The organism is Pseudomonas fluvialis (assembly GCF_002835605.1).
GTDB lineage: Bacteria > Pseudomonadota > Gammaproteobacteria > Pseudomonadales > Pseudomonadaceae > Aquipseudomonas > Aquipseudomonas fluvialis.
Window position 1 is genome coordinate 1 of the sequence record NZ_PIYS01000028.1, and the last position, 57,671, is coordinate 57,671.

General features: G+C 60.7%; 47 protein-coding genes and 3 tRNA genes (1 of these 50 running past the window's edge). 13 read left to right on the forward strand and 37 right to left on the reverse strand.

The genetic code is table 11. The features are described 5' to 3' along the window. Window positions 1-18 precede the first annotated feature (18 nt). Window positions 19-1,350 carry an IS4 family transposase gene (locus CW360_RS14470; RefSeq protein WP_170307333.1) on the forward strand — a complete coding sequence of 444 codons (1,332 nt, stop codon included), beginning with the start codon at window positions 19-21 and terminating at the stop codon, window positions 1,348-1,350. Window positions 1,351-1,387: 37 nt separating this feature from the next. Here the strand turns inward: CW360_RS14470 and CW360_RS14475 are convergent. Both CW360_RS14475 and CW360_RS14480 read right to left on the reverse strand, forming a co-directional pair. Continuing rightward, window positions 1,388-1,463, reverse strand: a tRNA-Thr gene (locus CW360_RS14475). Between the two features lie 48 nt (window positions 1,464-1,511). Further along, window positions 1,512-2,432 (reverse strand): LysR family transcriptional regulator, encoded by a 921-nt coding sequence (locus CW360_RS14480; RefSeq protein WP_093986010.1) that lies wholly within the window; start codon window positions 2,430-2,432, stop codon window positions 1,512-1,514. 103 nt (window positions 2,433-2,535) lie between these two features. On the opposite strand from CW360_RS14480, the gene aptA reads away from it, so the two are divergent. Together aptA and CW360_RS14490 are read left to right on the forward strand one after the other, a co-directional pair. After that, window positions 2,536-3,882, forward strand: a complete 1,347-nt coding sequence (gene aptA, locus CW360_RS14485; protein ID WP_093986009.1) for an omega-aminotransferase AptA — start codon at window positions 2,536-2,538, stop codon at window positions 3,880-3,882. A gap of 65 nt (window positions 3,883-3,947) precedes the next feature. Then, window positions 3,948-5,444, forward strand: a complete 1,497-nt coding sequence (locus tag CW360_RS14490; protein WP_101194200.1) for a CoA-acylating methylmalonate-semialdehyde dehydrogenase — start codon at window positions 3,948-3,950, stop codon at window positions 5,442-5,444. Between the two features lie 108 nt (window positions 5,445-5,552). On the opposite strand, the gene CW360_RS14495 is transcribed toward CW360_RS14490, so the two are convergent. The 8 genes from CW360_RS14495 to CW360_RS14530 form a co-directional block, all read right to left on the reverse strand. Beyond that, window positions 5,553-6,668 carry an HD domain-containing phosphohydrolase gene (locus tag CW360_RS14495; protein WP_207759386.1) on the reverse strand — a complete coding sequence of 372 codons (1,116 nt, stop codon included), beginning with the start codon at window positions 6,666-6,668 and terminating at the stop codon, window positions 5,553-5,555. Window positions 6,669-6,791: 123 nt separating this feature from the next. Further along, the gene (locus CW360_RS14500) at window positions 6,792-7,037 is read right to left on the reverse strand and encodes a DUF2790 domain-containing protein (protein ID WP_101194201.1); all 246 of its coding nucleotides are present in this window, start codon (window positions 7,035-7,037) and stop codon (window positions 6,792-6,794) included. A gap of 137 nt (window positions 7,038-7,174) precedes the next feature. Next, window positions 7,175-7,546, reverse strand: a complete 372-nt coding sequence (locus CW360_RS14505; protein ID WP_093986005.1) for a hypothetical protein — start codon at window positions 7,544-7,546, stop codon at window positions 7,175-7,177. 111 nt (window positions 7,547-7,657) lie between these two features. Further along, on the reverse strand, window positions 7,658-10,378 hold the full coding sequence (locus tag CW360_RS14510) for a winged helix-turn-helix domain-containing protein (protein ID WP_101194202.1): 2,721 nt from the start codon (window positions 10,376-10,378) through the stop codon (window positions 7,658-7,660). Between the two features lie 125 nt (window positions 10,379-10,503). Further along, window positions 10,504-11,871: a DUF1329 domain-containing protein gene (locus CW360_RS14515; RefSeq protein WP_101194203.1), complete on the reverse strand. Its 1,368-nt coding sequence runs from the start codon at window positions 11,869-11,871 to the stop codon at window positions 10,504-10,506. Window positions 11,872-11,907: 36 nt separating this feature from the next. Further along, entirely contained in the window at window positions 11,908-13,845 is a 1,938-nt protein-coding gene (locus CW360_RS14520) for a DUF1302 domain-containing protein (protein ID WP_101194204.1), read from the reverse strand. Between the two features lie 228 nt (window positions 13,846-14,073). After that, window positions 14,074-15,756 carry a fatty acid--CoA ligase gene (locus tag CW360_RS14525; protein WP_101194205.1) on the reverse strand — a complete coding sequence of 561 codons (1,683 nt, stop codon included), beginning with the start codon at window positions 15,754-15,756 and terminating at the stop codon, window positions 14,074-14,076. Between the two features lie 162 nt (window positions 15,757-15,918). Then, entirely contained in the window at window positions 15,919-17,550 is a 1,632-nt protein-coding gene (locus CW360_RS14530) for an NAD+ synthase (protein ID WP_101194206.1), read from the reverse strand. Window positions 17,551-17,696: 146 nt separating this feature from the next. Here CW360_RS14530 and CW360_RS14535 point away from each other — a divergent pair, with 146 nt between their 5' ends. From CW360_RS14535 to CW360_RS14550, 4 genes are all read left to right on the forward strand, one after another. After that, entirely contained in the window at window positions 17,697-17,912 is a 216-nt protein-coding gene (locus CW360_RS14535; protein ID WP_170307402.1) for a PP0621 family protein, read from the forward strand. Continuing rightward, window positions 17,909-19,504 carry a sensor histidine kinase gene (locus tag CW360_RS14540; RefSeq protein ID WP_245874731.1) on the forward strand — a complete coding sequence of 532 codons (1,596 nt, stop codon included), beginning with the start codon at window positions 17,909-17,911 and terminating at the stop codon, window positions 19,502-19,504. The genes CW360_RS14535 and CW360_RS14540 overlap by 4 nt, the downstream gene beginning before the upstream one ends. A gap of 2 nt (window positions 19,505-19,506) precedes the next feature. Further along, the gene (locus tag CW360_RS14545) at window positions 19,507-20,841 is read left to right on the forward strand and encodes a sigma-54-dependent transcriptional regulator (RefSeq protein ID WP_101194208.1); all 1,335 of its coding nucleotides are present in this window, start codon (window positions 19,507-19,509) and stop codon (window positions 20,839-20,841) included. Window positions 20,842-20,929: 88 nt separating this feature from the next. Further along, the gene (locus tag CW360_RS14550) at window positions 20,930-21,841 is read left to right on the forward strand and encodes an acyltransferase (RefSeq protein ID WP_101194209.1); all 912 of its coding nucleotides are present in this window, start codon (window positions 20,930-20,932) and stop codon (window positions 21,839-21,841) included. Window positions 21,842-21,905: 64 nt separating this feature from the next. On the opposite strand, the gene CW360_RS14555 is transcribed toward CW360_RS14550, so the two are convergent. Continuing rightward, entirely contained in the window at window positions 21,906-22,583 is a 678-nt protein-coding gene (locus CW360_RS14555) for a YiaD family glycine zipper/OmpA-like lipoprotein (protein WP_101194239.1), read from the reverse strand. A gap of 80 nt (window positions 22,584-22,663) precedes the next feature. Then, window positions 22,664-23,308, reverse strand: a complete 645-nt coding sequence (locus CW360_RS14560; RefSeq protein WP_101194210.1) for an MBL fold metallo-hydrolase — start codon at window positions 23,306-23,308, stop codon at window positions 22,664-22,666. Between the two features lie 328 nt (window positions 23,309-23,636). Between CW360_RS14560 and CW360_RS14565 the strand changes: the two genes are divergently transcribed. Next, on the forward strand, window positions 23,637-24,812 hold the full coding sequence (locus CW360_RS14565) for a thiolase family protein (RefSeq protein ID WP_093985982.1): 1,176 nt from the start codon (window positions 23,637-23,639) through the stop codon (window positions 24,810-24,812). Between the two features lie 48 nt (window positions 24,813-24,860). Here CW360_RS14565 and CW360_RS14570 read toward each other — a convergent pair whose 3' ends face one another. After that, window positions 24,861-25,847 carry a DUF481 domain-containing protein gene (locus tag CW360_RS14570; RefSeq protein WP_101194211.1) on the reverse strand — a complete coding sequence of 329 codons (987 nt, stop codon included), beginning with the start codon at window positions 25,845-25,847 and terminating at the stop codon, window positions 24,861-24,863. Here CW360_RS14570 and CW360_RS14575 point away from each other — a divergent pair. Beyond that, window positions 25,846-26,235, forward strand: a complete 390-nt coding sequence (locus CW360_RS14575) for an MGMT family protein (RefSeq protein ID WP_101194212.1) — start codon at window positions 25,846-25,848, stop codon at window positions 26,233-26,235. The genes CW360_RS14570 and CW360_RS14575 overlap by 2 nt on opposite strands. A 45-nt stretch (window positions 26,236-26,280) precedes the next feature. Next, window positions 26,281-27,831 (forward strand): AmpG family muropeptide MFS transporter, encoded by a 1,551-nt coding sequence (locus CW360_RS14580; RefSeq protein WP_093985979.1) that lies wholly within the window; start codon window positions 26,281-26,283, stop codon window positions 27,829-27,831. 78 nt (window positions 27,832-27,909) lie between these two features. Here CW360_RS14580 and pnp read toward each other — a convergent pair whose 3' ends face one another. The 14 genes from pnp to ftsH form a co-directional block, all read right to left on the reverse strand. Beyond that, window positions 27,910-30,015, reverse strand: a complete 2,106-nt coding sequence (pnp, locus tag CW360_RS14585) for a polyribonucleotide nucleotidyltransferase (protein WP_101194213.1) — start codon at window positions 30,013-30,015, stop codon at window positions 27,910-27,912. Between the two features lie 167 nt (window positions 30,016-30,182). Next, entirely contained in the window at window positions 30,183-30,452 is a 270-nt protein-coding gene (gene rpsO, locus CW360_RS14590; protein WP_003240577.1) for a 30S ribosomal protein S15, read from the reverse strand. Between the two features lie 117 nt (window positions 30,453-30,569). Next, on the reverse strand, window positions 30,570-31,487 hold the full coding sequence (gene truB, locus CW360_RS14595) for a tRNA pseudouridine(55) synthase TruB (protein WP_101194214.1): 918 nt from the start codon (window positions 31,485-31,487) through the stop codon (window positions 30,570-30,572). Window position 31,488: 1 nt separating this feature from the next. After that, window positions 31,489-31,866 carry a 30S ribosome-binding factor RbfA gene (gene rbfA, locus CW360_RS14600; RefSeq protein ID WP_101194215.1) on the reverse strand — a complete coding sequence of 126 codons (378 nt, stop codon included), beginning with the start codon at window positions 31,864-31,866 and terminating at the stop codon, window positions 31,489-31,491. Window positions 31,867-31,991: 125 nt separating this feature from the next. Continuing rightward, complete coding sequence (infB, locus tag CW360_RS14605; RefSeq protein WP_101194216.1) at window positions 31,992-34,481, reverse strand: translation initiation factor IF-2; 2,490 nt, start codon at window positions 34,479-34,481, stop codon at window positions 31,992-31,994. A gap of 27 nt (window positions 34,482-34,508) precedes the next feature. Beyond that, window positions 34,509-35,990 carry a transcription termination factor NusA gene (gene nusA, locus CW360_RS14610; protein ID WP_093985974.1) on the reverse strand — a complete coding sequence of 494 codons (1,482 nt, stop codon included), beginning with the start codon at window positions 35,988-35,990 and terminating at the stop codon, window positions 34,509-34,511. Between the two features lie 47 nt (window positions 35,991-36,037). Continuing rightward, complete coding sequence (gene rimP, locus CW360_RS14615) at window positions 36,038-36,496, reverse strand: ribosome maturation factor RimP (protein ID WP_093985973.1); 459 nt, start codon at window positions 36,494-36,496, stop codon at window positions 36,038-36,040. A 130-nt stretch (window positions 36,497-36,626) separates the two neighbouring features. Continuing rightward, window positions 36,627-36,703: transfer RNA gene (locus CW360_RS14620), tRNA-Met, on the reverse strand. A 95-nt stretch (window positions 36,704-36,798) separates the two neighbouring features. Then, window positions 36,799-36,884: transfer RNA gene (locus CW360_RS14625), tRNA-Leu, on the reverse strand. Between the two features lie 11 nt (window positions 36,885-36,895). Beyond that, window positions 36,896-37,270, reverse strand: coding sequence for a preprotein translocase subunit SecG (gene secG, locus CW360_RS14630; RefSeq protein ID WP_101194217.1), 375 nt, complete (start codon window positions 37,268-37,270; stop codon window positions 36,896-36,898). 1 nt (window position 37,271) lies between these two features. After that, entirely contained in the window at window positions 37,272-38,027 is a 756-nt protein-coding gene (gene tpiA, locus CW360_RS14635; RefSeq protein ID WP_101194218.1) for a triose-phosphate isomerase, read from the reverse strand. Window positions 38,028-38,092: 65 nt separating this feature from the next. After that, window positions 38,093-39,436, reverse strand: a complete 1,344-nt coding sequence (glmM, locus tag CW360_RS14640; protein ID WP_101194219.1) for a phosphoglucosamine mutase — start codon at window positions 39,434-39,436, stop codon at window positions 38,093-38,095. Window positions 39,437-39,565: 129 nt separating this feature from the next. Further along, entirely contained in the window at window positions 39,566-40,411 is an 846-nt protein-coding gene (gene folP, locus CW360_RS14645; RefSeq protein ID WP_101194220.1) for a dihydropteroate synthase, read from the reverse strand. An 11-nt stretch (window positions 40,412-40,422) separates the two neighbouring features. Then, window positions 40,423-42,333, reverse strand: a complete 1,911-nt coding sequence (gene ftsH / locus CW360_RS14650; protein ID WP_101194221.1) for an ATP-dependent zinc metalloprotease FtsH — start codon at window positions 42,331-42,333, stop codon at window positions 40,423-40,425. Window positions 42,334-42,672: 339 nt separating this feature from the next. On the opposite strand from ftsH, the gene yhbY reads away from it, so the two are divergent. Further along, window positions 42,673-42,987 carry a ribosome assembly RNA-binding protein YhbY gene (gene yhbY / locus CW360_RS14655; protein WP_093985968.1) on the forward strand — a complete coding sequence of 105 codons (315 nt, stop codon included), beginning with the start codon at window positions 42,673-42,675 and terminating at the stop codon, window positions 42,985-42,987. Window positions 42,988-42,993: 6 nt separating this feature from the next. Here yhbY and CW360_RS14660 read toward each other — a convergent pair whose 3' ends face one another. The 4 genes from CW360_RS14660 to carA are packed head-to-tail and all read right to left on the reverse strand — an operon-like array spanning window position 42,994 to window position 48,294. Next, on the reverse strand, window positions 42,994-43,410 hold the full coding sequence (locus CW360_RS14660) for a DUF4149 domain-containing protein (RefSeq protein ID WP_101194222.1): 417 nt from the start codon (window positions 43,408-43,410) through the stop codon (window positions 42,994-42,996). A gap of 10 nt (window positions 43,411-43,420) precedes the next feature. Continuing rightward, window positions 43,421-43,897, reverse strand: a complete 477-nt coding sequence (greA, locus tag CW360_RS14665; protein WP_093985966.1) for a transcription elongation factor GreA — start codon at window positions 43,895-43,897, stop codon at window positions 43,421-43,423. Next, on the reverse strand, window positions 43,894-47,115 hold the full coding sequence (gene carB, locus CW360_RS14670; protein ID WP_093985965.1) for a carbamoyl-phosphate synthase large subunit: 3,222 nt from the start codon (window positions 47,113-47,115) through the stop codon (window positions 43,894-43,896). Before carB ends, greA begins: the two co-directional genes overlap by 4 nt. A gap of 30 nt (window positions 47,116-47,145) precedes the next feature. Then, entirely contained in the window at window positions 47,146-48,294 is a 1,149-nt protein-coding gene (gene carA / locus CW360_RS14675) for a glutamine-hydrolyzing carbamoyl-phosphate synthase small subunit (protein ID WP_093985964.1), read from the reverse strand. A gap of 283 nt (window positions 48,295-48,577) precedes the next feature. Between carA and CW360_RS14680 the strand changes: the two genes are divergently transcribed. Then, window positions 48,578-49,984 (forward strand): DNA cytosine methyltransferase, encoded by a 1,407-nt coding sequence (locus tag CW360_RS14680; RefSeq protein WP_101194223.1) that lies wholly within the window; start codon window positions 48,578-48,580, stop codon window positions 49,982-49,984. A gap of 22 nt (window positions 49,985-50,006) precedes the next feature. Here CW360_RS14680 and CW360_RS14685 read toward each other — a convergent pair whose 3' ends face one another. The 5 genes from CW360_RS14685 to grpE form a co-directional block, all read right to left on the reverse strand. Then, on the reverse strand, window positions 50,007-50,741 hold the full coding sequence (locus CW360_RS14685; RefSeq protein WP_101194224.1) for a PmeII family type II restriction endonuclease: 735 nt from the start codon (window positions 50,739-50,741) through the stop codon (window positions 50,007-50,009). Window positions 50,742-50,810: 69 nt separating this feature from the next. Beyond that, window positions 50,811-51,614 carry a 4-hydroxy-tetrahydrodipicolinate reductase gene (gene dapB / locus CW360_RS14690; RefSeq protein WP_101194225.1) on the reverse strand — a complete coding sequence of 268 codons (804 nt, stop codon included), beginning with the start codon at window positions 51,612-51,614 and terminating at the stop codon, window positions 50,811-50,813. Between the two features lie 86 nt (window positions 51,615-51,700). After that, window positions 51,701-52,825, reverse strand: a complete 1,125-nt coding sequence (dnaJ, locus tag CW360_RS14695; protein ID WP_093985962.1) for a molecular chaperone DnaJ — start codon at window positions 52,823-52,825, stop codon at window positions 51,701-51,703. A gap of 111 nt (window positions 52,826-52,936) precedes the next feature. Next, a complete protein-coding gene (dnaK, locus tag CW360_RS14700) occupies window positions 52,937-54,850 on the reverse strand; it encodes a molecular chaperone DnaK (RefSeq protein ID WP_101194226.1) in 1,914 nt (637 codons plus the stop codon). A gap of 96 nt (window positions 54,851-54,946) precedes the next feature. Then, window positions 54,947-55,504 carry a nucleotide exchange factor GrpE gene (gene grpE / locus CW360_RS14705; protein ID WP_093985960.1) on the reverse strand — a complete coding sequence of 186 codons (558 nt, stop codon included), beginning with the start codon at window positions 55,502-55,504 and terminating at the stop codon, window positions 54,947-54,949. Between the two features lie 157 nt (window positions 55,505-55,661). On the opposite strand from grpE, the gene recN reads away from it, so the two are divergent. Beyond that, a complete protein-coding gene (gene recN, locus CW360_RS14710) occupies window positions 55,662-57,326 on the forward strand; it encodes a DNA repair protein RecN (RefSeq protein ID WP_093985959.1) in 1,665 nt (554 codons plus the stop codon). 57 nt (window positions 57,327-57,383) lie between these two features. On the opposite strand, the gene fur is transcribed toward recN, so the two are convergent. Beyond that, a protein-coding gene (gene fur / locus CW360_RS14715) for a ferric iron uptake transcriptional regulator (RefSeq protein ID WP_093985958.1) crosses the window boundary here: on the reverse strand, window positions 57,384-57,671 show its 3' portion. It continues 120 nt past the right edge of the window; the window shows 288 of its 408 coding nt (coding positions 121-408); its start codon lies off the right edge, out of view; the stop codon is at window positions 57,384-57,386.

Here is a 57,671-nt window from a genome sequence, read left to right on the forward strand (position 1 = left end):
CCTGGCATCGGATTTTTTATGTCTCTGCAACAGCAACTGCTCGACTTAGGTGAACTGTTCAACTTCTCGGATCTGAGCACCTTCACCCAAAACATCCCGATCGAGTGGGTGGCATCCGCTCTGGACTTGTCCGCCCAGGCCACCATAAGGCGGCGGCGTCTGCCCAGCGATCAGGTGCTCTGGCTGGTGCTTGGCATGGCCTTGTTCCGTGACGAGCCGGTGCATGAGGTCGCACGACGCCTGAATATCTGTGCCCAGGGGCTGGCCTCTCACGACCTGCTGGCCCGAAGCGGTGTCACCGAGGCGCGTAAACGATTGGGTGCCGATCCGGTTGAGTGGCTGTTTCGTCAGACGGGTAACCAGTGGGGTTGCGAGCGCTATGAGGGCGATACCTGGCAGGGCCTGCAAGTATTGGCCGTGGATGGCGCACTCCTGCGCACCCCAGACACGCCTGAACTCCGAGAGCATTTCGGCTCCGGCAATACCTCCACCGAGCGCCAGACGCCGTTTCCCATGCTGCGACTGGTAGCCCTGATGAACGTGCGCTCGCACCTGATTCTGGATGCGCAGGTGAGTCCCTACCGGCGCAGTGAGATGCGCTTGGCCGATGAGTTTATGCAGCAGATTCCCAATCAGTCGGTGACGCTGTTCGATAAGGGCTTCTGGAGTGCCGACTTGCTGTTGCGCCTGGGCGCCGCAGGGGAAAGCCGGCACTGGCTGATTCCGGCCCGCCAAGGGCTGGTTGGCGAGGAAGTCGCTCGTTACGGCAAGGGCGATCGTTTGCTGCGCATGAAGGTGTCGGCACAGGCACGAAAGCGCAACCCCGACCTGCCGACGCACTGGGAGGTACGTGAAGTCAGCTACGCCGTGAAGGACAAGATCAAGACAGTGCTCACCTCGCTGCCTGCGGATACTTACAGCGCCAAGACCATCGCCAAGCTGTATCAGGAGCGCTGGGAGATCGAGCTGGGCTTCCGGGATATCAAAAGCTCTCTGCAGCAGAATGCGATGACCCTGCGCAGCAAGGTAACGGAGCTGGTCTACCAGGAGGTCTGGGGCTTGTTGTTGGCCTACAACATCATCCGCCGCGAAGCCGGTCAGGCAGCCGTCGCCTTCGGCCGCTCTCCGGGCGACATCCGCTTCAAACCAGTAGCTCAATACATCGCCGTGCAATTGATCGTGATGGCGGCGGCCAACCCGATTTCAGCAACAGGAACACGATTGTCGGAGCTGAGAGCAGGAATCGGTGGGCTGTTTCTGGATCACCGTCCAAGGCCATCAAGACCAAGGACGGTGAAGATCTCAAAGACCCGTTATCCAGTGGATCGAAAGGCTGCTCCGCTTAAGTGAACAGCATTACGCATCACTGCGGGCTTTTTTGTGTCCATGGTGCCGGAGACAGGAATCGAACCTGCGACCTTCTCATTACGAATGAGCTGCTCTACCGACTGAGCTACACCGGCCAGGGGCTGCTTTGTAGCAAAACTGCCGGCCAGCGGCAAGGCGCTTGCTCAGGCCGTTTCCTCCAGGGCCCGTAAAAACGCCTCCAGCACGCGATGCGGGCGACGCTCGCGGCGCGTCACTGCAGCTAGGGTGATCGCGTAGCTGCGCGTCTCGGCTTTCAGTGCGCGCAGGCGGCCCTGCTGCACCCAGGCCGCCGCGTAGTGGTCGGGCAGGTAGCCAATATAACGCCCGGTGAGGATCAGGAAGGCCATGCCTTCGCGGTCCGAGGCGCTGGCCGTACAGTTCAGCCGCTGGTAATGGCCCTGCACTTCGGCAGGCAGGCGGAAGGTCGGGGCGATGGCATCCTGGCTGTCCAGGCGCGCATCCTCCAGCTGGGCGTCCTCGATAAGGAACAGCGGGTGGCCCACCGCGCAGTACAGCAAGGCACGCTCGTCATAGAGCGGGCGATAGTCCAGCCCGGACAACGCGCCCACCTGCGGCACCACGCCCACTTGCAGGCTGCCATCCAGCACGCCCTGCTCCACCTCGCCCGGAGTGGTCATGCGGATGTTGATCGGCACTTGCGGGCCCAGCTCTTTAAGCCGCGCCAACGCATGGGTGATACGCATGTGCGGCACCGTCACCAGGTTGTCGGTCAGGCCAATGTTCAGTTCGCCGCGCAGCTGCTGATGCAGGCCGTTGACCTCGGTGCGGAAACTCTCCAGCGCGGCGAGCAGTTGCAAGGTGGCCTGGTATACCTCGCGGCCCTCCTCGGTAAGCGCAAAGCCGGCGCGCCCGCGCTGGCAGAGGCGCAAGCCCAGGCGCTGTTCAAGATCGGCCATCTGCTGGCTGATCGCCGAGCGGCCAATGCCCAACGCACCTTCCGCCGCGGCGAAGCCACCGCACTCCACCACGCTGCGGAACAGCTTGAGCAGGCGTACATCGAAATCGCTGACCTGGGCCAGGGTATGCGGGCGTGCTGCAGGCATTGTTTAGCAGAACCTTAACTGAACATCATAAAAGCCATGTTTTACTGACTTTATGCCCATGGCACGCTGCCGGCAACCCTTCCCGCCGCCTGCGAGACCTGCCATGAACCTGCCGCACCGCGCCGACCCCGTCGTCGCCAGCCAGCTCAAGCTGGACGCCCACTGGATGCCCTTTACCGCCAACCGCGCCTTCCAGCGCGATCCGCGCATCATTGTCGGCGCCCACGGCAACACCCTGATCGATGACCAGGGTCGCCAGGTGTTCGACAGCCTGTCCGGCCTGTGGACCTGCGGCGCCGGCCACTGCCGCAGCGAAATCCAGCAGGCGGTGGCCCAGCAACTGGGCAGCCTGGACTACTCGCCGGGCTTCCAGTACGGCCACCCGCTGTCGTTCCGCCTGGCCGAACAGATTGCCGCGCTGATGCCCGGCGACCTCGACCATGTATTCTTCACCGGCTCCGGCTCCGAGTGCGCCGACACGGCAGTGAAAATGGCCCGCGCCTACTGGCGCCTGAAAGGTCAGCCGAGCAAGAGCAAGTTCATCGGCCGCGCCCGCGGCTACCACGGCGTGAACATCGCCGGCACCAGCCTCGGCGGCATCGGCGGCAACCGCAAGATGTTCGGCCAGATGATGGACGCCGACCACCTGCCGCACACCCTGCAACCGCACCTGGCGTACACCCGCGGCATGGCCGAAACCGGCGGCGTGGAGCTGGCCAATGAACTGCTGAAACTGATCGAACTGCACGACGCCTCGAACATCGCCGCGGTGATCGTCGAGCCGATGTCCGGTTCGGCCGGGGTGATCGTGCCGCCCAAGGGCTACCTGCAGCGCCTGCGCGAGATCTGCACGCAGCACAATATCCTGCTGATCTTCGACGAAGTGATCACCGCCTTCGGCCGCCTGGGTACCTGGAGCGGTGCCGAGTACTTCGGCGTTACCCCGGACATCATGAATACCGCCAAGCAGATCACCAACGGCGCAGTGCCGCTCGGCGCGGTGATCGCCTCACGGGAGATCTACCAGACCTTCATGCAGCAGCCGGCCGCGCCGCACATGATCGAGTTCAGCCACGGTTATACCTACTCCGCCCACCCGGTCGCCTGCGCCGCCGGCCTGGCCACCCTGCAACTGATGCAGCAGGAACAGCTGGTACAGCAGGCCGCCGAACTGGCCCCGCAGTTCGCCGACAAGCTGCATGGCCTCAAGGGCAGCCGACACCTGCTGGACATCCGCAATTGCGGCCTGGCCGGCGCCCTGCAACTGGCGCCACGCGATGGCGACGCCGTGATCCGCCCCTACGAAGCCGGCCTCAAGCTGTGGCAAGCCGGCTTCTACGTGCGCTTTGGCGGCGATTGCCTGCAGTTCGGCCCGACCTTCAACACCCGTCCGGAGCAACTGGACAGCCTGTTCAATGCCGTCGGCGATGTCCTGAACAGCCTCGACTGATACGCCCTGCCCCTCGCCCGCCACGGGCGAGGGGTGTTCCGCATACCCCCTACGAGAGCCATGCCATGAGCACCATCGCCCACCTGATCAACGGCGAAATCGTCTTCCGCAGCGGCCGCACGACTGCGGTCTACAACCCGGCGCTGGGCGCCGCCATCCGTCAGGTCGAACTGGCCGACGCGAGCACCGTCCAACAGGCCATCGAGGCCGCCCAGACGGCTTTTCCCGCCTGGCGCAATACCCCGCCGGCCAAACGCGCGCAGGTGATGTTCCGCTTCAAGCAGTTGCTGGAGGCCAACAAGGACAAGATCGCCGCGCTGATCAGCGAAGAGCACGGCAAGACCCTGGAAGATGCGCTGGGCGAACTGCAGCGCGGCATCGAGAACGTCGAGTACGCCTGTGGCGCACCGGAGCTGCTGAAGGGCGAATACAACCGCAACGTTGGCCCGGCCATCGACAGCTGGAGCGACTTCCAGCCGCTCGGTGTAGTCGCCGGCATCACCCCGTTCAACTTCCCGGCCATGGTGCCGCTGTGGATGTACCCGCTGGCTATCGTCTGCGGCAACTGCTTCATCCTCAAGCCGTCCGAGCGCGATCCCAGCTCGACCCTGCTGATTGCCGAACTGCTGCATGAAGCCGGCCTGCCCAAGGGCGTGCTCAACGTGGTGAATGGCGACAAGGCCGCCGTGGACGCCCTGATCGAAGCCCCCGAGGTCAAGGCCATCAGCTTCGTCGGCTCCACGCCGATCGCCGAGTACATCTACCGCGAAGCCAACAAACACGGCAAGCGCGTGCAGGCCCTCGGTGGCGCGAAGAACCACGCCGTGGTGCTGCCGGATGCCGACCTGGACAACGCCGTGAATGCGCTGATGGGTGCGGCCTACGGCTCCTGTGGCGAACGCTGCATGGCCATCTCGGTGGTGGTAGCGGTCGGTGATCAGGTCGCCGACGCACTGATCGAGCGCCTGGTGCCGAAGATTCAGGCGCTGAAGATCGGCGCCGGCACCGCTTGCGGCCTGGACATGGGCCCGCTGGTCAGCGCCGCCGCACGTGACAAGGTCAAGGGCTATATCGATGCCGGCGTGGCACAAGGCGCCAAGCTGGTGGTCGACGGCCGGCAACTGGTGGTGCCGGGCTGCGAGGACGGCTACTTCGTCGGCGGTACGCTGTTCGACCAGGTGACCCCGCAGATGAGCATCTACCAGGAGGAAATCTTCGGCCCGGTGCTCTGCGTGGTGCGCGCCGCCAGCCTTGAGCAGGCCATGCAACTGATCAACGACCACGAGTACGGCAATGGCACCTGCCTGTTCACCCGCGACGGCGAAGCCGCCCGGCTGTTCTGCGACGAGATCGAGGTGGGCATGGTCGGCGTCAACGTGCCGCTGCCGGTGCCGGTGAGCTACCACAGCTTCGGCGGCTGGAAGCGCTCGCTGTTTGGCGACCTGCATGCCTACGGCCCGGACGGTGTGCGCTTCTACACCAAGCGCAAGACCATTACCCAGCGCTGGCCGCAGCGCGCCAGCCACGAAGCGGCGCAGTTCGCTTTCCCGAGTAACGGTTAAGCGGCACACAGGGCTGGTCGCAGGACTGGCCCTTTCTCATGCCGTGCGAATTTTCGTAGGTATCGTAATGCTGAGAAGTACAGCGCTATTCACCCCACAGGCGCGCCTTCAGCCGAACACGTTCTCACGGAAACACTGCTGGATATGCGCCACTTCCTCGGCGCGCGCCTGCAATGCCTGCAGGCAGGCCGGGTCGAACATCTGCCCGGCACGCGCGGCCATCCAGGCAAACGCCTCGGTATTGCTCCAGGCCTGCTTGTAGGGGCGCTCGCTGGTCAACGCATCGAACACATCAGCCACCGTGACGATGCGCGCCTCCAGGGGAATCCCCTCGCCTACCAGGCCACAGGGATAGCCCGTGCCGTCATAGAGCTCATGGTGGTGCATGACGATATTGCGCAACATCGGCACCTGGCTGACGCTGGCCAGGCCGAAGTTGTCCAGCAACTGGTCGATCAGCTGCAGGCCGGCGCGGGCATGCTCACGCATGATGCGCTGTTCTTCGTCGTCCAAGCGGCCGGGCTTGAGCAGTACGCGGTCGGGGACGGTGATCTTGCCCAGGTCATGCAGCGGCGCGAACAGGTAGATGTGCTCGACAAAGCTGTCATCCAGCCCCTTGGCCGGGGCGATACCCTGGGCGATCAGCCGCGCATAGCGCGACATGCGCTCCAGGTGGTTGCCGGTTTCCGGGTCACGCGCGTGGGTCAGGTTCATCGCCGACTTGAGTGTGGCGAGCAGCGTACGCACGCTGGAGCGTTCGTTGTAGACCATCAGGCTGGCCAGGTGGCCAAGCACGTCCAGCTCGCTGAGCAGCGCCCCCTGAAAGGTTCCGGCTTGCCGGGCATTGAAGAACACAAAGCCGAAGAAATAGCCGTTCACGCACATCGGCAGGGTGTAACTGGCCCGGTAGCCGGCTTCCAGCAGGGCTTGAACATGCTGTTTGTGGCTGTCTTCCAGCACGCTGAAGTCGTTGATCACCCGCGGCGTCTGGCTCGCCGCCACCGTCTGCAACCAGGTCGTGTCATGCAGGCGCGCATGATAGAAGGGCAAGGCATTGGCGCCGTTTTCCACGGCGACGAAGGTTTTTACCCAATCGCTGCCATGGTCATACAGCGCCACAGCCAGGCGCTGCACTTCGGGATACTTCTGTTGCAGGGTGTGCAGGAGCTGTTGCAGCTTGTGCTGTAGCGGCCCCTGCTCCTGCCATTGGTGAAGCTGCGACATACCTTGCCCCCACATGCTGTCCGTACAGGGAAGCTTAGCCAAGTCACGCGGGCAGGCACAGTATCTCGCCAGTAGTCCGTTCGGCATCCGACGCCTCCTGGCGCCGGTGCCACAAGCGTCCGATCAGTTCTGCGTGCTGCAGGCATCGGCCAGGGTGCGGTAGCGCAATACGCGCTCGGCACCCTTGGAGTCGCGGTAGGTCATACGCGCCTCCACGGGACCACAGTGCTTGCTGGTGTCGGTTTCCACACGCAGTACCTGGGCAATGTCCAGAGCCTGGCCGTAGTGGTAATCCTCAATAGGCGTATCCGAAGCGTGAGCGTTGCCGAGCAGGCCAAGGGCCAGCAGGACGGTAAAGGCATAGTGCATCTGTCGTAACCTCGTGCTGATAACAGAATCCCGCCAGGGCCGGGCTGGTCGCTGGCGGTGAGTACGGGGCAGATGCTAGGGAGCCGCATGCACGACTTGAAATCACTTTTGCCAATAGTGGCTATCGCTTGACAGGCCTACCAACGCGGTGGTGCGTAGTAATAGCTGTGCCGGCCAGCATCACGCAGGCCCTGCTGATAACCCTGCTGGTAACCCTGCCGATAGGCCTGCCGCGGCTTGTGCGGACGATGGTAGTGGGACGGCTGCTCGCGCCGCTGCTCCCAGCGGGCAAACCCCTGGGGCTGGCCATGCGCTCGTCCGTAGTAGCCGGACTGCGGCGCGTAACCCTGCTGGCGCGGTGCCTCATGGCGCTGCCCGGCGAGCACCGAGCCAAGTGCCACGCCCGCCACGGTTCCGATGATCCAGGCTTCCCGTTCGCCGGCCTGGGTATGACCCGCCAGCAGCAAACCGACTGACAACACAGCCACAGGGGGCAGATGACGCAACATGGCGAATCTCCTCAGGGGACAGGAAATACCGCGCGCCGACTGGCGCTGCGGTTGCCTGATATGACCTGCGCCGCCCTGAGCAAGTTGCACCGCTGCCAGGTAATTTCTTCTTTACAGCAGGCCCAGTTCCTTGGCCCGCGCCACGGCCTGGGTGCGCCGCTCCACGCCGAGCTTGCTGTTGATATGCCGGGCGTGGGTTTTCACCGTATGCAACGAGATGAACAGTCGCTCGCTGATCTGCTGATTCGAGTAGCCCTGGGCGATCAGACGCAATACATCGCTCTCTCGACCAGACAGCGGTTCGGTCAGGTTGCCTGGGGTGACCGGCAGTGGACTGGAAAGCACTGGCAGGTAACCGAGCAACTGGTCGCGTAGCGGGCCAGGCGCGCAGGCTTGCAGGGCGCCACGCCAGGTTTCCGGTTGTCGCTGCAACAACTCCAGCAGTGGCATCAGTGCCCCACCCTCGGCCACCTGCAAGGCGTCGCCCAGCACCTGCTGCGCCTCGACCGAGCGCCCGGCGCCCTGCAGCAGGCTGAACAGCCGGGTCTGCGCAATCAGTGCCAGCAGCTGGCCGCCTTGGCTCTGCGCCTGCCCTATCAGCCCGCGCAGACGCCGCTCAGCCTGCGCATCATCCCCTTGCAGGTGAGCCAGGCGAGCCTGATAGAGCTGGATATGCAGGGGCAGTTGCGGGTGGAATTCCGGCGCTGCCGCCGCTTCTTCGCCACTGTAGGTCAGAGCCAGACGAGCCAGCCAGGCAGCAGCCATCTCCAGCTGCCCCTGGGCCAGCCACAGCTCACATTTGACCAGGGTAATCATCGCCAGGTAGTACACCGGCGGAACATCCCAGCTGTGCATGAGCCGTTCCGCCTCAGCCAGCTGGGCGAAAGCCGCATTGAAATCCTGACGCCAGCCAGCACTCCGCGCCAGCACACAATAGCCCAGCAGCAGACTGATATCACGACACTGCCGCGCCTCGTGGATACCGGCGGCAAAGCAGGCTTCGCCGGTTTGCCAGTCACCTTGCAGGGTCAGCAGGTAACCCTGGTACAGGGCCAGGCGTGCACGAATCGCGTAATGCCGCTGGGCCGGCAGGTCGGCGAGCAGTGCCTGCCCGGCATGGATCTCAGCCAAGGCGCGGCGCACTTCGCCACGCGCTTGCAACACGCGCGCGCGGTCATAGTAGGCCAGCGCCTCGAACAACGGATTGCCCATGCGCTGGGCCAGCTCCAGGGCATCGCGATTGAGGCCGCGCGCCCGCCACAGGTCGCCACGCGCCACGGCCAGGTTGGCCAGGGTCGACAAACAGAGCAGGCGCTGCCCGGCTTGTTCATGCCCGCCACTGGCCAGCGCCTCGCTGCAATAGGCTTCGGCACGTCGGGTATCACCGCGCCCGCGGGCAATGAAGCCGCTGAGTGCCAGCCACTGTTGCAGCAAGCCCTGCTGGCTCGCGCCGTCACGTGCCGGCAGGAAGCGCGCCAGACAGTCGCTGAGTTCTTCAGCCGCATCCAGCTGGCAGGCCAGCGCCAGCGCCCAGCCGTAGAGGATGATCAGGCGCGGCGTGCTGGCCAGCAGGCTGTCGGGGAGGTCCATCTTCCAGCGCAAGAGTTGCCCGACATTCTGTTCCGCCAACAGTTGCTCTTCGGAAAGATTCTGCACCAGGCTGGCCGCCACCTCTGGATGACCGGCACGCAATGCCTGGTCAATCGCTTCATCCAGCAGCCCCTGGCCACTGAACCAGCGGCAGGCGCGCAGATGCAGGCCGGCCAGCGGCTCGCCAGCCTGCTCAAGACGGTTGCGCAACAGGTCGGAGAACAGGTGGTGATAACGAAACCAGCGGCCCTGCTCGTCGAGCGGCACGAGAAACACCTGGTTGGCCTGTAACTGGGCAATGATCGGCTGGCTGTCATGGGCATCGCGCAGTGCATCGCAGAGCTCTGCGCAGAAGCGCTCAAGAAAAGCGGTGCGCAATAAAAACCCCTGCACCTCCGCGCTCTGCCGCTCGATCACCTCTTCCAGCAGGTAGTCACGGATCAGTCCCTGGTCACCCTGCAGGCCACGCTCCAGCAGCGCCGGTTCGGCTGACTCCTGCGCCGCCAGCAGCCACAGGCGCAAGCCCGCCACCCAGCCTTCACTACGCGCCAGCAGCGCACTCAGCAGCTCAGCGGGCAGGCCAGCCCCCTGCGCACGCGCCAGATCGAGCATCTCGGCATCACTCAGCCGCAGGTCCTGTTCCTGCAGCTCCAGCAGTTGCCGGGCCAGGCGCAGGCGCGCCAGGTGCCAGTCAGGGCGCTGACGACTGGTCACCAGCAGCAGCAACCCCTGGGGCAGGTGGTTGAGCAGAAACTGCAGGCAACGATCCAGCACCTCACCCTGCGCCAGATGGTAGTCGTCCAGCACCAACAACAACGGAGCCGACGCCTGCGGGAGTGCTTGCCACTCATCGAGTAGCTCGCCCAGCCACTGTTCGAAGGCGAAGGGCTGGTGACGCTGGCGCAAGCGCAACTGAACCAGTGCTTCCTCGCCAAAGCCCGCGCGCTGTTCACGCAAGCCAAGCAACAGTCGCTCAAGGAAACGCCCGGGATCGGCATCGCGCGCACTGAGCCCAAGCCACAGGGAATGCCAGGGGGCTGGCAAGGTTTCACAGCACTCGATGGCCAGCGAGCTCTTGCCGAAGCCCGCCGGAGCGCTGATCAGCAGCAGCCGTCCAGTCAGCCCCGCGTGCAGACGCTGGCACAACTGCGGACGCGACAGGTAGCCCGGTGGCAAGGGGGGGCGATAGAAAGAGCTGGCCGTCTCAATCATCACCGAACTGCCTGCCAAGCCGTCATTCATTGCGCAAATCCCTGCTATCCCACGTGCCGCACACCTTACCTTGAGCCCTCGCGCGGGCAAAGCGGGGTTTTCCATAGGCATAAAAAAACCGGCCCACCAGGGGCCGGTTCTTCATACAGCGAGGCTTAGCGCACGCCCGCCTGGCGCAGGGCCGCCGGGGTGTAGTCGCTTTCCTTGGCCGGGAAGCCAAACTCGTAGGCCTGCTTCTCTTCGTTCTTCATGCCCAGGGCAAGGTAACGACCGGACAGCAGGTCATACAGGGTTTCCACGGTGTACCACGGTACCTGATGGTTGTAGTAGTACTGGTTGTGCGCTTCGGCAACACGCCACAGGGTGCCACGGCCGTCGTAGTGGTCGATGGCACTGGCTTGCCAGGTATCTTCGTCGATGAAGAAGTCACGCTTGGCATAGATGTGACGCTCACCCTGCTTCAGGGTAGCGGTCACGTGCCATACGCGGTGCAACTCGTAACGGCTCAGGTCCTGGTTGATGTGGCCAGCCTTGATCACGTCGGCGTACTTCAGGTCCGGCGAGTCCAGCTTGTAGGTGTTGTAGGGAATGTAGATTTCCTTCTTGCCGTTGAGCTTCCACTCGTAGCGATCCGGAGCACCGTTGTACATGTCGAAGTTGTCGGAAGTACGCAGGCCGTCGGCGGCGGTACCCGGACCGTCATAGGACACCTGCGGAGCACGACGTACACGACGCTGACCGGCGTTGTACAGCCAGGCCAGACGCGGTTCCTTGACCTGGTCGAGGGTCTCGTGAACCAGCAGTACGTTACCGGCCAGACGCGACGGAGCAGTTACGCGCTGTTTGAAGTAGAACAGCACGTTGCTTTCCTTGCTCTTGTCCACGTCGGCCAGCGCACCACGGAAGGTGAACTCGTCAACGAAGTAGACCAGCGAGTAGGAACCGTTGGCCTGCGGAGTGGCCTGGGTCACGAAACGCTTGACGCTACCACCCCGGTAACGGGTGATGTGGTTCCAGATAACTTCCAGACCGTTCTGCGGGATCGGGAACGGGTTGGCGGTATCGAAGTTGGCCAGGCCGTTGCCGTTCTGCACCATCACGGTGTTGGTGGCATTGCGCTTGGTCGCTTCGATCACGCTATCCGGCACGGTGGCGCTACGGTGAGTCGGGTAAACCGGCATGCGGTAGCTTTGCGGATAACGCTTGAACATGGCCAGCTGGCCGGGGGTCAGCTTGTCCTTGTACTGCTCGACGTTCTCGGCAGTGATGACGAACAGCGGCTTCTCGCTGGCAAACGGATCCTGCAGGAAGCCACGCGCATCCACAGCACCCGCATTCTTCGGCAGACCACCGGTCCAGGCCGGGATGGTGCCGTCGGCATTGCCAGCCATTTCCGCACCCAGCGGAGTCAGGGTAGTGCCCAGCTTGGCGGCTTCATCGGCAGAAACCGCTGCCATCACGCTGCTCGCCAGCAGGGACAGGCCCAGCACACCGGTTTGCAGCAGGAGTTTCTTGGCTTTCATCGTATCTTTCGTCCTTATTCTGATGATCTGCACAAATTAGAAGTTCATACCGAAGCTGAGCGAGACGAAGTCACGGTCAACCGAGGTGTTGTACTTGCCACCGAAGAACTCGGTAACTGCCAAGTTGGCGGTGTAGGTGTTCTGGTATTCCGCTTCCAGACCCAGGCTGACTGCCTTGGCACCTTCAGTAAACAGGCCGTTGGGGCCGTAGCCATCGACGTCATGCGACCAGGCCACACTCGGACGCAGGTTTACACCCGCGAATACATCGGGGTAGTCCCAAATCGCGCGCGCGCGGTAGCCCCACGAAGTGCTAGTGGTGAAGCCATCATCCTCACAGAACTCACTGACGTTTTCACCATTGCGGTTATTACCCAGCGTCGACACGTTCAGACCTTGACAAGCAGGGAAGACACCAACGCCAGCAATCGCATAGTTCCCATTCAAAGGACCTGGCCCGTAAATCGGATCACGACCGTAACGCAGTTCACGACTATTTTCCAAACCACCAACATGGACAACACCAACTTCACCAACCAGGGTCAAGCGCGAGGCTCCCATTACCTGATCAAAGAAGTGGGTAAAAGTAGTCTGCAACTGGGTTATTTCTTTACGCCGATAACCGTTTGCGGTAGCGCCAAAGCCTGAATCAATAAGAGATACATTACCAACGCCCGCCCCTTGGTAAGTGGGCCCTGCCGCCCCAGAGAGCTGAGTCAACGGTTTAAGACCCGCATAAAGAATATCAGTCGAGTTCAGCTGTACTGGTGCATTTGGACGATAACTCAGCTCACCACTCCACGCCGTACCTGTAGGCAACGTAGTAGAGAAGCTAACACCATATAGACGAATATCTTCCGGATATTCAATGAAGTAATTTCCTGCACCAGCAGCAAGAATCGGCCCCAAAGCAGCACGGCTAGCCAAATCAGCATTAACAAAACTGCCAATTGCACCATATGCTGCAGCCGAGCCAGCTTGCGCACTAAAAATAGGCGCACGACTATGATAATTCATAGCATAAAAGCCAAACTCAGTATCAAGAGGCTCAAACATATAACGGAAGGCCAAACCCCACTGACCATCATCTCGAGCATCTCTATCTTGCGCACGGCGAACCAAAACACCCTCACCGTTTATATCTACTCCAAATAGACCTGCAGCCCCCAACGCCGTCGGAGGAAGAGACGAGCGAGAGCGTAATACACGAAGATTATCAGCACACCCATCAGAAACAATATCCGGCTGCGCAAAGAAGGTGCCGCAGTTATCGACCACGGTCTGATCCCACTCCAACTGATAAAATGCCTCCATAGACAGATTATCAGTCAGACTCTGTGCAATATAAAACATATTAACCGGAATCAGACCTTCCTTGATCTCCGCCCCCGGGCGACGGAAAGCAGATACATCGACAGGATTAACAGAGTTAATGCTGTTTTGAATAAAAGTACTTTCACCCCAGTTAATTACCTGCTTACCCAAGCGAACAGAACCCGGCTGATCCATCACGGAATAGTTGTGATAGACAAAGGCATCGAGAATCTCACCCCCCGAGGACTGCGCACCCTCTTTGCGGTTGCTGTCGCTGATATCCTTGAACAGACGCGACTCATCTTTCAACTCAAAGTCATACCAGTATTTACCACGAACAAACACCCCCGAATCGCCATATTTCAACTCAAGGTCATGCACGCCTTTGAAAATCTTTGAGAAGGTTTCCCCACGCTTGAAGTTGAGCTTGGAATCATCAGAAGTCTGAGACAGGCCGCGACCACCATTATTGAAGCCAATCAAGTCTTTGTCCGCCTTGGACGTCGACCAACTGGCACCAACCGACAGCGAGGAGTCCAGCTGACCTTCAATTTCCCCAATGTTGAAGGTAACGCCAAAGGCGGGGGCGGCAAGGGTGGATGCGAGGCTGACAGCCAGCGGCAGTTTTGCCAGGCGCCAGGTTTGCTTGGTTTTGGTCATCGACGCTACTCCATGTGTTTTTGTTATGGATGTACGAACTATATCGCTTGCGAGCGGTGCCGCCTGATCCCTCGAAAGAGTGATTTGCGACCCCCCGGATGCCTCTGCTAAACCGCCCCGAACTGCTCTGGCACGGGGCAAGCGCACAGAATCGCTAATAGACAGCAAATTGCGGGCCAAACGCTCGTTTGACCCGGCAGTCATTTTGTAGCCCAGCACCCGCGCAGGCTACAGGGTAGACAGGAACGGGCTACCGGCAGCCTGCCATTGCTGGATATCCAGGCGAATACGTTTCTTATCCAGCTTGCCAACGCTGGTCTTGGGAATTTCGGTAACAATTGCCACCTGAGTCGGGATTGCCCACTTGTTGATATGCCCCTGCTCGACAAAGGGTTTCAGGTGTTCCTTGAGCTGCCGTGCATCCAGTGCCTGACCATCGCGCAACACCAGCAAGGCAAACGGCCGCTCTCCCCACTGCGGATCGGGCACACCGACCACCGCCACTTCGCGCACCGCAGCGTGCCGGCTGATCAGGTCTTCCAGCTCCAGCGAGGACACCCACTCTCCCCCAGTCTTGATGACATCCTTGATGCGGTCACGAATATCGATGTAGCCCATGCTGTCGATGCAGGCGACATCGCCGGTATGCATCCAGCCGTGCTCCCACAGTTCGGCGCCCTTCTGCGGCTCGCGGAAGTATCCCTGGGTCAGCCAGGGCGCGCGCAAGACCAGCTCGCCCTGGCTTTCCCCGTCATGCGCCAGAAAACGACCCTCAGCATCCATCAGTGCGGCGTCCACCAGGGGCACCGGGATACCGGCCTTGACCCGGTAAGTGACCTGTTCGTCGTCACCCGCTGCGCGCAATTCATCATTGATGTGCGCACAGGAAATCAGCGGACAGGTTTCCGACATGCCGTAGGCGGCTGTCAGCTGGATCCCTTTGGCCTTGGCGGCACGGTACAGCGAGGTATTCAGCGCACTGCCACCGATGATCAGCTTCCATCCGGCAAAGTCGACACCCTCAGCCGCCTTGGCATGCATGACCATCTGCAGAATGGTTGGCACGCAGTGAGAGAACGTCACCTGCTCGTCACGCCACAGGCGCACCAGCAGTTCCGGATCGTAACGCCCTGGATAGACCTGTTTGACCCCCAGCATGGTGGCTACGTAAGGCACACCCCAGGCATGCACATGGAACATCGGGGTGATCGGCATGTACACATCATCGGTACCCATCAGGCGGATACTGTCGAGGCTGCCGAGCACACTGGCCATCGACAGGGTATGCAGCACCAGTTGCCGGTGGGTGAAGTACACCCCTTTAGGGTTGCCTGTGGTGCCGGTGGTGTAGAAGGTAGTCGCCAGCGAGTTCTCGTCGAAGTCCGGGAAATCGTAGTGGCTGGAGGCCCCGGCCAGCAGGCTCTCATACTCGCCCAGCAGGTTCGGTAGCGCGGCGTTCTGTTCACCCGCATCGCTCAGCAGCAGGGTGCTCTGCACCGTGGTCAACTGCCCGGCGATAGCCTGGTACAAGCCGACAAACTCACTGTTGACCAGTACCAGTTTGTCCTCGGCATGATTCATGGTGTAGAGAATCTGCTCGGGCGACAGACGAATGTTGATGGTATGCAGCACGGCACCAATCATCGGGATGGCGAACATGCATTCCAGGTATCGATGGCTGTCCCAGTCCATCACCGCGACTGTATCGCCAGCCTTTACACCCGCAGCGCTGAGCACATTGGCAAGGCGCGCCACACGCTCGTTGAAGGTGGCATAGCTGTAGCGCAACTGGTCGCGATAGACGATTTCACGGGTTTTTTCGTAGCGTGCACCCGACAGCAACAGGCGCTTGATCAGCAAGGGATAGGCGTAGGCGTTGTCCGCCGCGGGGAGAATACGGGTCTGCAGCATGGCATTACCTTGGACTTGTTGTTGTAGAAGAAGCCATCGCCGGCGGGATAGCGCCGACGCTTGCTGCACTCTAGTCAGCCAGGCAATGCTGATTCATCAGTCAAAGGAATGATTTGCCAGACCGGTAGCGCGCCACATCAACGGCTACCGGCAGGCCACAGACTAATCGCCGATGCGCCAGCCGTTACTGATCGGGTAACGCCTGTCACGCCCGAAGCCACGCTGGGTAACACGCGGCCCAATGGCCGCCTGACGGCGCTTGTACTCATTGATATCCACCAGGCGCAGTACACGCTGCACCGTGTCGGCGGCAAAACCGGCGGCAATGATGGCCTGTGCGGACTGATCTTCCTCGACGTAGCGGCGAAGGATTTCATCGAGTACGGGGTAAGGTGGCAGCGAATCCTCGTCTTTCTGGTCGGGCGCCAGTTCGGCGGAAGGCGGACGGTCGATGACCCGCTGCGGAATGACCTCTCCGGCCAGGCTGTTGCGGTATTCGCAGAGGCGGAACACCAGGGTCTTTGGCACATCCTTGAGCACATCGAAACCACCCGCCATGTCGCCATACAGGGTGGCATAACCCACGGCCATCTCGCTCTTGTTGCCGGTGGTCAGCACCAGATACCCCAGCTTGTTGGACATGGCCATCAACAAGGTGCCACGGCAACGCGCCTGGAGGTTTTCTTCCGTGGTATCGCGCTGGCGACCGGCAAACACCGGCTCCAGGGTATTCATGAAGGCCTCGACCATCGGTGCAATCGGTAACACCCGATAGTTCACGCCCAGCGTACGGGCCTCGGCTTCGGCATCCTCCAGACTGATCTGCGCCGTGTAGTGATACGGCATCATCACTGCGTCCACCCGATCGGCGCCCAGCGCGTCAACGGCGATCGCCAGGGTCAGGGCCGAATCGATGCCGCCGGACAGCCCCAGCAATACCCCCTTGAAGCCATTTTTCCGCACATAGTCGCGCACACCAAGCACCAGCGCCTGGTAGACACAGGCCTCCAGCTCGGGCAAAGGCGCGCAAGCACCCGCCTGCACGCGCAGGGTGCCGGCTTCGCGATAACAGTCCACCTGCTCCAGGCTTTCCGTAAACGCCAGTGCACGCTGCAGCACACGACCATCGGCGGCCATCACGCAGCTACCGCCATCGAATACCAGTTCGTCTTGGCCGCCGACCTGGTTGACATACAGAATCGGCAGCGCCACTTCACTCGCCCGCTGCGCCAGCATGCGCTCGCGCTCGGCCTGCTTGTCCAGATGAAAGGGTGAGGCATTCAGGCTGACCAACAGCTCGGCGCCGGCGGCCCGGGCCTGCGCTGCGGGCTCGGCGTGCCAGATATCCTCGCAGATGGTCAGCCCCAGGCGTACCCCCTTGACCTCGACCACACAGGGCTGCTGCCCTGCCGTGAAATAGCGCTTTTCATCGAATACCTTGTAGTTGGGCAGGCGCTGCTTGGCATAGCGCGCCTGCACCTGACCGTCGGCCAGCAACACGGCGCAGTTGTAGCAATGCTCACCCTCACGCCAGGGCAGACCGAGCAGCAGGCTGATGCCCTGCACGTCCTGGCAGAGACGCTGCAAAGCCGCCTCGATACGTCGCTGCATGCTCGCACGCAGCAGCAGGTCCTCGGGCGGATAGCCACACAGGCTCAACTCCGGCAACACCAGCAGGTCAGCCTGCTGCTGGCGGGCCTGTGCCGCTACCTCGATGATGCGTTGCACGTTGCCATCGATATCGCCCACCCGCAGGTTGAGCTGGGCCATCACGACTCGCAAGGCCGGGGTCATTGCCGCTCTCCAGAAAAACACGGCCCAGCGGCCGCCAAAGGCGGCCATTGTCCCGCATTGCCTGGCCCCCGACAACGCGCCCAGGCGTTTGCCGCAACGCAGCCAGACACCCTAAACTGCAAGCCCAATCTTCCTGCGAGCCTGTCATGGGTATTGTCCGTCTTGTTATTCTGCTGGCCCTGATACTGGCCGCCCTGTGGCTGTGGCGACGCCTGCGACGCAGTGCCGGGCAGCCACCACGCGACAGTCAGCCGATGGTGCGCTGCGCCCACTGTGCCGCCTTTGTCCCGCAACAGCGCGCGATTGCCTTCCAGCAGCAATGGTACTGCTGCCCCGAGCATCTCCCGCAGGATCGTTCGTGAGCCCGCAGGACCTGGCTTTCAGCGGCGCCCCCGCACGACGCCTGCTGCGCCTGTACCATCTTTACCGGCTGAGCATCGGCCTGGCGCTGCTGGTGCTCATCGCCAGCAGCCTCGACGACCAGTTGCTGAACATGGCCCACGCCCAGCTGTTCCGCTACGGCAGCTGGTTCTACCTGGGGTTCAACCTGCTGGTGACCCTGCTGGTCAATCGCCCACGTCACCTGTTACAGGTCTTCAGCCTGGCGCTCGGCGATATCCTGCTGCTTGGCGCCCTGTTCTACGCTGCCGGCGGCACCCCCAGCGGTATCGGCCATCTGATGGTCATCTCCGTGGCGATCGCCAATATCCTGCTGCATGGACGCATCGGCCTGCTGATCGCGGCGGCAGCGGCCAGTGGCATCATCTACCTGACCTTTTATCTGAGCCTGGCCCATCCTGGGGCAGCCGGGCAGTTCCTGCAGGCTGGCGGTCTGGGCGCGCTATGTTTTGCCGTGGCCCTGTTTGTCCAGGGACTGACCAAGCGCCTGCAACAGAGCGAGAGCCTGGCCGAGCAGCGCGCCGCCGAGCTGGCCAACCTGGAAGAACTCAACGAGCTGATCATCCAGCGCATGCGCACCGGCATTCTCGTGCTGGATAGCCAGCACCGGGTTCTACAGGCCAACCAGGGCGCCCTGAGCCTGATCGGCAAGAACAAGCTGGTGGGAAAAATTCTCGACCCCTTCGCCCCGGAGCTGATCCGCCGCCTGCAGCAATGGCTGATCAATCCGACGCTACGTTCGGAAGGTCTGCAGACCTCGCCGACGGGCCCACTGCTGCAACCCAGCTTTGTTCCCCTGCAGCGTAACGGGCAGACACACACCCTGGTCTTTCTCGACGACCTGTCGCAGGTCGCCCAGCAGGCCCAGCAACTCAAGCTGGCGTCACTGGGACGCCTGACCGCCGGCATCGCCCACGAAATCCGCAACCCACTGGGGGCCATCAGCCATGCCGCGCAACTGTTGCAGGAGTCCGAGGCACTGGACCCCGCCGACCAGCGCCTGGCGCAGATCATCCAGGACCATTCGCGGCGCATGAACCTGGTGATCGAGAATGTCCTGCAACTGTCACGCCGACGCCAGGCCGAACCCCAGCTACTCGATCTGAAATACTGGCTACATCGCTTCGCCAGCGACTTCCGCAGCAACCACGCCAGCGACAAGTACAGCCTGCACCTGGAAACCAGCAGCGGCAGCCTGCAGACGCGCATGGACCCGCACCAGCTGACCCAGGTAATCAGCAACCTGGTACAGAACGGCCTGCGTTATAGCGCCCAGCGCCACAAGCACGGCCAGGTCTGGCTCAAACTGTTCCGTGACAGCGACAGTGATCTGCCAGTACTGGAAGTGCTGGACGACGGCCCTGGCGTGCAGCCGGAACAACTGCAGCACATTTTCGAACCCTTCTTTACCACCGAGAACAAAGGGACCGGCCTGGGCCTGTATATTTCTCGCGAGCTGTGCGAGAGCAACCAGGCCCGCCTCGACTATGAACCCCGCGAAGGCGGCGGCAGCTGCTTCCGCATCACCTTCGCCCACCCACGCAAACTGAGCTGAGCATGACCCGCCAGAGAGCCCTGATCGTCGACGACGAGCCCGACATTCGCGAACTGCTGGAAATCACCCTGGGTCGCATGAAGCTCGATACGCGCAGCGCCCGCAATGTTCGCGAAGCACGCGACTGGCTGGCCCGCGAGCCGTTCGACCTGTGCCTGACCGACATGCGCCTGCCCGATGGCACCGGTCTGGAACTGGTGCAGTTCATCCAGCAGCGCTACCCGCAAACCCCGGTGGCGATGATCACCGCCTATGGCAGCCTGGACACCGCGATTGGCGCGCTCAAGGCCGGCGCCTTCGACTTCGTTACCAAACCGGTGGACCTGGCGCGCCTGCGCGAACTGGTCAACAGCGCCTTGCGCCTGCAGGAGCAGCAGGCCGGCGATGCCCCCGGCGACGAGCGGCTGCTCGGCAATTCGCCACCCATGCAGCAGCTGCGTAGCCAGATCGGCAAGCTGGCGCGCAGCCAGGCACCGGTCTACATCAGTGGCGAGTCCGGCAGTGGCAAGGAACTGGTCGCCCGCCTGATCCATGAGCAGGGCCCGCGCGCCGACAAACCGTTCGTGCCGGTCAACTGCGGGGCCATCCCTTCCGAGCTGATGGAAAGCGAATTCTTCGGCCACAAGAAAGGCAGTTTCACCGGAGCCATCGAAGACAAGCAGGGCCTGTTCCAGGCGGCTCAGGGCGGCACGCTGTTTCTTGACGAAGTGGCCGACCTGCCGCTAGGCATGCAGGTCAAGCTGCTGCGCGCCATTCAGGAAAAAGCCGTGCGGGCGGTCGGCGGACAACAGGAAATGGTGGTGGATGTGCGCATCCTCTGCGCCACGCACAAGGACCTGGCTGCCGAGGTGGCTGCCGGGCGCTTCCGCCAGGACCTGTTCTACCGGCTGAACGTCATCGAGCTACGCGTACCGCCGCTGCGCGAGCGCCGCGAGGACATCCCGTTGCTCGCCAGCGTCCTGCTGCAACGCCTCAACCAGTGCAGCCATAACAACGTGCAACTGAGCGAGGATGCCATCACCAAGCTGCAGAGCTACCGCTTCCCCGGCAACGTGCGAGAGCTGGAGAACATGCTGGAGCGCGCCTACACCCTGTGCGAGCACGAGCGGATCGAGGCACGCGATCTGCGCCTGGCTGATAGCAGCCTGCCCAGCGACGGCGGCGAAACCAGCCTGGCCCTGGTCGACAATCTGGAAGACTACCTGGAAGCCATCGAGCGCAAGCTGATCATGCAGGCGCTGGAAGAAACCCGCTGGAACCGCACGGCCGCGGCCGAGCGCCTGGGCATGAGCTTTCGCTCCATGCGCTACCGCCTGAAAAAGCTGGGTATCGACTGAAGCCAAGACCGACTGGTCAACCATGAGGCTTGCAGGTCAGTGAACAAGCGTTAACCATATTGATACTTTCAACTGCAAAGAGCTCACCATGCTGCGATTTCTTCCCGCCCCCCTGCGCGGCCTGATAGCCAGCCTGATCCTGGCAGCCAATACCCTGTTCTGGTGCTGGCCGCTGTTCGCCCTGGCCCTGCTCAAGCTGCTCATCCCCATCCCGTTCATCAAGCGCCAACTGCGCTTTGTCATGCACTGGATCGCGGAAACCTGGATTGCCATCAACAGCCTGTGGATGGACCTGGTACAACCCATTCGCTGGGACGTGCAGGGCCTGCAGGGCCTGGACAAGCAGCACTCCTACCTGGTGACCAGCAACCACCAGAGCTGGGTGGACATCCTGGTGCTGCAATACCAGTGCAACCGACGCATTCCGCTGCTCAAGTTCTTCCTCAAGCAGGAGCTGATCTGGGTGCCAGTGATCGGCCTGTGCTGGTGGGCGCTGGAATTCCCCTTTATGAAACGCTACAGCAAGGCCTACCTGGCCAAATACCCGGAAAAGCAGGGCAAGGACCTGGAAACCACCCGCAAGGCCTGCGAGCGCTACAAGACCAATCCGGTATCGGTGTTCAATTTTCTCGAAGGCACCCGTCTTACCCCGGCCAAGCACAGCCAGCAGCAGTCACCCTTCCAGTACCTGCTCAAGCCCAAGGCCGGCGGTATCGCCTTCGTCCTCGACGCCATGGGCGAGCAGCTCAGCGCACTGGTCAACGTCACCCTCCACTATCCCGACGGCAACCCGAGCTTCTGGAGCCTGCTCAGTGGCCAGGTACACAGCGTGGTGATGCGCGTGGAAACCCTGGAAATTCCCGCCGAGTTCCTGGGCAAAAGCTACGACAGCGATGAACAGTACCGTCTGCAGTTCCAGCAGTGGGTCAACCAGCTATGGCAAGCCAAGGATCGCCAACTGCAGGACCTGCACCAGCGTTATCCGGTCATTCGCCGCTGATCCTTAACGCTCCGCTGATAAGAAAACGCCCCGCTGATGCGGGGCGTTTTGCTAGCGACACACGTTAATACTGCGCGTTGGGCAACGGCCGCAGATTGATCTCGACACGGCGGTTCTGCGCCCGTCCGGATTCTGTGGCATTGCTGGCCACCGGCTGGTCAGGCCCCATGCCGCGCGTGGTAATACGCATGCCGTTAACGCCCTGCGCCATCAGGTAACTGGCCACACTCTGCGCACGACGCTGCGAGAGATTCAGGTTGTAGGCGTGAGCGCCCACATTGTCGGTATGCCCGACAATCTCGATGCTGTTCTGGTCGTACTGGCGGAAGGAGTTGGCCAGGTTGTTCAACGGCGCATAGAAGTTGCCGGCGATATCGGCAGAGTTGGTGGCAAAGGTGATGTTGCCCGGCATGATCAGCTGGATATTGTCTCCCTGGCGCTGCACCTCGACCCCGGTTCCCTGCATGCTGCGGCGCAGCTCGGCTTCCTGTTTGTCGGCATAGTAGCCGTAGCCACCACCCGCCGCCGCACCTACGGCCGCGCCAATCAGCGCCCCTTTGGTACGGTCCTTCTTGCTGGACGTCGCCGCCCCCACCGCCGCACCGGCAATCGCCCCGACAGTGCCGTAGGTGGTCGACTTGCGCATCTGTCCGTCATCGCGCACATAAGGGTTCTGCACCGCACAACCAGCCCCCAATGCCACGGCAGTGGCCAGCAAGAGCATTCGCGAAGGTCTGAACATCATGGTGAATCTCCCGTATTCAACAGCCAGGCCAAGTGCCTTGCCGAATTGGAGCACGCCGGGCGGAAAAGATTCCGTGCTCAGGCACGCACGAAGGGGTTGTCACGCATTTCGTCGCCCAGCCGGGTATCCGGGCCATGCCCGGTGACCACGGTGGCATCCTCGTCCAGGCAATACAGGCGCTGGCGAATCGAGCGCTCGATGGTCGAGTAATCGCCACCCCACAAATCCGTGCGACCAATACCGCGTTTGAACAGCGTGTCACCGGCAATCAGCAACTTGGCATCGGCAAACCAGAAGCTCATCGAGCCCGGCGTATGACCCGGCGTGTGCAACGCCACACCACAGCCGCAGGCCAGCTCCTCGTCATCACTGAGCCACTGATCCGGCGCCGGCACCGGCGTGTAAGGCACACCAAACATGCGGCACTGCATCTCCAGGTTGTCCCAGAGGAACTGATCGTCCTTATGCAAATGCAGGGTCGCGCCGGTCTTCTCCTTCATCTGCCCCGAAGCGAGAAAATGATCGAGATGGGCGTGGGTGTGGATGATGCTCACCACCTTCAGCCCATGAGCCTCCAGACGCGCCATGATCAGGTCAGGATTGCCGCCCGGATCTACCACTACGGCCGTCTTGGTCACAGGGTCGCCGATGATCGTGCAGTTGCACTGCAAAGGCCCGACAGGGAAGGTTTCGCGGATCAGGGCGGGGGTTTCACCGGGCATAGGTACTCCAGAGCAAAGTAGTTCGTGCGCGTTCGGCGCAGGAAAGTTGTGCAATGACGCTTCACGCGCAATATTCGGCAAGCACAGGAGCAGTCTCGCGACAAAATCGGCCGAAGGCTGCCTGGCGCAGAGTCAATGCGCTGCGATTTTACGCTAGCAGCTCGCCCTGGCCGAAAAAAGCACGAGGAACTCGTAGCCACTTGCCAGCTCATCACTAAAACGGCCATGCGACACTCGTCGAACAAAATGACTCTATGGCGCTTTTCGGTCACAGGCTAAAATCGCCCATCGGCCCACCACGGCCCTGACTCAACGAGAGGTTATACAGATGTCCGATATCGTCATCGTCAGCGGTGCACGCACCCCCATGGGTGGTTTCCAAGGCAGCCTGGCCAGTGTGCCGGCAGTCGAACTGGGCGCACTGGCCATTCGTGAAGCGGTAGCCCGCGCCGGCATCGCCGCCAGCGACGTCGAGGAAGTGATCATGGGCTGCGTACTGCCCGCCGGCCTCAAGCAGGGCCCGGCGCGCCAGGCGGCCCTGAATGCCGGGCTGCCGGCCGCCACCGGCTGCACCACCATCAACAAGCTGTGCGGCTCGGGCATGAAGGCCGTGATGCTGGCCCATGACCTGCTCAAGGCCGGCAGCAACCGCGTGATGATCGCCGGTGGCATGGAGAGCATGTCCAACGCGCCCTACATCATCGAGAAGGCCCGTACCGGGCTGCGCATGGGCCATGGCGAGATCAAGGACCACATGTTCTTCGACGGCCTGGAGGATGCCCGCAGCGGCCGCCTGATGGGCTCCTTCGCTCAGGAAACCGCGGACCAGTACGGGATCACCCGTGAGGACATGGACGCCTACGCCATCGAGTCGCTGAAGCGCGCCCAGGCCGCCATCCAGAACGGCGAACTAGCCAGCGAGATCGTCCCGGTCACCGTCACCAGCCGCAAGGGCGAGGTGCTGGTGAAGGATGACGAACAACCGCTGACCGCCAACCTGGACAAAATTCCGACCCTCAAGCCGGCCTTCAAGAAAGACGGTACGATCACCGCAGCCAACGCCAGTTCGATCTCCGACGGTGCCAGCGCCCTGCTGCTGATGACCGCCGAGGAAGCCGCCCAGCGTGGCCTCAAGCCGCTGGCGAAGATCGTCGCCCATGCCACGCAGAGCCAGGACCCGAGCGAGTTCACCCTTGCGCCGATCGGCGCCATGAGCAACCTGTTCAAGAAGACCGGCTGGAGCAAGGACGACGTCGACCTGTTCGAGATCAACGAAGCCTTCGCCATGGTCACCATGCTGGCCATGCGCGAGCATGGCCTGGATCACGCTAAGGTCAACGTCTACGGCGGCGCCTGCGCCCAGGGGCATCCGGTGGGTTCCACCGGCTCGCGGATCATCCTCACGCTGATCAATGCGCTGCAACGCAAAGGCGGCAAGCGTGGTGTAGCTTCGTTGTGCATTGGTGGCGGCGAGGCCACCGCAGTCGCCATCGAGCTGCTGTAAGACCTTTCACGGTGCCTGCCTGGCAGGCACCGTGCCTCTCCGCCGGCTCTACCAGCCGACCCCCAGGCCAATCAGGTAGCGCCGCTGCGACTGGGTCACACCCAGGCCGCGCACCTGGTCCAGCTCGTACAACAAGCTCAGGCGAGCCCAGCTGTTGAGGCGATAGCGCAAGCCCATTTCGCCATCCAGCACATAGTCGATCTGCTGGATGTCCGGCATCTGTAGCTTGGCATTGCCGTAGAGCTCGACACGCGTGCCCCACAGCAGGCGTTGATAATCCGTCTCCAGCGACCAGGTATCAAAGGTCAATGCACGCTGCTCACCTTCCAGACGAAAGCGATTGCGCATCAGGGTCATGTCGAAGCGCCCCAGTTCATCGTCCCAGAACAGATAGCCGGGCCCCATGCCGATGCTACGCTGACGGCGCAGGTCTTCCATGGCATCCTCCTGCCAGTCCAGGCTGCTTCGCCAGTACAACTGCTCAGCGAAGAAGCGATCGAGGTCGTACTCCAGCTCCCAGTTATCCTTGGTCTGCGCATCATTCTTACGCTTGTCTTCCAGCTCACCCTTGAGCAGATGTCGCCACGGGCCATGTTCAATACGCGTATCACCCTTGATCTTCAGCTCATCGGTGTCGTCCGCTTCGCGCTCGATATCCAGCTTGAAGTCGAGATTGCCTTCCCAGACCAGGTCATCGACCAGTTGCCGTGGCGGCACAGCACGATTGATATCACGCAGAGGCAGGGTTCGCGGAGTCTCTCCAAGCAGCCGAACCTGCCCAGGTTCCGCGGCCTGCAGGCGTTGTGCTCGTTCAGCCGTCACCCCTTCACCGCGCAGCATCAGGGCCGTTTCGGAACTTAAGGTCTGGATATTCTTCCAATCGATGACCACTCGCCCGGCATAAGTGGTATCCAGCACCAGCTTGCCGCCATCCATCAGTATGATGGTGCCACTCAGGCGGTCACCATTGTTCAGCCACACCGTATCGGCCAGGGCTGGCCAGGCCAGCATGCAGAGGAAAAGCACACGCCACATGGAATCAATTCATCACCGTGAGTCAGAAGCTGCACAGGATGCCTGCAGGCCAGCCTCTGCAACAAGCGCCAGTGAGCGGCGCGCGGCACTCTATGCCGTGTTGGCAGGCATACCCCAAGGCTATTTGCTGAGCTACGGACAGCTCGCCGAACTGGCCGGCCTGGGCCGTGCGGCACGCTGGGTAGGCCGGGAGCTGGCCCTGTTGCCGGATGACAGCCAGTTGCCCTGGCACCGCGTCGTTGCGGCAGGTGGTCGCCTGAGCCTGCCGGCGGACAGCCTGGCCGGGCAAGAACAGCGCGCCAGACTGGCCGCGGAAGGTGTACCCGTGCTCGGCGCACGTGTCGATTTGCGACGCTATGGCTGGCATGCCCAGCCTCCCAGGGGGTAGAGTGCCCGCTTTATTCCGCCTGTCTGCTACAAGGCCTGTCAGTCGATGACCGAAAATACCTGGCGCGCCGCCCTGGCCGCCTATGCCAGCCCGGCGACCCTGGTGCTGCTGCTGCTGGGCTTTGCCGCCGGCCTGCCCTACATGCTGGTGTTCTCCACCCTGTCGGTGTGGTTGCGCGAAGCCGGTGTCACCCACCAGACCATCGGCTATGCCAGCCTGATCGGCCTGGCCTACGCGTTCAAATGGGTCTGGTCACCCATGCTCGACCAATGGCGCCTGCCATGGATCGGTCATCTTGGGCGACGTCGCTCCTGGCTGGTGCTGTCACAGGCCCTGGTGGCAGCGGGGCTGGCCGGCATGGCCCTGTGCGACCCACAACACAACCTCGGCCTGTTGATCGGCATCGCCGTGGTGGTGGCCTTCGCCTCGGCCACCCAGGACATCGCCATCGATGCCTATCGCCTGGAGGTCGCCGATGACAGCCGCCAGGCTGCGCTGGCTGCCAGCTACATGGCCGGTTATCGTGTGTCGGCCCTGCTGGCCACCGCCGGCGCGCTGTACTTTGCCGACTGGTTTGGTGCCAACGACGGTCTCTACCATTACAGCGCCTGGTCCAGTACCTACCTGCTGTTCGCCCTGCTGATGCTGCCAGCACTGTTCACCAGCCTGCTGATGCGCGAGCCACAACGCGCCGCCGACATCAGCCGAGGCAACGGCCACAGCCTGCTCAGCCAGTTGCTCTCGGTACTGGTACTGATTGTCCTGCTGATCTCCGTTCCGGCACTGTTCACCCAGCTGTACAACACCGGTTTCAATGCCGCCCTCGAAGGCGGCGACCCACTGAGCCTGGTCACCGAGGATCGTGCTTTCCTGCGCGCCATCCTCTACGCCATCCTCACCGCACTCTGCCTGTCCAGCCTCGGCCGGCGCAGCCTCACGCCGGTGCTTACCCCGGTCAACGACTTCATTCGCCGCTATCGTTGGCAGGCCCTGCTGATGCTCGGACTGATCGCCACCTACCGCCTCTCCGATACGGTGATGGGCGTGATGGCCAACGTGTTCTACATCGACATGGGCTTTACCAAGGAACAGATCGCCAGCATCAGCAAGCTGTTCGGCCTGGCCATGACCCTGATCGGGGCCGGAGCCGGCGGCTTGCTGATCGTGCGCTTCGGCATTCTGCCGATCCTGTTCATCGGCGGCCTGAGCTCGGCAGCCACCAACCTGCTGTTTGCCGTACTGGCCGGGATGGGTGCCGACCGCGACATGCTGATCTTCACCATCAGTATGGACAACTTCAGCTCTGGCCTGGCCACTGCGGCCTTTGTCGCCTACTTGTCGAGCCTGACCAACCTGAAGTTCTCTGCCACGCAATACGCCTTGCTCAGCTCAATCATGCTCCTCCTGCCGCGCCTGATCGGCGGCTACTCCGGCAGCCTGGTGGAGAAGCTGGGCTATGAGCAGTTCTTCGTCACCACCGCGCTGCTGGGTATCCCGACCCTGCTGCTGATCGCCCTGCAATGGCGCAACCAGCCCCTGCAGCCTATGCCGGCCAGCAGCGATGACGCGACACAGCCCACAGCAGAACAACGCTAAGCCAGGCAACCAGTCACTGCATGATTTCCGCCCATAAAAAAAGAGCCCCGCAGGGCTCTTTTTTTACCGGCTGGACGCTTACACGCCCGACGCCTTGGCCGCCGCTACGTCCTTGATGGACAGTTTGATACGGCCACGGTTGTCGACATCCAGCACCAGCACTTCAACTTCCTGGCCTTCCTTCAGTACGTCGGTCACCTTCTCCACGCGGGCATCGCTGAGCATGGAGATGTGGACCAGACCGTCCTTGCCGGGCAGGATATTGACGAAGGCACCGAAGTCGACGATGCGCTCGACCTTGCCGACGTAGATCTTGCCGATTTCCGCCTCGGCAGTGATCGACAGTACGCGTTGCTTGGCCGCTTCCGCCGCTTCCTTGGTTTCACCGAAGATCTTGATCGAACCGTCGTCTTCGATGTCGATCGACGCCTTGGTCTCTTCGCAGATGGCACGGATGGTCGCGCCGCCCTTGCCGATCACGTCGCGGATCTTGTCCTGGTCGATCTTCATCGCCAGCATGGTCGGCGCATTGGCCGACAGCTCGCTGCGCGACTCGCTGATCACCTGGTTCATCTGACCGAGAATGTTCAGACGCGCTTCCAGCGCCTGGTTCAGGGCGATCTCCATGATCTCTTCGGTGATGCCCTGGATCTTGATGTCCATCTGCAGCGCGGTGACGCCCTTGGCGGTACCGGCTACCTTGAAGTCCATGTCGCCCAGGTGGTCTTCGTCACCGAGGATGTCGGTCAGCACGGCGAACTTCTCGCCTTCCTTGACCAGACCCATGGCGATACCGGCTACCGGAGCCTTCATCGGTACACCGGCGTCCATTAGGGCCAGCGAGGCACCGCACACCGAGGCCATGGAAGACGAACCGTTGGATTCGGTGATCTCCGAAACCACGCGGATGGTGTACGGGAACTCATCGGCGCTCGGCAGCATGGCGGCCACGCCACGACGGGCCAGGCGGCCGTGACCGATCTCGCGACGACCGGTGGCGCCCATGCGACCACACTCGCCGACCGAGTAGGGCGGGAAGTTGTAGTGCAGCATGAAGGGGTCTTTCTTCTCGCCTTCCAGGGTGTCGAGCAGCTGTGCGTCACGCGCGGTACCGAGGGTGGCAACCACCAGGGCCTGGGTTTCGCCACGGGTGAACAGCGCCGAACCGTGGGTCTTGTCGAGCACGCCGACTTCGATGTTCAGGCCACGCACGGTGCGCGTGTCACGGCCATCAATACGCGGCTTGCCGTTAACGATGTTCTCACGCACGGTGCGGTATTCGATCTCGCCGAAGGCATCCTTAACTTCTGCGGCGGAAGGCTGACCTTCCTCACCGGAGAACTTGGCGACTACCTGATCTTTCAGCTCGCCCAGACGCGCATAGCGGTCCTGCTTGATGGTGATGGTGTAGGCCTCGGAGATGGCCGCACCGAATTCGCTGCGGATGGCGTCGAGCAGCGCGGTATTGGCCTGCGGAGCAGTCCAGTCCCAGCGCGGCTTGCCGGCTTCGGCAGCCAGCTCTTCAACCGCCTTGATCACCGCCTGGAACTCTTCATGGGCAAACAGCACGGCACCGAGCATCTGGTCTTCAGTCAGCTCCTTGGCTTCCGACTCGACCATCAGCACGGCGTCCTTGGTACCGGCCACCACCATGTCCAGGCTGGACGCCTTGAGCTGCTCGTAGGTCGGGTTCAGCAGGTAGCCGGTTTCCGGGTGGAAGGCTACACGGGCGGCGCCGATCGGGCCGTCGAAGGGAATGCCCGAGATAGCCAGAGCCGCCGAGGTACCGATCATCGCAGCGATATCCGGATCGGTCTTCTTGCTGGTGGACACCACGGTGCAGATAACCTGCACTTCGTTCTGGAAACCTTCCGGGAACAGCGGGCGGATCGGGCGGTCGATCAGGCGCGAGGTCAGGGTCTCTTTCTCGGAAGGACGCGCTTCACGCTTGAAGAAGCCACCGGGAATCTTGCCGGCCGCGTAGGTTTTTTCCTGGTAGTGCACCGACAGCGGGAAGAATCCCTTGCTCGGATCGGCACTCTTGGCGCCTACCACGGTCACCAGCACGGTCACGTCGTTATCGACGGTAACCAGTACGGCACCGGAGGCTTGGCGGGCAATACGCCCTGTTTCGAGGGTAACGGTCGACTGACCGAACTGGAACTTCTTGATAACCGGGTTCACGGTATTTTCCTTCTCTGTGTTGCCTTGGGGGAAATCCGCAGAAGGCCCGGGAATCGGCCCGAAGCATCCTGCAAGAAAGCCGAAAGCTGGAAGCCAGAAGCTGCAAGCGGGTGATACCCGATATGCAACTTCCCGCTTCCAGCTTCCGGCTTCACGCGAGCTACGTCTTAGCGACGCAGACCCAGGCGACCAATCAGGGCGCTGTAACGAGTGGTGTCCTTGCCCTTCAGGTAGTCCAGCAGCTTACGACGCTGGTTAACCATGCGGATCAGACCACGACGGCTGTGGTGGTCTTTGCCGTTGGCCTTGAAGTGACCTTGCAGCTTGTTGATGTTGGCGGTCAGCAGGGCTACCTGCACTTCCGGAGAACCGGTATCGCCTTCAGCTTGCTTGTACTCGTTTACGATCTGGGCTTTTTCTTCAACGCTCAGTGCCATGGTAATGGGCTCCTAGAGTGAACAGGCCGGGACTGCTCCCGTGTTTTAAAAAGAGGCATGACCGTGCCTGTTGACAGCCACCCTCGTCATCCAGCCGGTTTCCCGACTGGATTCCGGTCATTCTGACCGAATCAGTCGACGCGGCGCCAGACGCCCGTCATCACTAACTTCACCAATTCCGATAAACCGACCCTGCTCATCAACCACCCGCAGCAAACCGAATGCTGGTGCTCCGGGAGCACGTACCGGCTGACCATGCAACCAGTAGTACGCCGAATGGGCACTCAACTCCACCAGAGGCCAATGTTGCAGGCCGCTATCTACCGGCAGGAGGAAGGCATCCAGCGCCTCGCTACCCGACTCGGCATGGGCCGCCTCCAGGGCCTCCAGGCTCACGGCCTGGGCCAGACTGAAGGGACCGGCCTGGGTGCGCCGCAATTCTGCAACATGCGCACCACAACCAAGCTGCTGACCGAGGTCTTCGACCAGGGTACGAATATAGGTACCCTTGCTACAGTCCACAGCCAAACGCAATTGCTCGCCTTGCCAGGCCAGCAACTCAAGCCGGGCAATAGTAACAGAACGCGCCTCGCGCTCCACTACTTCCCCCGCGCGAGCCAGCTTGTAGAGTGGCTGGCCGTCTTTCTTGAGCGCCGAATACATGGGGGGAATCTGCTGAATGGGCCCACGAAACCCCTGCAGAGCCGCTTCGATCTGTTCCGCAGTCAATGCAACGGGACGACGCTCCAGCACTTCGCCCTCGGCATCGCCCGTGGTAGTGGTCACGCCCAGCTGGGCGAGGGTTTCATAACCCTTGTCAGCATCCAGCAGATACTGGGAAAACTTGGTGGCCTCGCCAAAGCACAGCGGCAGCACGCCAGTGGCCAGGGGGTCGAGGCTGCCGGTGTGCCCGGCTTTTTCGGCATTGAGCAGCCAGCGCACCTTTTGCAGAGCCTGGTTGGAACTCATGCCGCGCGGTTTGTCGAGCACCAGTACACCATTGACCTGACGCCTTACACGCTTGACCTGCGCCATCTCAATCGTCCTGATGCTGGCGGTCTTCGGCTACCGCACGCTCGATCAGCGCCGAAAGATGCACGCCACGACTGACACTCTCGTCATAGTGGAAGTGCAGTTGCGGTACGCTGCGCAGCTTCATCAGCTTACCCAGCAGCATACGCAGGTAACCCGCAGCATCATTGAGAATCTCTAGGTTGAGCGCGATGCGCGGTGCATCGGCCTCGCCCATCAACGTGATGTAGACCTTGGCATGCCCCAGGTCGCGACTGACTTCCACCGCCGTAATGGTGATGAAGCCTAGCCGTGGATCGCGCACTTCACGCGGAATCAGCTGCGCCAGTTCGCGCTGCATCTGATCGCCGACCCGCTGGGTACGGCTGTAGTCTTTGGCCATAAAAGCTGCCTCAAGCTCCAAGCGTTACGCTTCAAGCTAAAAAATACCAAAAAGCCAAACGGCAAGCTCAACAGGTCGGCTAGGCCACCCCTTGAAACTTGCCGTTTGAGACGTGTCGCTGCTGGTTAGAGCGACCGCGCTACCTGGACCTTCTCGAAGACCTCGATCTTGTCGCCGACCTTGACGTCGTTGTAGCTCTTCACGGCGATACCGCACTCCATGCCGGCACGCACCTCGGACATGTCGTCCTTGAAGCGGCGCAGCGACTCCAGCTCGCCTTCGAAAATCACCACGTCTTCACGCAGTACGCGAATCGGACGGTTGCGGTGCACCGTGCCTTCGACCACCATGCAACCGGCCACCGCGCCAAACTTCGGCGAGCGGAACACGTCACGTACCTCGGCGATACCCAGGATATTTTCCCGCACATCACTGCCGAGCATACCGGTGAGCGCCTTCTTGACGTCCTCGATGATGTCGTAAATGACGTTGTAGTAGCGCATGTCGAGGCCTTCGGACTCGACGATCTTGCGCGCCCCTGCGTCAGCACGCACGTTGAAGCCGAACAGTACCGCATTGGAGGCGAGCGCCAGGTTGGCATCGGACTCGGTGATGCCACCGACGCCGCCACCGACCACACGCACCTGCACCTCGTCGTTGCCCAGGGTACTGAGCGAGCCTTGCAGGGCTTCCAGAGAACCACGCACATCGGCCTTGAGGACGATGTTGAGGGTTTTCTTCTCTTCCTGGCCCATGTTTTCGAAGATGTTTTCCAGCTTGCCGGCATGCGCGCGAGCCAGTTTGACCTCGCGGAACTTGCCTTGACGGAACAGCGCGACCTCGCGGGCCTTCTTCTCGTCGGCCACCACCATCATCTCGTCGCCAGCATCCGGCGTACCGTCCAGACCGAGAATCTCGACCGGAATCGACGGACCGGCTTCCTTGATCAGCTTGCCATTTTCGTCGAGCATGGCACGCACGCGACCATAGTTGACGCCAACCAGCACCATGTCGCCCTGACGCAGGGTACCGTCCTGAACCAGCACGGTGGCCACAGGACCCCGGCCCTTGTCCAGACGCGACTCGACCACCACCCCACGGCCCGGTGCCGCCGGCGTAGCCTTCAGCTCCAGCACCTCGGCCTGCAACAACACCGCCTCGAGCAGTTCGTCGACGCCCGTACCTACTTTCGCAGACACATGCACGAAGGGTGCGTCGCCACCCCACTCTTCCGGAATGACATCCAGAGCGGCCAGGCCGTTCTTGATGTTGTCCGGGTTGGCATCGGGCTTGTCGATCTTGTTCACCGCGACCACGATCGGTACGCCCGCCGCTTTCGCGTGCTGCACCGCTTCCTGGGTCTGCGGCATAACGCCGTCATCCGCCGCCACGACCAAGATGACAATGTCGGTAGCCTTGGCACCACGTGCACGCATCTGGGTAAACGCGGCGTGGCCGGGCGTATCGAGGAAGGTGATCATGCCGCGATCGGTTTCCACGTGGTAAGCACCGATGTGCTGGGTGATGCCACCCGCTTCCCCTGAGGCCACCTTGGCACGACGAATGTAGTCGAGCAGCGAGGTCTTGCCATGGTCGACGTGACCCATGACGGTAACTACCGGCGCACGGTGGAAGGACTCACCTTCGAACTTCAGCGACTCGGCCAGTTGCTCTTCCAGGGCGTTATCGCTGACCAGCTTGACCTTATGACCGAACTCCTCGGCAATCAGCTGTGCGGTTTCCTGATCGAGCACCTGGTTGATGGTCACCGGCGTGCCCAGCTTGAACATGAACTTGACCACTTCCGCACCCTTGACCGCCATTTGCTGGGCGAGCTCGGAAACGGTGATGGTTTCGCCAATGGCGACGTCACGCACGATCGGACCGGTCGGGCTTTGGAAGCCATGCTGATTGCGCTTCTTCAGCTTGGACTTGCCACCACGCCCACCGCGACGGAAACCGTCGGTTTCCTCATCGGTGCTGCGCGGCGCCACACGCGGCGCAGGCACCTTCTCTTTTTCCTTGGCAGAAGGACGATGCGCCGGCTTACGCTCACGACGCTCGTCATCGACACGTGTACGCTCGGGCAAGCGGCGTGCTTCTTCTTTCTTGACCTCGGTGACTGCAGCAGGCAGCTCTTCGACAGTTGCAGCAGCCAACTCAGCCTGCTTGTTCTGCACAGCCGCCTTGCTGGCCTGCTCAGCCTGACGGCGAGCCTCTTCAGCAGCCTGGCGCTTGTTCTCCTCGTCGGCGATCTTGCGAGCAGCCTCTTCAGCTGCGCGCTTCTCAGCCAGATCACGCTGCTTTTCAGCTTCGATCTCTTCCGGACTACGTTTGACGTAGGTTTTCTTCTTGCGAACTTCGACACTGACCGTCTTGCTACCCGCTACGCGCAGGGTACTGGTAGTTTTGCGCTGCAGGGTAATCTTGCGCGGCTCTTCCACCTTGGCACCGTGACTGCTCTTGAGGTGCGCCAGCAGCGCCTGCTTCTCGCTGTCGGTTACCACCTGGTCGGCGCTGGAGTGCGGCAAACCCGCCTCTTTCATTTGCTGCAGCAGGCGCTCGACAGGGGTATCCACCACCTGCGCCAGTTCTTTCACCGTGACTTGCGTCATGCACTTCTCTCCTCAGGCCGCAATCGCTTACTCGAACCAATGGGCGCGGGCGGCCATAATCAGCTTGCCGGCACGTTCTTCATCCATGCCGTCGATGTCGAGCAAGTCGTCAATCGACTGCTCGGCCAGATCTTCGCGGCTGACCACACCACGCACAGCCAGCTCTACGGCCAGCTCGCTATCCATGCCTTCCAGCGCCAGCAGGTCTTCAGCCGGATGAACCTCGGCCAGCTTCTCTTCGGTGGCGATGGCCTTGGTCAACAGGCGATCCTTGGCCCGCGCACGCAACTCACTGACGATGTCTTCGTCAAAGCCGTCGATACCGAGCATTTCTTCCATCGGTACGTAGGCAATTTCTTCGAGGCTGGTAAAGCCTTCTTCAACCAGCACCTGCGCCAGCTCTTCGTCGACTTCCAGTTCATCGATAAAGTGCTGGAGGATGTCGCCGGTTTCCGCTTGCTGCTTGGCCTGGATGTCCGCCTCGGTCATAACGTTGAGCGTCCAGCCGGTCAGCTGGCTAGCCAAACGCACGTTCTGACCACCACGACCGATAGCCTGAGCCAGGTTATCCTCAGCTACCGCGATATCCATCGCGTGGGCATCCTCATCAACGATGATCGCCGCCACTTCGGCCGGCGCCATGGCATTGATGACGAACTGTGCAACGTTGTCGTCCCACAGCACGATATCCACACGCTCGCCACCCAGTTCGCCAGAAACGGCTTGCACACGCGAACCACGCATGCCGATACAGGCGCCTTGCGGATCGATTCGCTTGTCCTTGGAGCGCACCGCAATTTTCGCGCGCGAACCCGGATCACGCGCAGCGCCCATCACCTCGATCAGCTCTTCGGCAATCTCGGGCACTTCGATACGGAACAACTCGATCAGCATCTGCGGTGCTGTGCGAGACAGGATCAGTTGCGGACCACGATTCTCGCTACGAATCTCCTTGAGCAAGGCACGCACGCGTGCACCAACCCGGAAGGTCTCGCGCGGAATGATGTCTTCGCGTGCCAGCAACGCTTCAGCGTTGTTACCCAGGTCGACGATGACGTTGTCGCGGGTCACCTTCTTGACAGTACCGGCAATGATGTCGCCGACTCGATCACGGTAGGCTTCCACCACCTGAGCGCGCTCGGCTTCACGCACCTTCTGCACGATGACCTGCTTGGCGGTTTGCGCAGCAATGCGCCCGAACTCAATCGACTCGATCTTCTCTTCAAGCACATCGCCGACCTTGGCATTGGCGGCCACTGCCTGCGGCATGTCGACGGTCAACTGATGCGCCGGGTCTTCGAAGTCACTTTCTTCAACCACAGCCCAGCGACGGAAAGTGTCATAGCTGCCATTCGCCCGATTGATGCAAACGCGCACATCCACTTCATCTTCGTAACGCTTCTTGGTGGCCGTGGCCAGCGCCAATTCCAGCGCCTCGAAAATCACCCCCGCCGGCACACCCTTCTCGTTGGATACCGACTCAACAACCAGCAGTATTTCTTTGCTCATCGCACGCCTCGCCTTTGGCAATCCGTTGGACCCGTCGGATCCGCGTCTCAATCAAAACGGGGAATAATATTGGCCTTGTCGATCAGATCGATCGGCAGCAGGTATTCGTGATCATCCACAAGAACCACGACATCCTGCTCCTCTGCTCCACGCAGCAGGCCCTGGAAATTGCGTCGCCCCTCAAAGGGCGAACGCAGCTTGATTTTCACCAGCTCGCCGGCATGCCGGGCAAACTGTTCCAGCGTAAACAGCGGACGATCCATACCGGGCGACGACACCTCCAGGGTGTACTCGCTGCTGATCGGATCCTCCACGTCCAGTACGCCACTGATCTGTCGACTGACCTTTTCGCAATCGTCAACCAGCACGCCATTGGCATGATCGATGTAGACACGCAACAGGGAGTGACGCCCCTGTGACAGAAATTCTACCCCCCAGCACTCATAGCCCAGGGCTTCGACCACCGGAGCCAACAAGGCCTGCAACTGTTCTAGCTTGCTCGACACTCGAACTCCTCGCGCATGCTTTGCAAATAAAAAATGGGCATAACGCCCATCACCTCATGCCGCCAGGACACACACCTGCGGCCAATGTCCCAGCTAGCAAAAAGCCCCTGAAAAGGGGCTTCGGCACTACTGGTTGCGGGGGCTGGATTTGAACCAACGACCTTCGGGTTATGAGCCCGACGAGCTACCAGACTGCTCCACCCCGCGTCAAAGCTGGAGCGGGAGTATACGGCTCGATACCTCAAGGGTCAACCGCACACACCAGAAACGCAGCGACCCGCCAAGGCGGGTCGCTGCAAGTTTGGTACCGAGGAGGGGACTCGAACCCCTACAGCCTGTGGCCACTACCACCTCAAGGTAGCGTGTCTACCAATTCCACCACCTCGGCAAACTTTCGCACTACTCAGTCACTGGAATATCTTCCTGCCCCTGAACAGCACCTTGCTCTTCCAGCACCGGCACATCTTCAACCGCCGGCGCTTTCTGTTGAACCTGAATTACCGCAGGATCCGGCAATCCAACTTGGCCCATTGTATCAGCTTTTTCTTTAGCAAAATACGCTAAACCCAAGCTGGTAATAAAAAAAGTTGCAGCAAGTACAGCTGTAACACGACTCAGAAAGGTAGCCGAACCCTGGCTACCAAATACCGTAGCCGAGGCCCCCGAACCGAACGAGGCACCCGCATCAGCGCCCTTACCCTGCTGAACCAGCACAAGACCGACAACAGCCAGGGCCACCAGCAGATGCACCACAATAACAACGGTTTCCAGCATGTCAGTTTCCCGCAGCGCGACAGATCGCACCGAATTCGTCTGCATTCAGGGAGGCACCACCAACCAACCCCCCATCGATATCCGGCATCGCAAAAAGCTCGACAGCATTCGTCGACTTCACGCTTCCGCCGTACAAAATCCGCAGCTTCTCTGCCACATCAGCATCGAATGCCGCCACATGCTGGCGAATCGCCGCATGCACCTGCTGCGCCTGATCAGCGGTAGCAGTCAACCCCGTACCGATGGCCCAAACAGGCTCGTAAGCCACTACCGCCCGAGAGAACGCCTGAACACCCAGCGCATCCAGAACAGCACTTACCTGTCCCAGCACCACATTCAGCGTCTGATCCGACTCTCGCTCGGCGAGCGTCTCACCTACGCACAGTATCGGCGTTATGCCACACGACTGCACAGCAGAAAACTTGCGCACCACCTGCTGATCGTCTTCACCCAGCAACTGACGACGCTCGGAGTGCCCAACCAACACATAAGTGCAGGAAAAATCTAGCAACTGCGAAGCACTCACCTCGCCGGTCAGCGCACCTTGGCCAGGCTCGACCGCGCAGTTCTGCGCCCCCAGGACAATTTCAGAACCCTCAAGAGCCTGAAAGACCTGCTCAAAGTGAACCAGGGACGGCATTACCGCCACTTCGACCCGACAATTCCGACACGCATCAAGCAAGCCAGTCAGCAGCTCAGCAACACTGGTGCGGGTACCGTGCATTTTCCAGTTACCGGCTACCAGGGGGCGACGCATGCCATACCTCGTCGTTCAAAGTGGGCGCAGATGTTACCCAAGCGACTAATCCCAAGCAAGCAAAATCAAGTACATAGTTGCGCCACCAGCCCCGCCAGGCGCTCTGCATGCTGGCGCACCTGCAGCGCATCACGTCCCTCGACCATAACCCGTAACAACGGCTCGGTACCCGATTTGCGCAACAAGACACGTCCTTCGCCGGCCATTTCTCGCTCAACATCGACGCACGCCTGCTGCAATTGTGGATGCTGCAAGGGGTCACTGGCACCAGCAGCAAAGCGCACATTGATGAGCACCTGCGGGCACAGCGCCAAAGCGCTACGCGCCTCAGCCAGGCTGACCTGCCAACGCCGCAGCGCCAGCAAAACCTGCAGGGCGGCGATCACCGCATCTCCCGTAGTCGTATGCTGACAACACACCAGATGCCCCGAGTTCTCACCCCCCAGCTGCCAGCCGCGTGCCAGCAGTTCAGCCATTACATAGCGATCGCCCACCTTGGCCCGCACGAAGGGAATATCCAGCGCCTTCAGCGCCAACTCAAGGCCGAGGTTACTCATCTGCGTACCCACAACACCACCGCTCAAACGCCCACGTTCCTGCATGTCGCGCGCGATGATGTAGAGCAGCTCGTCACCATCCACCACAGCTCCGGTATGGTCCACCATGAGCACACGATCACCGTCCCCATCGAAGGCAATGCCCAGATCCGCCCCCTGCTCCAACACTGCGGCCTGAAGACCTTGCATATGGGTAGAGCCACAGTTCTCATTGATATTCAGGCCATCCGGCTGATTGGCAATCACGTGAACCTGAGCACCCAACTCCCGGAACACGCTGGGCGCCACCTTGTAAGTAGCCCCATGCGCGCAATCAAGCACCAATTTGAGGCCAGCAAAACTGGTACTGGTCGGCACGCTACTCTTGCAGAACTCGATATAGCGCCCTGCCGCATCATTGATGCGCGAAGCCTTACCAATCTGTGCCGACTCAACCACCTGCATGGGTTGATCGAGCAATGCCTCGATTTTCAGTTCGATGTCATCAGGCAGCTTGGTGCCCTGCCCGGAAAAGAATTTGATGCCGTTATCGTCATACGGGTTATGCGAAGCACTAATGACAATGCCCGCATCAGCCTGAAAAGTCCGCGTGAGATAAGCGATCGCCGGTGTCGGCATCGGCCCCAGCAACATCACGTCCACACCGGCCGAGGCCAGGCCCGCCTCAAGCGCAGACTCGAACATATAACCCGATACCCGCGTATCCTTGCCCACCAGAATGCGACCGCGCCGCCCTTCCTGGCGAAACGCCATCCCTGCCGCCCAGCCTAGGCGCAAGACGAATTCCGGGGTAATGGGAAAAGTTCCGACGCGACCACGCACCCCATCGGTGCCGAAGTATTTACGTGCCATTGTTTGCAATCCCTAAGCTATCAAGGCGCTGAACCACGCGACGCGGATCGTCCTGAATCATGAAAATGAGCCACAGGCTGCTGACCACACCCGCAACACTCGCAACCACACGCCGTATAAAAGTACCGATCAATCAGCTTCGGCTACCGCCTCGAGCATGCGCAGTACATCTACCGTCTCGGCGACATCATGCACACGCAGGATATGCGCGCCCTGCTTAACAGCTAAAGCGGCCAACGCCAGGCTACCCGCCAAACGCTGATCCACCTCACGACCGAGCACCTTGCCAATCATGCTTTTGCGAGAAACCCCCACCAACAGGGGCAAGTGCAAGCCATGCAACGCCTGCATATGGCGAAACAATGACAGATTATGCGCCAGCGTTTTGGCGAAACCAAAGCCTGGATCGATCAGCAGTCGCTCGCGAGCAATTCCCGCCGCTTCACACGCCGCCACGCGATCAGCCAGAAAAGTCCTTACTGCTGTCGTTACATCGTCATACTGCGGGCTGTCCTGCATGGTCTGTGGCTCGCCCTGCATATGCATGAGGCAAACCGCCAGATTGCCCTGAGCGGCAGCCTGAAGGGCGCCATCACGCGACAACGAACGGACATCATTGATCATCCCGGCACCAAGCAGCGCCGCCTCGCGCATCAGCGCAGGACTCGAGGTATCCACGGAAACCAGTGCATCCAGGCGGCACACCAACTGCTCAACCACCGGCGCCACACGCTGCAACTCTTCCTCGGCAGATACCGGAGGCGCTCCCGGACGAGTCGACTCGCCGCCCACATCAATGATCGCCGCACCCGCTTCGAGCATCTGCTCAGCGTGACGCAGCGCCGCATCGATACGGTTATAACGACCACCGTCGGAGAAGGAGTCCGGCGTAACATTAAGAATGCCCATCACCTGCGGACGGGACAAATCAAGGGTCCGGCTACCACAAGGTAGCCGGAAGGGCTGCACAGCCATTGCAATGAACCTTAGTGCTGGCTGGCCGGACCGGCGATCGGTGACTGCACCGACTCATCCGGGGTGGCCGGCGCACTGGGCTTGCCGGAAGAGCCACCCTGCCAGTCACGCGGCTCACGCGGCGGGCGCCCGCTCATGATGTCGTCGATCTGCTCGGCGTCGATGGTCTCGAACTTCATCAGCGCTTCAGCCATCATATCCAGCTTGTCACGGTTATCTTCGAGCAGGCGCCGCGCCGTTGCGTAACTCTGATCGATGATCCGACGCACTTCCTGATCGATCAGCTTGGCAGTCTCTGCAGAAACATTGCTGTGCTGAGCAGCAGCACTCCGCCCCAAGAACACCTCGCCTTCTTCCTCGGCGTACATCAGCGGACCAAGCTTTTCCGACAACCCCCACTTGGTCACCATGTTCCGGGCAATCTGCGTAGCCCGCATGATGTCGTTGGAAGCGCCGGTGGTCACACCATCAAAACCCAGCGTCATCTCCTCGGCGATACGCCCACCAAACAGCGAGCAAATCTGGCTTTCCAGGGCACGCTTGGACAAGCTGTAACGATCTTCCTCGGGAAGGAACATGGTCACCCCAAGGGCGCGCCCTCGCGGAATGATCGATACCTTGTAGACCGGATCGTGCTCGGGAACCAGACGCCCGACAATGGCATGACCCGCTTCGTGGTAGGCCGTATTGAGGCGTTCTTTCTCCGACATGACCATGGACTTGCGCTCCGCGCCCATCATGATCTTGTCCTTGGCCAACTCGAATTCCTTCATTTCCACCAGACGCTTGCCGGCTCGCGCGGCAAACAGCGAGGCCTCGTTGACCAGGTTGGCCAGGTCGGCACCGGAGAAGCCTGGCGTGCCGCGCGCGATAACTGCCGGATCGACATCTTCGCCCATCGGCACCTTGCGCATGTGCACATTGAGAATTTGCTCACGGCCACGGATATCCGGCAGGCCGACCACCACCTGACGATCAAAGCGTCCAGGGCGCAACAACGCCGGATCCAGCACGTCAGGTCGGTTGGTCGCGGCAATCACGATGATGCCATCGTTCATCTCGAAGCCGTCCATCTCTACCAGCAACTGGTTGAGGGTCTGCTCACGCTCGTCATGGCCGCCACCCAGGCCAGCACCACGGTGCCGACCGACAGCGTCGATTTCGTCGATAAAGATGATACAGGGCGCATGTTTCTTGGCCTGATCGAACATGTCACGCACCCGCGAGGCACCGACACCCACAAACATTTCCACGAAGTCCGAACCGGAGATGGTGAAGAACGGCACCTTGGCTTCGCCGGCTACCGCCTTGGCCAGCAGGGTCTTGCCGGTGCCAGGCGAACCCACCATCAGCACACCGCGCGGAATGCGTCCTCCCAAGCGCTGGAACTTACCCGGATCACGCAGGAACTCGACCAGCTCGCTAACTTCTTCCTTCGCCTCGTCGCAACCAGCCACATCGGCAAAGGTGGTCTTGACCTGATCTTCGGAGAGCAGGCGTGCCTTCGACTTGCCAAAACTCATCGGCCCGCCTTTACCGCCAGCACCGCCCTGCATCTGACGCATGAAGAACATGAATACGGCGATGATCACCAGGATCGGGAAGCTCGCCACCAGCAGTTGAGTCCAGATGCTCTGCTGCTCAGGCTGCTTGCCGACGATGGTCACGTTGTTGTCGATCAAATCCTTGATCAAACCATTGTCCTGAATAGCCGGGCGCACCGTTTCGAAGCTGCTGCCATCCTGGCGCTTGCCACTGATGATGAAGCCATCCACGGTCACCTGCTGAACCCGACCATCCTGCACCTGCTGCAGGAACTCCGAGTAGTTCAGCTTGTTGGCCTCACTGGGGCTGGAGAAGTTGTTCATCACGGTCACCAGGACCGCCGCAATGATCAGCCACAGAATCAGGTTTTTTGCCATGTCGTTCAATTCGTTACCCTCCGGCGGCAACCTCACAGGGGAGACAGCCCGGTATGACGGCCTATGGTGTACGGCCTTAACTTACTACAGGGCCAGGCAGCGCGCTGCTGCGCTCTGTAACCCGATGCTTCCAGTCTATTCCCAGTAAAAGCCGCACGCGAGCAGCGATTGCCAACAACCCGGCCCAAGCATTCGACCCACGCCTTACACATGGGGGCTCGCTGGCATAATCACAAGCACACCCACGCGACTTTTCCGCCCGGCAGCGTTACTGGGCGTCCGGCGCCGGGATCGGGTACACTACGCCGCTTTCACGCGGATCGAAACGCAGGGTCAATTATGGCGCTTACACAAGAGCGGAAGAAACAATTCAAATCTATCGGGCACCATCTGAAACCCGTATTGACGGTTGCCGAGAACGGCCTTAGCGAAGGCGTTCTGGCTGAACTGGAGCGTGCGCTCAATGATCACGAACTGATCAAGGTGCAGTTCCGCATTACCGAGCGCGAAGATCGCCGCGCACTGATCGAAGCGCTCTGCCAGAACAGCGGCAGCGAGCTGGTTCAGGTGATCGGCAAGATGGCGCTGGTCTATCGCAAAAACCCGCAAGTCAATCGCAACCTGTCCAACGTCAGCCGCTTCAGCGGCCTCTAAGACAGCTCAGCCCAGCCGCTGGCGGCCACGGCCGCCGCGCGGCAACGGCTGCAGAATCAGCAACAAGCCGCAGAACGCCAATACCAGGTAGCTGAACATCAGCAACAGCTGCTGCTGCGGCAAAAACTCACGCACGGCAAAAAATACCAGGCTCCCCAACAGCACCGTCAGCAACAGCTGACCACGCAGGTCAGCAAGCAAACGCAGCCAGCCCGTTTCCTGCAGCAAGACAGCCAACTGCAATACGCCGCAAAACCCGGCGAACCCGACCAGCAACGGGCGCAACGCAGCACCAGCCTCATCGACCAGCATGGGTGCCAGGCCCATTTTCTCTAACCCAGGCAGCACCACGAAATGCAGCAGCCACAGGCCGCCGACCCAGAATGTCTGGGCCAGCAGCCAACTGATCGACCCGGCGCCCAACGGCGCCGGCTCAGAGATGGCGAACCTCGACAATTTCGTACTCGACCAGGCCGCTCGGCGTTTGCACCGCCACTACATCACCTTCCTGCTTGCCCACCAGCGCGCGGGCAATCGGCGAACCCACAGAAATCTTGCCTTGCTTGATATCCGCTTCATCCTCACCGACGATCTGGTAGACCACGCTGTCATCGGTTTCCACATTGGCAATCTCCACGGTGGTTCCGAAGATCACCTTGCCGGTGTGCTCAATGCTGGTGACATCGATGACCACGGCATTCTGCAAGCGGCCTTCGATATCACGGATACGCGCCTCGACCATGCCCTGCTCCTCACGAGCGGCATGGTATTCGGCGTTCTCCTTGAGATCCCCCAGTTCGCGAGCTTCGGCAATGGCCTGGCTAAGTGCGGGACGGCGCACCTTGGTCAGATGTGCCAGCTCCTCTTCCAGGGCGCGAGCGCCCTGGACGGTCATCGGGTACTTGTTCATGCCTTGATTCCTGCATGCAGATCCTGCAGCCGACGCACGGTCTTCTCCGGACCGAACTTGAGCGCTTCACAGACCGCCTGCCCCGCCGCGATGGTGGTGGTGCAGTAGATCTTGTGCTGCAGGGCGTTACGACGGATCGAGTAGGAGTCCGCGATGGACTGACGCCCCTCGGTGGTATTGATGATCAGGGTCACTTCGTCGTTCTTGATCATGTCGACGACATGCGGACGACCCTCGGTCACCTTGTTCACCCGGCGCACCGGCAAACCGGCGGCCTCGATGATCTTGGCAGTACCCGCGGTAGCGACCACTTCAAAGCCCAGCGCGACCAGATCACGGGCCACCTGCAGGGCTTCGGGCTTGTCATCCTCACGCACGCTGATGAAGGCCACACCGGCATTCGGCAGGATTTCATTGGCCCCCAGCTGCGCCTTGGCAAAGGCCTCGCCGAAGCTGTCGCCAACACCCATGACTTCGCCAGTCGACTTCATCTCCGGGCCGAGGATCGGGTCAACGCCGGGGAACTTGTTGAACGGGAATACCGCTTCCTTGACGCTGAAGAACGGCGGGATGATTTCCCGGGTAAAGCCCACCTCGGCCAGCGTCTTGCCAGCCATGACTCGTGCGGCCACCTTGGCCAGCGATTCACCGATGCACTTGGAGACGAACGGCACGGTACGCGAAGCACGCGGGTTCACCTCGATGACATAGATATCCTCGCCCTGCACGGCCATCTGTACGTTCATCAGACCGACGACCCCCAGCTCCAGGGCCATTTTCTTGACCTGCTCGCGGATCTCGTCCTGGATGTGCTTGGGCAGCGAGTACGGCGGCAGCGAGCAGGCGGAGTCACCGGAGTGCACGCCGGCCTGTTCGATGTGCTGCATGATCGCACCGATCACCACGGTCTCACCGTCGCTCACCGCATCCACGTCGACTTCGATGGCACAGTTGAGGAAGTGATCGAGCAGCACCGGGCTGTCATTGGACACCTTCACCGCTTCACGCATGTAGCGCTTGAGCTCTTCTTCCTGGTAAACGATCTCCATCGCCCGACCGCCCAGCACGTAGGACGGGCGCACCACCATCGGGTAGCCGATGTTCTTCGACAGGGCCAGCGCCTCGTCTTCGCTGCGCGCGGTGGCGTTGGCCGGCTGACGCAGACCGAGACGCTGCACCATCTGCTGGAAGCGCTCGCGGTCTTCGGCGCGGTCGATGGCCTCGGGGCTGGTGCCAATGATTGGCACGCCTGCTTCTTCCAGGGCGCGGCAGAGCTTCAGCGGCGTCTGGCCGCCGTACTGCACGATCACGCCTTTCGGCTGCTCGACGCGGACGATTTCCAGCACGTCTTCCAAGGTCACCGGCTCGAAGTACAGGCGGTCGGAAGTGTCGTAGTCGGTGGAAACGGTTTCCGGGTTGCAGTTGACCATGATGGTCTCGTAGCCATCTTCGCGCATCGCCAGTGCTGCGTGTACGCAGCAGTAGTCGAACTCGATACCCTGGCCGATACGGTTGGGACCGCCACCGAGGATCATGATCTTGTCGCGGCCGCTCGGATTGGCCTCGCACTCTTCCTCGTAGGTCGAGTACATGTAGGCGGTATCCGTGGCGAATTCGGCAGCGCAGGTGTCTACGCGCTTGTACACCGGCAGCACTTTCAGCTTGTGGCGATGCGCACGCAGGCTCTTCTCGGACACACCCAGCAGCTTGGCCAGGCGCGTATCGGAGAAACCCTTGCGCTTGAGCTTGAACATCAGGTCATAGTCGATGGCCGAAAGACCAAGCGTTTTGACTTGCTCCTCGGTCTTCACCAGATCCTCGATCTGTACCAGGAACCATTCGTCAATGCGCGTCAGCTCGAACACCTCGGCGATTGTCTTGCCGGCACGGAAAGCATCGGCCACGTACCAGATACGCTCGGCACTCGGCACGGTCAGCTCACGGCGCAGGGTGCTTTCGGCTTCCGGGTCGTTCAGATCAAGTTTCGGGTCAAAGCCGGAAACCCCCACTTCCAGGCCACGCAACGCTTTCTGCATGGACTCCTGGAAGGTACGGCCGATGGCCATGACTTCACCCACGGACTTCATCTGGGTGGTCAGGCGGGCGTCTGCCTTGGGGAACTTCTCGAAGGCAAAGCGCGGGATCTTGGTCACCACATAGTCGATGGCCGGCTCGAAGGAGGCCGGGGTGCGTCCACCGGTGATGTCGTTCTGCAGCTCGTCGAGGGTGTAGCCGACGGCCAGCTTGGCAGCGATCTTGGCGATCGGGAAACCGGTAGCCTTGGAAGCCAGTGCCGAGGAACGCGATACCCGCGGATTCATCTCGATGACCACCATGCGTCCGGTGTTCGGGCAGATGCCGAACTGCACGTTGGAGCCGCCGGTTTCCACGCCGATCTCACGCAGCACCGCCAGCGAGGCGTTGCGCATGATCTGGTATTCCTTGTCGGTCAGGGTCTGGGCTGGGGCCACGGTGATCGAGTCGCCGGTGTGCACGCCCATCGGATCGAAGTTCTCGATGGAGCAGACGATGATGCAGTTGTCCTTTTTGTCGCGGACCACCTCCATCTCGTATTCCTTCCAGCCGATCAGCGACTCGTCGATCAGCAGCTCGCTGGTCGGCGACAGGTCAAGACCGCGGGCGCAGATTTCCTCGAACTCTTCACGGTTGTAGGCGATGCCGCCACCGGTGCCGCCCATGGTGAAGGACGGACGAATGATGCAGGGGAAGCCAACCTGCTCCAGCACGCCGTAGGCTTCTTCCATGCTATGCGCGATGCCGGAGCGCGGGCAGGCCAGGCCGATGTCACGCATGGCCTTGTCGAAACGCGAACGGTCTTCCGCCTTGTCGATGGTATCGGCATTGGCACCGATCATCTCGACGCCGAACTTGGCCAGCACACCGTGCTTTTCCAGGTCCAGCGCACAATTCAGCGCGGTCTGTCCACCCATGGTCGGCAGCAGGGCGTCGGGGCGCTCCTTCTCGATGATCTTGGCCACGGTGGCCCACTTGATCGGCTCGATATAGGTGGCGTCGGCCATGGCCGGGTCGGTCATGATGGTGGCCGGGTTGGAGTTCACCAGGATGACGCGAAAACCTTCTTCCTTCAGGGCCTTGCAGGCCTGGGCGCCCGAGTAATCGAACTCGCAGGCCTGGCCGATGACGATGGGGCCGGCGCCGAGGATCAGGATACTTTTGATGTCTGTACGTTTTGGCATGGTCTTTCTCGAATTCTCTGCTCGGCGGACTTAGCGGCGCTTGGCCATCTCGGCAATGAAGCGGTCGAACAGCGGGGCCACATCGTGCGGGCCCGGACTGGCTTCCGGGTGTCCCTGGAAGCTGAAGGCCACCTTGTCGGTACGCTCAATGCCCTGCAGGGTACCGTCGAACAGCGACTTATGCGTAGCGCGCAGGTTGCCCGGCAGGCTGGCTTCGTCCACGGCGAAACCGTGGTTCTGGCTGGTGATCATCACCACGCCTGTTTTCAGGTCCTGTACCGGGTGGTTGGCGCCGTGGTGGCCGTGGCCCATCTTCACGGTCTTGGCACCGGAAGCCAGGGCCAGCAACTGGTGGCCGAGGCAGATACCGAAGACCGGAATATCGGTCTCCAGCACGGTCTTGATGGCGGCGATGGCGTAGTCGCACGGTTCGGGGTCGCCGGGGCCGTTGGAGAGGAACACGCCATCCGGGTTGAGTGCCAGCACTTCACTGGCTGGAGTCTGCGCCGGCACCACAGTCAGACGGCAACCACGTGCCACCAGCATGCGCAGAATGTTCAGCTTGACGCCATAGTCATAGGCGACCACGTGGTACGGCAACTGGCTGGCCGGAATCTCCGGATGGCTGTCGCTATCAAGAGTCCACACACTGGAACGCCACTCGTAAGCCTTCTCGCAGGTGACTTCCTTGGCCAGATCCATGCCCTTGAGTCCCGGGAAGCTGCGCGCCAGCTCCAGGGCCTTTTCTTCAGTGGCGTCTGCACCGGCCAGGATGCAGCCATTTTGCGAACCCTTCTCGCGCAGGATGCGGGTCAGGCGACGGGTATCAATACCGGCGATGGCGACGGTACCGTTAGCCTTCAGGTACTCATCCAGTGGTTGCTTGTCGCGCCAGCAGGAAGACAGCAGCGGCAGGTCGCGAATAATCAGGCCGGCCGCCCATACGCGATTGGACTCGGCGTCTTCCGGCGTAGTGCCGGTGTTGCCGATGTGCGGATAGGTCAGGGTAACGATCTGCTGGGCATAGGAAGGGTCGGTCAGGATTTCCTGATAGCCGGTCATGGCGGTGTTGAACACCACCTCGCCAATGGTCTGGCCATCGGCACCGATGGCCTCGCCACGGAAAATACTGCCATCAGCTAGGGCCAGAATGGCAGGTTTAAGGGCTGGCTTACTCAAGAAGACCTCCGTCGATCAAGGCTTGAAGCACACGCAGATTGTAAAAAAGCGGGATGACGTGTGAAGGTCATCCCGCTTTTTTGTCTGATTCATTCTGCGCAACTTTAGTGGACACACTAAAGCGGGAAGCTTACAGGAAAAGGCCAAAAATCGAAAGCCAAAAGACTGCAAAAACAGAGAATGCGCGCCACCCTAGAGCACTCCGCAGACGTTTCATGTTGACGCGAAAGGATTCGAGCGGAAAAATAGGTACCTTCTCCAGGTTTCGCAAAGGAAGACCACCATGAGTACCCGAATCAGCACCAGCGAAGCCGCTCGCCTACTCAACATCAGCGCTCAACACGTCAGAAACCTGTGCCGCGACCAGGAACTGAAGGCTGAGAAAATCAGCAGTTCCTGGATCATCGACCTGGACAGCGTAACCAATTACGGACTAAGAACAGCACACATGATCGCCGAGGATCACGCCGCCTATCAGGTAGAAAACCGAAGCAAAAATCAACCGATCGCTCTAAGTTTTTTCTCAGGTGCGATGGGTCTTGACCTAGGACTAGAAAAAGCAGGCTTCGATATTCGCCTTGCCTGCGAGTTCAACAAATACTGCCGCCAGACCATTGCCCTCAACCGCCCCAACACGGCCCTGCTTAGCGACATCAACGACTACTCCGCAGAACAGATCCTACAGGCTGCTCAACTCAGCGCCGAAGAGGTAGACCTTATAGTGGGCGGCCCACCCTGCCAGGCGTTCAGCACTGCTGGCAAGCGCAAGGCATTCAACGATGACAGGGGAAACGCCTTTCTAAAATACATCGATCTAGCACTAGCCATCCGCCCACGTTTGATCGTAATTGAGAACGTGCGCGGCCTATTATCATGCCCCATGGATCATCGCCCCCATGACCAACGCGGGCCCGAGTTTCCAGATTTATCACAGGACGAGATGAAAGGTGGTGCGCTCAATTTCGTTCTGAGCAAGCTACAACTAGCTGGCTACACCTGTAGCTTCAATCTCTATAGCGCAGCGAATTTTGGCACCCCACAAATCCGCGAACGAGTAATCATCATATGCTCGCGTGATGGGGTTCAGGCCCCATTCCTGACTCCCACTCACTCGGAAAATGGCGAACTTGGCCTGCCCCGATGGAGAACCTTCCGCGAAGCGGTTCAAGGAATCAAACACCACGATCACCTGAATTTCCCGGAAAAACGACTGAAATACTATCGACTGCTTGGCCCTGGTCAAAACTGGCGCAGCCTAACTCCGGAACTGCAACAAGAAGCACTCGGCAAGTCTTACTTTTCTGGAGGAGGCAAGACGGGTTTTCTACGTCGCCTTAGCTGGGACAAACCCGCCCCCACTTTGGTTACTCACCCCGCAATGCCTGCAACCGACTTGGCGCACCCTGAAGAAAATCGACCACTCTCGATCCAGGAATACAAACGTCTACAGGAGTTCCCAGATGATTGGCAACTGGCTGGCCCACTGATCGAACAGTATAAGCAGGTGGGCAATGCCGTACCGGTCAGTCTGGGCTATGCGGTAGGGAAACTGGTTAGCGACTTGCTTCAAAATAAAGCCCGCCATTCACCCACTGGCTTCAAGCACTCACGCTATCAGGCAACCTCACACTATGAATGGATACAACAATTTAAAAAGCAGGCACAAAGAAGTCTATTTCAGTCCGCATGACGACGAAAAAGCAGGGAATCGATCAATCCTGCGCAGATGTAAGTTGAACTATTCGCTCCCAAAGGATAGCCCCTTCCTCATTACAAAAATCATCCATAAACTCACGAGTGAATTTGTTGATCATTCGCGAGTAGGACGCCTGAAACTCATCGTTACGTTCCCGCGCTTTGAAGCTCAGCGGCTCAATCAATTCGACATATAGGTCAGCGTCACCTGAAACAAACTCCCAAAAGCGCTGACCACAGAGTTTTAAGTAATCACCCTTATCGGGATTACGATCACGACCGTAGCAACAGCCATTGACTGCCATAACATGCAACCCTGACTGGCTTGTGCGCAAAGTCTTCTGTGCCGTCTTGAAATTTGTACGCATCTGGCCAATTTGCGAGCTATTTCCCCAGTTTGGACCAGATTTGATAGCCACTATATAACGGCAACCATCTTTGTCGAACTCAAGATCAACGCCTGCAATGCCTGACTTCCAGCCGCCGTAAGTTTTCCCATTTATGAATATCGCCAGACCTTCAAGCCAATCGCCAAATAGAGTTTCCTCATTGGAGGAAATATGAGCTTCAAGAATGCCCCGCACGATCTGCTCAGCAGTCTGCACATTCTTAGCCCTGAAAAGATAAGGATTCTTGCGCTTCAGAACATTACTCAATCTGAGCCTAGCCAGGCTGTCGATACGCTTCTGGTGAAAAACACCAATATTATCTTCCACATATCGCGCCACATCATCCAGGTTGAGCAACTGCATCCTTATCACTCTCTCATTCAATAACAACCACAGAAGAATACTGCTCCAACACAGAGTCAGCAAAACACCTCAGCGCAGCTCCAACACATCCTGCATGTCATACAGCCCTGGCAGACGCCTGTGCAGCCACAACGCCGAGCGCACCGCGCCCTTGGCGAAGGTCATGCGGCTGGAGGCCTTGTGGGTGATTTCCACCCGCTCGCCGTCTGCGGCGAACAGCACGGTGTGATCGCCGACCACATCGCCAGCACGCACGGTGGCGAAGCCAATGGTTTCCCGAGCGCGCGCGCCGGTCTGGCCTTCACGGCCGTACACGGCCACCTTGTGCAGATCACGCCCCAGCGCCTCGGCCACCACCTCACCCATGCGCAGTGCAGTCCCCGAAGGCGCGTCAACCTTGTGCCGGTGGTGAGCCTCGATGATCTCGATATCCACCTCGTCACCCAATACACGGGCAGCGGTATCCAGCAACTTCAGGCACAGATTGACGCCCACGCTGAAGTTGGCGGCAAAAACGATCGGAATCTCTTTGGCCGCCGCCGCCAGCTGCTGCTTCTCCTCGGCGGAGAAACCAGTGGTGCCAATCACCATGGCTTTCCCGGCACTGCGGCAGATCTGCAGGTTTTTCAGGGTCACAGAAGGATGGGTAAAGTCGATCAGCACATCGAAAGCATCGACGACTGCTGCAAGATCACCCACCAGCGTCACGCCCAGCCGCCCCACACCGGCCAGCTCACCGGCATCAGCCCCAATCAGGCTGCTGTCCGGGCGATCAACCGCTGCCGTCAGCTGCGCATCAGCCGCCTGCTGCACCGCTTCGATAAGGTTCTTGCCCATGCGCCCAGCGGCGCCCATTACTGCGATACGTTGCATAGCATCAGCTCCCAGCTGCAAGGCTCAAGCTGCAAGCCAAGCACAACACCTTCTTGCGGCTTGTAGCTTGCGGCTTGACGCTCATTTTAAACGTCACCGAAGAAGCGTTTGACGCCCTCGAACCAGCCGCTGGCCTTGGGCGAATGACCGCCGTCGCCTTTGAGCGTGGCGCGAAACTCTTCAAGCAACTCTCGCTGGCGCTTGGTCAGGTTGACCGGGGTTTCCACCAGAACACGGCACATCAGGTCACCTGCTGCACCACCGCGCACCGGTGCCACACCCTTGCCGCGCAGGCGGAACAGCTTGCCGGTCTGCGTACCCTCGGGAATCTTCAGCTTGACCCGACCATCCAGGGTCGGCACTTCCAACTCTCCCCCCAGCGCCGCATCGGCGTAGTCGATCGGCACCTCGCAATACAGATGTTTGCCGTCACGCTGGAAGATCGGGTGCTCACGCACATTGACCACCACGTACAGATCGCCCGACGGCCCCCCCTTGCCACCCGCCTCACCTTCACCGGACAGACGAATGCGATCACCGGTATCGACGCCGGCCGGCACCTTGACCGACAGGGTCTTGGTTTCCTCGACGCGTCCCTGGCCATGACAGCTGCCACAAGGATCGGTAATCATCTTGCCGCTGCCATGGCAACGCGGACAGGTCTGCTGCACCGAGAAAAAGCCCTGCTGCATACGCACCTGGCCAATCCCGCCGCAGGTAGTACAGGTTACCGGGCTGGTACCTTTCTTGGCCCCGCTTCCGTCACAGGTCTTGCACTCGACCAACGACGGTACCTTGATGGTCACGGTAGTGCCACGCACCGCTTCTTCCAGATCCAGCTCCAGGGTGTAGCGCAAATCCGCACCCCGCTGCGGACCGCCACGCTGGCCGCCACGACCGCCACCAAAGAAGTCGCTGAACACATCACCGAAGATGTCCGAGAAATTTGCCCCGCCACCGCCGAAACCGCCACCGCCCATCTGCGGATCAACTCCGGCATGACCATACTGGTCATAAGCGCTGCGCTTGCTGGCATCGGAGAGCACTTCGTAGGCCTCGTTGGCCTCCTTGAACTTCTCCTCGGCCTCTTTGTCATCCGGATTACGATCCGGGTGGTACTTCATGGCCAGCCGGCGATAAGCCTTCTTCAGCTCCGCCTCGCTGGCACCACGCTCCACACCGAGCACTTCGTAATAATCACGCTTGGCCATAACTATCCTGCACTGTGAATTCGCACCGTCCAGATACGCCGACGCGGGAGCAGGCTCCCGCGTGGCATATCACCTGCCACCCCGAGGTGGCGCGGGGACAGGACTCAAGCCTTACTTGTTGTCCTTGACTTCTTCGAACTCGGCATCGACCACGTCGTCGCCGGCCTTGCCGTCGTCCTGTGCGGCGCCTGCCTCACCGGCCTGCGCCTGCTCGGCATACATCTTTTGCGCCAAGGGTGCAGTCACCTCCGACAGAGCAGTCATCTTGGCTTCGATAGCTGCCTTGTCGTCGCCCTTAACGGCCACTTCCAGCTCGCTTACGGCCTTCTCGATGGCCACCTTCTCATCGGCTGTCACTTTATCACCGGCCTCGGTGACCATTTTGCGGGTGGCATGCACCAGCTGATCACCCTGATTACGCGCTGCCGCCAACTCCTCGAACTTGCGGTCTTCCTCGGCGTTAGCCTCGGCGTCGCGGATCATCTGCTGGATCTCTTCCTCGGACAGACCGGAGTTGGCCTTGATCACGATGGACTGCGACTTGCCGGTCGCCTTGTCTTTGGCCGACACATGCAGAATACCGTTGGCATCGATGTCGAAGGTCACCTCGATCTGCGGCACACCGCGCGGCGCCGGCGGAATCTCGGCCAGGTCGAACTTGCCCAGCGACTTGTTCTGCGCGGCCTGCTTGCGCTCACCCTGCAGCACGTGGATGGTCACGGCGCTCTGGTTGTCGTCGGCCGTGGAGAACACCTGCGACTTCTTGGTCGGGATGGTGGTGTTCTTCTCGATCAGCGCAGTCATCACGCCGCCCATGGTTTCGATACCCAGGGTCAGCGGGGATACGTCGAGCAGCAGCACATCCTTGACGTCACCGGCCAATACCGCGCCCTGAATGGCGGCACCCATGGCCACGGCTTCGTCCGGGTTGACGTCCTTACGTGCTTCCTTGCCGAAGAACTCGGCGACCTTCTGCTGCACCAGCGGCATACGGGTCTGGCCACCGACCAGGATCACGTCGTTGATCTTGCTGACGTCGATACCGGCATCCTTGAGCGCCACACGGCACGGCTCGATGGTGCGCGCCACCAGGTCCTCAACCAGGGCCTCCAGCTTGGCACGGGAGATCTTCACGTTAAGGTGCTTCGGACCGCTGGCATCGGCGGTGATGTACGGCAGGTTGACATCAGTCTGCTGACTGGAGGACAGCTCGATCTTGGCCTTCTCGGCGGCTTCCTTCAGACGCTGCATGGCCAGCGGGTCGCCTTTGAGGTTCATGCCGGTTTCTTTCTTAAATTCGTCGACGAGGTAATCGATCAGGCGAATGTCGAAGTCTTCACCACCGAGGAAAGTGTCACCGTTGGTCGCCAGCACCTCGAACTGGTGCTCGCCATCCACTTCGGCGATCTCGATCACCGACACGTCGAAGGTGCCGCCACCCAGGTCATAGACGATCACAGTGTGGTCGCCCTTGGCCTTGTCCATGCCATAGGCCAGCGCCGCCGCGGTCGGCTCGTTGATGATGCGCTTGACGTCGAGACCGGCGATGCGGCCAGCGTCCTTGGTCGCCTGGCGCTGGCTGTCGTTGAAGTAGGCCGGAACGGTGATCACCGCTTCGGTCACCGGCTCGCCCAGGTAGTCCTCGGCGGTCTTCTTCATCTTCTTCAGCACTTCCGCGCTGATCTGCGGCGGCGCCATCTTCTGGCCGTTGACTTCCACCCAGGCGTCACCATTGTCGGCCTTGGTGATTTTGTACGGCACCATCTGAATGTCTTTCTGTACCACGTCTTCTTCGAAGCGACGACCGATCAGACGCTTTACCGCATACAGGGTGTTGTGCGGGTTGGTCACGGCCTGACGCTTGGCCGACTGGCCGACGAGAATTTCACCGTCATTGGCATACGCAATGATCGAGGGCGTGGTGCGAGCGCCTTCGGCGTTCTCGATCACCTTGACGTTGCCGTTTTCCAGAATGGACACACAGGAGTTGGTGGTGCCCAGGTCGATACCGATAATTTTGCCCATGTTCTTTCTCCTGAAACGAGTGACTTGTCTGCGGCCTTGACTCGCCGCTAAGCATGAATTCGCTTGTTGCTACAGATGGGGCCGGCCCGGATGATTTCAAGCCTGCTCATCAATCGAAGGCTGTGCCACGGCTGGTGCCTTGCTGACCACAACCATCGCCGGGCGCAGCAGACGCCCACTGAGCAGATAGCCCTTCTGGAATACCTTGAGCACACTGCCCGGCTCGGCATGCAGGCTTTCTTCCATAGCCATGGCCTGGTGATGTTCCGGGTTGAACGGCTCACCCAGCGGGTCCACTTGCTCAACCTGATAACGCTTGAGGGTATCGGTCAGCAGCTTGAGGGTCAGCTGCATACCTTCACGCACGGGTTTGATGGCCTCATTCTCGGCACTGGACAACTCCAGGCCACGCTCCAGGCTATCCACCACGGCCAGCAGATCACCGGCAAATTTCTCAAGGGCAAACTTGTGCGCCTTCTCGACATCCTGCTCGGCACGGCGCCGTACATTCTGCAGATCCGCCGCCATGCGCAGTGCCTGATCCTGAGCGGCTGCCAGCTGCTCTTCAAGTTGCGCTACGCGACCCTGCAGGTCTTCGGGGGCAGTCGCTGCCTGCTCGGGATTGTCGCCATCAAGGATCTGTTCGTCTGCCATCTCTTCCTCCAAACAACACTGCTGCGGCATAACCCGCCGATCTGTCCGTCTATTTGGGGACAACCCAAAGGAATTCAAGGGCGCAAGAAACCAGCTATTGTCGCGCGCCAATAAAGCACTGTATAAATAACCAGCCAAATCATGCAGGAGGCTTGTCATGCTGGTGCATCTGTCGATCCACAACTACGCCATTGTCGAGCATCTTGACCTCGAACTGGACAGCGGCATGAGCGTCATCACCGGCGAAACCGGCGCGGGCAAGTCAATCATGCTCGACGCGCTGGGCCTGGCCTTGGGCGACCGGGCCGACAGCGGCGTCGTACGTCCAGGCAGTGACAAAGCCGATATTCTCGCCAGCTTCGACATCAGCCAGATCGCCGAAGCTCGCCAGTGGCTGAGTGAACGCGACCTTGAACAGGATGGCCCCTGCATCCTGCGCCGGGTTATCACCCGTGAAGGACGCTCCCGCGCCTACATCAACGGCAGCCCCTGCCCCCAGGCTGATCTCAAGGCGCTTGGCGAACTGCTCATTGACATCCACAGCCAGCATGAACACCAGTCTCTGTTGAAAAACGACACCCACCGCCGCCTGCTGGACGCTTACGCAGGCGCCGAAGAACTGGCCCGTCAGGTACAACTCGCCGCACAGCGCTGGCGACAGACCCGCAACGAACTGCAACGCCTGAGCGAAACCAGTGAAGAACAGCGCGCACGCCAGCAACTGCTCAGCTACCAGCTTGAAGAGCTGGAAAATCTGGCACTCGGCGACAACGAGCTGGAGGCCCTGGAGCAGGAGCACAAGCAGTTGTGCAATGCCGAGCATCTGATTGCCGCCTGCCGCCAGGTCGTGGACTTGTGCAGCGAAAGCGATGCCGGCAACGTGCTCTCGGCACTCGGCGCCAGCCTCAACCGCCTGAGCAGCTTCCACACGCAAGGCGGAGCCCTGGGCGAAGCGGCCAACCTGCTGGCCAGCGCACAAATCCAGGTGGAAGAAGCCGTCGGCGAAGTCAATCGCTTCCTCGATCATTTCGATGCCGATCCGCAGCGCCTGCAGCAACTCGAAGAGCGCCTCGATGCGATCTACAGCCTGGCGCGCAAGCACCGCGTGCAACCGTTTGAGCTAGGCGAACTCCAGCAACGCCTGCTACATGAACTGGAAGGACTGAACGCCGATGACCAAGCCATCGAGCGACTGCAACAGGAACTGCACGCCTACACACGCCATTACCGGGAAAAAGCCGACGAACTCAGCCGGCTCCGCCAGGACGCTGCCAACACCCTGGCGGCGGCCGTGGAGCAGGAAATGCAACGCCTGGGCATGCCAGGCGGCCGTTTCAACATTGCCCTGCACGTCCATCCGCACGACGAACCCCAGCCACAGGGCCAGGAACTGGTCGAGTTCTTGGTCAGCGCCAACCCAGGGCAACCACTCAAAGCGCTGGCCAAGGTAGCCTCGGGCGGCGAGCTATCCCGCATCAGCCTGGCAATTCAGGTGATTACCGCACAAACCTCGCGGGTACCCACGCTGGTATTCGACGAGGTGGACGTGGGCATTGGCGGCCCCACTGCCGAGGTAGTTGGCCAACTACTGCGCCGCCTGGGCGAGCGTGGCCAGGTGCTGACGGTCACCCACCTGCCACAGGTCGCTGCCCAGGGACATCAACACCTGTTTGTCCACAAGCAGCGCGGCAGCGAAGAAACCCGCACCGCCGTCGCCAAGCTCGACCACCCACAGCGCGTCGAAGAGGTGGCGCGCATGCTCGGCGGTGTAGACCTCACCGAAGAATCGCTGGCACACGCTCGCAAAATGCTCGCCATCTGAGCGGGCTATCGACACGAAAAAGGCGCCTAACGGCGCCTTTTCGCATTGCTCAGCAAATCATTTTTTAGCCTGGCGCACGTAGAGCACCAGATTGTGATCGACCAGCTCAAAGCCACGCTCGCGGACGATTTCCTTCTGACGCTTCTCGATCTCGGCATCGAAGAACTCGATGACCTCGCCCGTATCCACGCACACCATGTGATCGTGGTGCCCGCCATCGGCCAACTCGAAGACCGCATGCCCACCGTCGAAGTTATGCCGCTCCACCAGGCCGGCCGCCTCAAACTGGGTCAACACCCGGTATACGGTAGCCAGGCCGACATCCTCGCCTGCCTCCATCAATGC

Excerpts from the sequence above, each read along its gene's own strand:
- CW360_RS14470 (WP_170307333.1), top strand. The coding sequence starts at position 19 with ATGTCTCTGCAACAGCAACTGCTCGACTTAGGTGAACTGTTCAACTTC.
- CW360_RS14480 (WP_093986010.1), bottom strand. The coding sequence starts at position 2,432 with ATGCCTGCAGCACGCCCGCATACCCTGGCCCAGGTCAGCGATTTCGAT.
- aptA (WP_093986009.1), top strand. The coding sequence starts at position 2,536 with ATGAACCTGCCGCACCGCGCCGACCCCGTCGTCGCCAGCCAGCTCAAG.
- CW360_RS14490 (WP_101194200.1), top strand. The coding sequence starts at position 3,948 with ATGAGCACCATCGCCCACCTGATCAACGGCGAAATCGTCTTCCGCAGC.
- CW360_RS14495 (WP_207759386.1), bottom strand. The coding sequence starts at position 6,668 with ATGTCGCAGCTTCACCAATGGCAGGAGCAGGGGCCGCTACAGCACAAG.
- CW360_RS14500 (WP_101194201.1), bottom strand. The coding sequence starts at position 7,037 with ATGCACTATGCCTTTACCGTCCTGCTGGCCCTTGGCCTGCTCGGCAAC.
- CW360_RS14505 (WP_093986005.1), bottom strand. The coding sequence starts at position 7,546 with ATGTTGCGTCATCTGCCCCCTGTGGCTGTGTTGTCAGTCGGTTTGCTG.
- CW360_RS14510 (WP_101194202.1), bottom strand. The coding sequence starts at position 10,378 with ATGAATGACGGCTTGGCAGGCAGTTCGGTGATGATTGAGACGGCCAGC.
- CW360_RS14515 (WP_101194203.1), bottom strand. The coding sequence starts at position 11,871 with ATGAAAGCCAAGAAACTCCTGCTGCAAACCGGTGTGCTGGGCCTGTCC.
- CW360_RS14520 (WP_101194204.1), bottom strand. The coding sequence starts at position 13,845 with ATGACCAAAACCAAGCAAACCTGGCGCCTGGCAAAACTGCCGCTGGCT.
- CW360_RS14525 (WP_101194205.1), bottom strand. The coding sequence starts at position 15,756 with ATGCTGCAGACCCGTATTCTCCCCGCGGCGGACAACGCCTACGCCTAT.
- CW360_RS14530 (WP_101194206.1), bottom strand. The coding sequence starts at position 17,550 with ATGACCCCGGCCTTGCGAGTCGTGATGGCCCAGCTCAACCTGCGGGTG.
- CW360_RS14535 (WP_170307402.1), top strand. The coding sequence starts at position 17,697 with ATGGGTATTGTCCGTCTTGTTATTCTGCTGGCCCTGATACTGGCCGCC.
- CW360_RS14545 (WP_101194208.1), top strand. The coding sequence starts at position 19,507 with ATGACCCGCCAGAGAGCCCTGATCGTCGACGACGAGCCCGACATTCGC.
- CW360_RS14550 (WP_101194209.1), top strand. The coding sequence starts at position 20,930 with ATGCTGCGATTTCTTCCCGCCCCCCTGCGCGGCCTGATAGCCAGCCTG.
- CW360_RS14555 (WP_101194239.1), bottom strand. The coding sequence starts at position 22,583 with ATGTTCAGACCTTCGCGAATGCTCTTGCTGGCCACTGCCGTGGCATTG.
- CW360_RS14560 (WP_101194210.1), bottom strand. The coding sequence starts at position 23,308 with ATGCCCGGTGAAACCCCCGCCCTGATCCGCGAAACCTTCCCTGTCGGG.
- CW360_RS14565 (WP_093985982.1), top strand. The coding sequence starts at position 23,637 with ATGTCCGATATCGTCATCGTCAGCGGTGCACGCACCCCCATGGGTGGT.
- CW360_RS14575 (WP_101194212.1), top strand. The coding sequence starts at position 25,846 with ATGGAATCAATTCATCACCGTGAGTCAGAAGCTGCACAGGATGCCTGC.
- CW360_RS14570 (WP_101194211.1), bottom strand. The coding sequence starts at position 25,847 with ATGTGGCGTGTGCTTTTCCTCTGCATGCTGGCCTGGCCAGCCCTGGCC.
- CW360_RS14580 (WP_093985979.1), top strand. The coding sequence starts at position 26,281 with ATGACCGAAAATACCTGGCGCGCCGCCCTGGCCGCCTATGCCAGCCCG.
- rpsO (WP_003240577.1), bottom strand. The coding sequence starts at position 30,452 with ATGGCACTGAGCGTTGAAGAAAAAGCCCAGATCGTAAACGAGTACAAG.
- truB (WP_101194214.1), bottom strand. The coding sequence starts at position 31,487 with ATGGCGCAGGTCAAGCGTGTAAGGCGTCAGGTCAATGGTGTACTGGTG.
- rbfA (WP_101194215.1), bottom strand. The coding sequence starts at position 31,866 with ATGGCCAAAGACTACAGCCGTACCCAGCGGGTCGGCGATCAGATGCAG.
- infB (WP_101194216.1), bottom strand. The coding sequence starts at position 34,481 with ATGACGCAAGTCACGGTGAAAGAACTGGCGCAGGTGGTGGATACCCCT.
- nusA (WP_093985974.1), bottom strand. The coding sequence starts at position 35,990 with ATGAGCAAAGAAATACTGCTGGTTGTTGAGTCGGTATCCAACGAGAAG.
- secG (WP_101194217.1), bottom strand. The coding sequence starts at position 37,270 with ATGCTGGAAACCGTTGTTATTGTGGTGCATCTGCTGGTGGCCCTGGCT.
- tpiA (WP_101194218.1), bottom strand. The coding sequence starts at position 38,027 with ATGCGTCGCCCCCTGGTAGCCGGTAACTGGAAAATGCACGGTACCCGC.
- glmM (WP_101194219.1), bottom strand. The coding sequence starts at position 39,436 with ATGGCACGTAAATACTTCGGCACCGATGGGGTGCGTGGTCGCGTCGGA.
- folP (WP_101194220.1), bottom strand. The coding sequence starts at position 40,411 with ATGGCTGTGCAGCCCTTCCGGCTACCTTGTGGTAGCCGGACCCTTGAT.
- ftsH (WP_101194221.1), bottom strand. The coding sequence starts at position 42,333 with ATGGCAAAAAACCTGATTCTGTGGCTGATCATTGCGGCGGTCCTGGTG.
- yhbY (WP_093985968.1), top strand. The coding sequence starts at position 42,673 with ATGGCGCTTACACAAGAGCGGAAGAAACAATTCAAATCTATCGGGCAC.
- greA (WP_093985966.1), bottom strand. The coding sequence starts at position 43,897 with ATGAACAAGTACCCGATGACCGTCCAGGGCGCTCGCGCCCTGGAAGAG.
- carB (WP_093985965.1), bottom strand. The coding sequence starts at position 47,115 with ATGCCAAAACGTACAGACATCAAAAGTATCCTGATCCTCGGCGCCGGC.
- CW360_RS14680 (WP_101194223.1), top strand. The coding sequence starts at position 48,578 with ATGAGTACCCGAATCAGCACCAGCGAAGCCGCTCGCCTACTCAACATC.
- CW360_RS14685 (WP_101194224.1), bottom strand. The coding sequence starts at position 50,741 with ATGCAGTTGCTCAACCTGGATGATGTGGCGCGATATGTGGAAGATAAT.
- dapB (WP_101194225.1), bottom strand. The coding sequence starts at position 51,614 with ATGCAACGTATCGCAGTAATGGGCGCCGCTGGGCGCATGGGCAAGAAC.
- dnaJ (WP_093985962.1), bottom strand. The coding sequence starts at position 52,825 with ATGGCCAAGCGTGATTATTACGAAGTGCTCGGTGTGGAGCGTGGTGCC.
- dnaK (WP_101194226.1), bottom strand. The coding sequence starts at position 54,850 with ATGGGCAAAATTATCGGTATCGACCTGGGCACCACCAACTCCTGTGTG.
- grpE (WP_093985960.1), bottom strand. The coding sequence starts at position 55,504 with ATGGCAGACGAACAGATCCTTGATGGCGACAATCCCGAGCAGGCAGCG.
- recN (WP_093985959.1), top strand. The coding sequence starts at position 55,662 with ATGCTGGTGCATCTGTCGATCCACAACTACGCCATTGTCGAGCATCTT.